Here is a 55940-nt window from a genome sequence, read left to right on the forward strand (position 1 = left end):
AGTTTCGACGCGGGCCCAGAGGCGCTCGGCATTCAGGGGAGGAAACGGGACTGGCATCGCGCGTCCCCCTCAAGCGCTGCGCGGACGCAGGAAGCGCCCATCGCCGCTGCGGTTGACAATGCGCTGTCCGTCATACACCTGCTGGCCACGGCACCAGGTGCCCGCCACGCGCACGGTGAACTCGCGTCCTTCGAATGAACTCCATTGCACCGCCGACAGACTGTGCGACGGATCGAACCTATAACGTTCGGGCGTAAGGAGGACGATGTCGGCATCCTTGCCCACCTCCAGCGTGCCCTTGCGGTCATCGAGCAGGAAGTGCTGCGCCGGGTTGCGGCTCAGCTGGCGCACCACCATGGACGGCGCAATGCCATGCTCTTCGCAGCCCGTCCAAAAAGCCGGCAGCAATGTTTCCAGGCCGGGACCGCCAGACGAGTTCTTGAACACATTGGGATTCTGCTTGCGCTCCAGGCCCCAGCTGACGTGATCGGAGGACACGAAGGTGCATTCGTCATTGGCGATGTGTGTCCAGAGCAGATCGACCTCGGCCTTGGGCCGGATCGGCGGATAGTGCTTGGTCTTCGCGCCGAAACGCCGCGTGTGCTCCTCATGGTTCAACATCAGGTATTGGACGCAGGTTTCGATGCTGGCGCGATGGCCGCTGCGGCGGTACATATTGCAGATTTCAAAACCGCGAGAAGTCGAAACATGCACCGCGTGCGCGCGGGCGCCGGTCTCGGCGCCGATCTCGTATATCAGCGCCGTGGCGAGGTTTTCGATCAATGGCGTATGCGCCCGCATGAACGCATCCCAGCCCGTGTCTTCCGCCTCGATCAGCCGCGCAATGTTCTTGCGCGTCAGTTCCTGCATCTGGTTGTGCACGCCACAAGCCAGTCCCGAGGGAGCGATCAGACGAAAGGCTTCGTACAGGTCGTCTTCATCGATCCGCGGGAAGCGGCCCGGTGTGGCCTCGAAGGTGGAGAATTTGAAAGCGCAGACGCCGCCCTCTATCAGGCCCGCGGCAGCCGCCAGCCCATGTTGGGCATTCAAGGTGCCGAACAGCGCCACGTCGACGTGGCAGTCGCGCTCGACCTCGGCGATCTTCGCGTCCAGCTGGGGACGCGAGGCCACTGGTTCGGGGTCGTCATACGGCATGTCCACCATGACCGTCACGCCGCCCGCGGCGGCGGCGCGCGAAGCCCAGCCCAACCCTTCCTGGTTCAGTTGGCTGCCCGAATGCACCTGACCGTCGACCACGCCGGGCATGATCCACTGGCCGCGCGCATCAATGCTGGCGCGGCCGGCGGGAGGCGCGCCCACTCCGCGCGCCGCGATTTTTCCGTCGCGCACCGCCAGCCAGCCGTCCATCGCCACCGCATCCGGATCGACGATATTGCCGCGCATCACCAAATCGAAATCGCTCATGACCACTCTATCCATTATTCGAACGCAAGCAGTGTAGTGAGCCACTGACCAAAACGTCTTATGCTTAAATGTATGTATCAATTAACATAAAGTTAAGCATATGAAATTGAATCTGCGGCAGATCGAAGTGTTCCGCGCCATCATGCTCAGCGGCTCCATCAGCGGTGCATCCAAGCTCCTGTTCGTGTCTCAGCCCGCGGTAAGCCGCTTGATCGCCTATACCGAGCAACGTCTGGGCCTGATGCTGTTCCAGCGCATCAAGGGCCGGCTCTACCCCACGCCCGAGGCTCATCGGCTGTTCGTGGAGGTCACGGCGCTATATCAGAACGTGCAGCGCGTGAACGAGGTTGCCGACAATCTCGTCGAAAACCGCGAAGGGCAATTACGGCTATCTTGCAGCCCCAGCCTGGGCCAATCCCTGCTGCCGCGGGCTATTGCCCAGTTCCGCAGGCGCTACCCCCAGATGCGTATCGTGCTGCAGACCCAGATTCCCGCAACGCTGCAACAGGCGCTGCTGACTCAGCAAGTGGAATTGGGCGTGGCCTACATGCCGGTGGAACACCCTAGCCTGGCCTCACAGCCCCTCTACGAAAACAAAATCGTCGCGGTCCTTCCCAAGGGACACCCGCTGGCCGCCCAAGGCCAGGTGGAAATACGCGATCTGGTCATGGAGCCGCTCATCGGCTACAGCGCGGACATCCCGTTCGGCATGCTGATCAACCGCTTGTTCGGCGACGAGGACTCGCGGCCGGAGCCGCTCATCGAAGTGCAGCAGGCCCATGTCGCCTGCGCTCTGGTGCAGGCGGGCGCAGGCGTTGCTCTTGTGGACGAAATCACCGTGGCGGGTCCGACCTGGTCGAAGGTGGTGGCGGTGCCCATACGCGGCACGGTAAGCGCGCCGGTGAACGTCTTTCATCTGCAATTACAGCCCTTGTCGCGCCCCGCGCTGGCCTTCATCAACGTGTTGCACAACCTCGAACAACAGAACTAGGCGCGGGCTGGCCCATGTAAACACCTCGGGGTTATCCCTTAGTCCGCTCTGAACCGTCCCCCATCGCCTGCTATGACGCAGCTCAGGGATTAATGTGATGTTATGGAGCAGGAACAAAAGGTAATACGACATTATCGAAATTGGTTCCTATGATGCGCTCGTCTGTTCCGGGGCCCCCAAAAATCCGCACGCCAAACGCGCCCCGAACCTCACGATCAGAACTGGGAAACAATGAAGGACATCTCCATGAACCTGGGAGCCGAAGCCGTGCCAACCCGGCACGCCCCCCACCCCGCCCGGGACCGCAGCGGCCGCAAGGCGGTCATCGCCGCATCAGCCGGCAATGCCCTCGAGTGGTATGACTTCACCGTCTATGCCCTGTTCGCTGTCTACATCGGGCAGAATTTTTTTCAGGACGCCAATCCAACCGTACAGTTGATGACCTCGTTCCTGGCGTTCGGCCTGGGCTTCGTGGTCCGTCCGCTGGGCGCGCTCGTGCTGGGATCCTACGGCGACCGGGCCGGCCGCAAGGCGACGCTGACGCTGACCATCATGCTGATGGCCCTGGGCACGCTGTTGATTGCAGCCGCGCCTCCGTATGCCGCCATCGGTGTGGGCGCCCCGCTGCTGATCGTCTGTGGCCGCGTGCTGCAAGGTTTCTCTGCCGGCGGCGAAGTCGGCGGCGCAACGGCATTCCTGGTGGAGCACGCTCCCGAAGGCAAGCGTGGCCAGTATGCCTCCTGGCTGCAGGCCAGCATGGGGATCTCCAATTTGCTGGGCGCACTCGTAGCGACGCTGGTCACCACGCTGCTTACCGAAGACCAAGTGGGCGAATGGGGCTGGCGCATTCCTTTCATTATCGGCCTGGCCATCGCGCCGGTTGGCTTGTGGATGCGCGCCGCGCTGGACGAAACGCCGCACTTCCGCGAAGAACAGGAGCGCCAAGCCCGCCAGAACGCCCGCATCAAAGCGCCGCTACTGGCTGTCATCCGCGACTATCCGAAGGAACTGCTGACGGGTCTGTGCATGTCGGTACTCTGGGCAGTCGGACCTTACGCGCTCATCATCTTCATGCCGATCTACGTGCAGAAATCGATGGGATTCACAAGTTCGCAAGCCTTCCTGGCCGCGCTGGTGGGCAATCTGTTCCTCACTGCGGGTTGCGTCTTCTCCGGCACGCTGTCCGACCGTTTCGGACGCCGCAACATGCTGCGCGCCGCCGCGGCCGTGCTGCTGGTCGCCGTATACCCGCTGATGATGTGGCTGCAGGCGTCGCACACGCAGATGACGCTGATCGTCGTGCAATCCTTGTTCTGCCTGATGGTGGCGATGTACGTAGGCGTGGCGCCCGCGGCGCTGTCAGAGGTGTTCCCCACCGCGGTGCGCTCGTCGGGCATGTCCCTGACGTACAACACCGCGGTGACCGTGCTCGGCGGCTTCGCCCCGGCAATCCTGACCTGGATCACGTACACCACGGGCGTGGCTTTCGCGCCGGCGCTGTACGTCATGGCCGCCAGTCTCGTCGCCCTGATCGCCTTGAGCGTGCTGCCGCAAGGCAAGCACATCTGAAACGGTATCGACGGCCGTCCTTCCCCTCGCGTATGCGACCGCGATGGCCGTCAATCCGTTCTGCCCGGTCAGGCGGCCACAGCCTCTTCCAGCATTTCCAGCCGGTCCTGGCCCCAGAACACCTCGCCCCGGTACACGTAAGCGGGCGATCCGAACACCCCGGCCGCCACGGCGTCGTTGGTGTTGCGGCGGTAGACCGCCTCGATGGCTGGTTCCCCAGCCGCGGCCAGCAGCGCCGGGGCATCCAGCCCGAGGCGCTCCAGAATGGCACGCAAGGTGGCTGCGTCGGAGATGTCCTGCTCGTCGCACCACTCGGCTTTCAGAATGGCTTTGTACAGCGCCGCCACCGGCAGTCCGGCGTGGTCCGCCGCAATGACGATACGCGAAGCCAGGCCGGCATCCGGGCACATGTACGCAGGCTGCGGATTGACACGAATGCCCAGCTTGCGGCACCAGCGCGCCAGTTCCGTCACCCGGTAGGCCTGGCGCTCGGGCGAGCGCAGCCCAAGCAGGATGCCCCCGGTGCGGGCGTAAACCTCGGGCAAGTCCACCGGCAGGTAGCGAATCCGCGCCTGCTGGCGGGCCGCCAGCGCCTCCAGCCTGTCGGCGCCCAGATAGGCCCAGTCGGAGTTCATCCAGAAGTAATAGTCGATGGTCTTCATGGCGTCCTCAGGTTTGCGCGGGCGGGCACTCGCAAGGCAGCCGCCGCGGCGGCGTCGCTGCGCATCAGCCAGGCGCTGAACAAGGCGATCACTCCCAGCATGCTCAAGTACCACACCACGTATCGGGGGTCGCCTCCACCCTTGGCCAGCAGCCAGGTCGCCACGATCGGCGCCAGCCCGCCGCCGATGGCGCCAGAAACCTGCACCGCGAGCGAAATGCCCGTATAGCGCACCTCGGGGGGAAACTGGCTCGAGAACAAGGTGCCTTCCGGCCCGTACAGGCAAGCGTAGACCAGGCCGACGGCAAGGCAGACCGCAAGAATGATCCACTCCGTGTCACGCGTGCCCAGCAGCTGGAAGAACACGGGCGCGCACGCCAGGATGCCCAGCGTGCCGGCCATGAACACCCATTTATGGCCGATCCTGTCACCCAGCATGCCGAACAGAGGCATGGTGAACAGCGCGACGGCCGCGCCCCAGATGGTGGCGTCCAGCATGACCGAGCGCGGGATGCCCAGGGTGCCCGTGGCGTAGGCCAACGAAAAAGTCACCACCGTATAGAACCAGGTCACCTCCGCCAGCCTGGCGCCCACCACCACCATCAAGGCGCGGCGATGATGCTTCAGCACCACAGCCACTGGCACCTCGACCTTGGCGCCCTTTTCCTTCATCTGCTCGAAGTCGGGCGACTCGGCGACCTTGACCCGGATGAACCATCCCACCAGCAGCAGGACCACGCTGGCCAGGAACGGCAGGCGCCAGCCCCACGCCAGCATGTCGGCCTCGGGCAAGGTTGCAACCGCGCCCATCGCCAGCGAGGACAGGATGAGTCCGGGCGCCACGCCGGCTTGCGGCAGGCTGCCGAAAAAGCCCTTCTTGCCCTCCGGCGCGTGCTCCACTGCCATCAGCACGGCACCGCCCCATTCGCCGCCCACCGCTATGCCTTGCAGGAAGCGCATCATCACCAGCAGCACCGCCGCCCAGTAGCCGATCTGCTCGTAGGACGGAATCAGCCCGATGAGAATGGTGGGCACGCCCATCAACAGCAAAGTGATGAGCAGCATGGATTTGCGCCCGATCTTGTCGCCGTAGTGGCCGAATATCACGCCGCCCAGCGGCCGCGCGAAAAAGCCCACTGAATAGGTGGCAAACGCCGCCAACGTGCCCGTCAAGGGGTCGAAGGACGGGAAGAAGATCTTGTTGAAGATCAGCGCGGCAGCGGTGCCATAGAGAAAAAAGTCGTACCACTCGATCGTGGTGCCCATCATGCTGGCCAGTCCGGCCGTCACGTAATCGCGGCGCGAGCGCGCAGCCGCAGGCTTGGTCGTCATCATCATGACTCCCCAAAAAGAGTTCTGGAAGAATGGGCTGCGCGGCGTCAGGCGGCGGGCAGCGGCAAGGGCGCAATGCCGTGCGTCTGCCGGGCCCAGTAGTTGAACGTCGCGTTGACGATCGAAGGCTTGAGCAGGTAGTCGTGCGCTTCGCGCGCCAGGGCATCGTCCACGGGCGTCAGCGGCCCGAACGCCTGCGCGCGGATCTGCATGCGCGCCGCGCGTTCCAGGTACACCGACAGGTAGGTCGCCTCTTCGCAGCTGCCGCCGGCGGTCAGATAGCCGTGATGCGCGAGGATGATGGCGCGCTTGCCGCCCAACGCCTTGGAGATGATCACCCCTTCCTGGTCCGCGATCGGCACGCCAGGCCAATCGCCCAGGAACGCGCAGTCGTCGTGCAGCGGTGTCATGTCCATCTGCGAAATCACCAGGGGCTGGCGCGCCGCGGCCAGCGCCGAGGCCCAGGGCGAATGCGTGTGGATGATGGATTGCACGTCGGGCCGGGCCTCGTACACCCACAGGTGAAATCGGGTGGCCGGGTTGGCCATGCCCTCGCCCGTCAGCGTGTGCAGGTCGCGGTCCACCTCGATGAAATCGGCTGGCGTGGCTTCATCAAAGCCCAACCCGAAACGCAGGGTCCAATACGCCCCGGGACGCTGCGAGCGCACGCTGATCTGGCCGGCGAGCCCGGCCTCCTGCTCGGTCATGGCCAGGATGCGACAGGCATAGGCCATGGTTTCCTGGATGCTGCGCGGAACGGCGTGCAGATGGCGCGCCATTTCCTGCGTGGCACGGGTGTCGAAATAGGATTTCTCTCGTAATGCGGTGCTCATATCTTCCCCTTGTGTCATGCCCGCGCCTTCGGCGCCACCGGACGCCGCGCGAGGTATGCACAGTATGGAAAGCCTGCCTGCATACCGCCATGCAGCCAGGGTCATAGCTGCTATTCGGATAGCGGCCGGAGGGTCATTGCCGCGCGATGCGGTGCGCGACGGCCAGCAGCTCGCTCACCAACGGCAGGGGCTGGCGGTTGGCGAGCGTAATGGCGACCACGCGCCGCCGCAAAATGGGGCTATGGACCCCGACCTTGCGCAAGCCGTATTCGGTCAGCAGCTTATCGGGAATGCGGGACGGCAGGATGCAGGCGCCCACGCCCGAGGACACCAGCTTGAGCATGGCGTCTATGGTTTCGGCCTCGGCCACGAATTCAGGTTCCAGCCCGGCGCTGTGGATCATCTTGCGCAGCGCGTAGTGCGGCGGGAACCCCACCAGCCGCAGATCCATGCCGGCCAGGTCGACCTCCTGCGGCATCACCACGTCGCCACGCACAATGAGGCACATGTCATCGTCAAACAGCGGGGCGGAGGCCAGATTGTCGGATGCGACTGCCGCGTCATAGACGAAACCCACGTCCGCCTTGCCGCTTTCTACCAAGGCCACAACCTCCGGCGAGCTGCGCCCCATGACGGACAGGTTCACGTGCTCATGGCTGCTGACGAAACTGGCCACTACCTCCGCCATGAAGTAGTAGCTGAGCGTGTGCACGGTGGCGAGGCGGACCGTTCCCTGCGTGACGCCCTCGCGTTGGCGCACGGCTTCAAGCACGCGGTCTATGCTGCGGTAAGCGGGCTGGATGCCGTCAAGCAGGCGCGCGCCTGCCTCGGTCAGTTCCACTCCGCGCCCGGTGCGCACGAACAGGGGCTTGCCCACGTGGGCTTCCAGCGCGGCTAGCTGCCGGCTGAGCCCCGACTGGGTCTGATCCAGGTCCTCCGCTGCCCGCGATAGCGATTTGAGTTCCGCGATGCGCAAGAAATAGCGCAACTGCCGGTCCGGTGTATCCATGCTGCCCTCCCGCTCCCTGTGCGATGCGCGCAGATATGAGCGCGGCTGACAGTGTGCACCAGGGAGCCGGCCCGGCACTACGAGGATTTGCGCTAGGGCCAGCTTGGCGTACCCTGGCGGACCAGGGCCCATGGGCCGTCATACAAAGGAACCGCGCATGTCCACGCCCTCACCCCAACGCCCCATCGCCGCCACGATCGCCGCAGTGGTCCGCGACGGCCGCGTGCTGCTGGTGCGCCGCGCCAACCCGCCAGACCAGGGCCGCTGGGCCTTTCCCGGCGGCAAGATCGACGCGGGCGAAAGCCTCCATGCCGCTGCAGCGCGCGAACTGCTGGAAGAAACCGGCGTGCGCGCGGAACCTTTGCGCGTATTCGACGCCGTGGATGTCTACGACCGCGACGACACGGGCGCGCTGCGCCGCCATTTCATCCTGATCGCCGTGCTGTGCCGCTGGCAATCCGGCGAACCGGTAGCGGGCGACGACGCCGCCGAGGCCCGCTGGGTGCCGTTGGAAGCGCTGGACGATCACTCGCTGGCGACCAGCTTCGGCGTGGCGGAACTGGCGCGCAGGGCGGCAGCCCTGTCGGCGACACCGTAGATCCGCAACAGGCCGCCACGCCGAGGCCTTACCCCACGCCCCATGTCCGGAGCCAATTGCGGAACACCTGCGCCTTGTCCGGCAGGGCGCCCCGGCCCGGCCACACCAGGTAATACCCAAACTCCTCCAGCCAGGCGTCGCCTGCCAGCCGGATCAGCCGTCCGGCCGTGAGCTCGTCTTGCACCATCGCCACGGGCAGCAGGCCGGCGCCCTGGCCTGTTGCCACCGCCTTCAGAAGCAGGCTGCCGTCATCGAAGGCGGGTCCCCTGGGCGTGCCCGAGTCCTCCACTCCCTGCGCCGCAAACCAAAGCTGCCAGCCATTGCGGCCCTCGTCGTGCACGCGGGGCCAGCCCAGCAGGTCGTCGGGTTTCAGAGGCGTGCCCAGCTTTGCCACCAGATCGGCCGACGCCACCGGCGCCACTTCCACGGTCAACAGATGTTCGCTTTGGAGTCCTGGGTAGCGGCCCAGTCCATGCCGGATGGCAATGTCGGCGCCGTCCCGGCCGAAAGCCGCCAACGCGTTGCTGGTGACGATCTGCAGGTCGATCTCCGGGTGGCGGCTATGGAAATCGTGCAGCCGGGGAATCAGCCATGCCGACGCGAAGAAAGCGGTGGTGCTGACCGTAAGCACGCGGTTCTCGGGCGGCAGCGAAATGCGCGCGGACGCGGCCAGTATCTGGCGGAAGGCGTTGCGCACCGGCGGCAGAAAGCCGTGGCCAGCGTCCGTCAACTGAATACCGCGGTTCACGCGCAGGAACAGGGCCACACCCAGATGCTGCTCGAGCGACTTGATCATCTGGCTGACCGCGCCAGGCGTCACGCACAGCTCTTGCGCCGCGTCTTTCACGGACAAATGGCGAGCCGCGGCCTCGAAGGCCCGCAGCGCATTGAGCGGCGGCAGTCGTTGAATGGCCATTTCTCAGCCTCACAAATAATTTAGTTTTTCTAACTTATAAGAGATAGAAATCATGCTTTGCCACCGCGCTATTCAGGATTTAATTTTGACGATCCCGTGATGCACGCAAGATGGATAAAGAATAGATGAACTATACGGAAAGCATCAAGGCCGCGCGCCCCGCCGCTGCCGGCCTCCACTACCAGGACCTGAGCTCGCTCGCCACCCTGATCCAATCGGGCGAGATCTCGCCGGTGGAAATCACACGCGCCCAATTGCAGCGTATCGAGACGCTGGACGGCGCCCTGCGCAGCTACGCCCACGTAACGGCGGCCAGCGCAATGCAGGAGGCGCGGGCCGCGGAAGCCGAAATACGCCAGGGGCGTTACCGCGGCCCCCTGCATGGCATGCCCATCGCACTCAAGGACCTGTTCCGGCGCAAGGGCGTGCCGACTGCCGCCGGCACCGCCATCTACCGTGGCGTCGCAGCGGACCACGACGCCACGGTGGTCCGCCGCCTGCGCATGGCGGGCGCCGTGCTGCTGGGTCAACTGCAAATGACCGAGGGCGCCTACTCCGATCATCATCCGAGCGTCGAGCCGCCGCGCAACCCGTGGAATGCGGCCTACTGGCCCGGCATCTCGTCCAGCGGATCGGCAGCGGCCACCGCGGCGGGCCTGTGTTTCGGGGCAACGGCTTCGGACACCGGCGGCTCCATCCGCTGGCCTTGCGCGGCCACCGGCCTGACCGGCATCAAACCGACCTGGGGCCGTGTCAGCCGCCATGGCGTGTTCGAGCTGGCGGCCTCGCTGGATCATGCCGGCGTCATTGCGCGCAGCTCGCAAGACGCCGCCCTGCTGCTCGAGGCAATTGCAGGAGCGGATCCGCTGGACCCGACCGCGCTGCAAGCGCCCGTGCCATGCTATGCCCGGTTGGCCGAAGCGCCGGTGCACGGACTGCGGATCGGCGTGGATTCCGCCTGGAACACCCGGGACGTCGATCCGCTCACCCAGCGCATGCTGGCGGCAGCAATGCAAACCTTCCGCGAGCTGGGCGCAACCGTGGTGCCATTGCGCTTTCCCGTCGAAGACGCCGCGCAGGCGGTGCGCGACTGGGCGCCGCTCTGCGCAGTCGAAGCGGCCGTTGCGCACGCAGGCACCTACCCCTCGCGGCGGGACGAATACGGGCCGGTACTGGCCAGCGTGATCGAGGCCGCAGGCGTCGTGTCGGGCACCGACTATCAACGCATCCTGCTGCGCCGCATGGCCCTGCGGGGCGAAGTCGACGCCTTGTTCACCCAGGCCGACGCGCTGCTGACGCCGGTGCAGCCCATGCCCGCGCTCACCCTGGAAGCCGTCAGCGTCCTGGGCCGGCAGCCCGCGCTGGTGCGCGCGCTGCAGCGCTATACCTGCGTATTCGACATGACGGGCCATCCCTGCCTGACCTTGCCTGCGGGCCAGGGCGAGACTGGCATGCCGATGGGCATGCAACTGGTGAGCGCCCATCTGGGCGAGCCCGTGCTGTTCCAACTGGGCGCCGCCTTCCAGGCGGCCACGGACTGGCATTTGCGCCGGCCGGCATGCTGACGCAGGAGACGCTTATGCCAGCGCAACAACGCACCACCCTGCCTGCCGCCAGGCATCTCTTTCAAGGATGGCGCGTGGTGGCCGCGGCCTTCCTGATCACCTTGCTGGGCTTCGGCAGCGCCTATTCCTTCAGCGCCTTCCTCGATGCTCTGCAACGCGACTTCTCCGCCTCGCGCGGCGCGGTGTCGCTGGTGTTCTCAGTGGCGGGATTCCTTTATTTCGGCTTTGGCGTGATCAGCGGCCCGCTCGCGGACCGCTACGGTTCGCGCCGCATGGCGTGGCTGGGCATGCTGCTAGTGGCACTAGGTCTGGCGCTGGCCAGCGCCGCGCAAAATCTGACCCAGATCTATCTGGCCTATGGCCTCGGAGTCGGGCTAGGCGTGGGCTGCGCGTACGTGCCAGTGATAGGCGCGGTGCAACGTTGGTTCCTGCGCCGGCGCGGACTGGCTTCCGGGCTCGCGGTCAGCGGCATTGGCGTGGGCACGTTGCTCGTGCCGCCGCTCGCGGCCGAAATGATCGGCCTGTGGGGCTGGCGCGCCGCCTATCTGGCGCTGGCCGCGCTGGTGGCTGTCGCCGGGTGCGCGGCCGCGCTATGGGTGGAAAACTCGCCGCAAGACCACGGTTTGCAGCCCGACGGCGAAGCTGCTCCCCCCATTGTTGCCATGACGCCGTCCACACCCGCGGGCGTGCCGGTGCGCGCCGCCATCCGCAGCAAGGCCTTTGCCCTGCTATACCTTGCCAGCATGGCGGGCGCCTTCGGCGTCTTCGTGCCGTTCGTGCATCTGGTCCCATACGCGCTGGATCGGGGCATCGCATCAGGACAGGCCGTGCTGCTGCTGGGCATGGTGGGCGTGGGCAGCACGGCGGGCCGATTCCTGTTGGGCACGCTGGCCGACCGACTGGGCCGGCGCGTGTCGCTCGGCGCCATGTACGGCGGCATGGGCGCGTCGCTCGCGCTATGGGCCGCTTGCGGCCAGTTCTGGTCGCTGACCTTGTTCGCACTGGTATTCGGAGCGTTCTACGGGGGCTGGGTCGCGCTCATGCCCGCCGTGGTCATGGACTACTTCGGCGGACGCCATGTCAGCGGCATCATCGGCGCGCTCTACACCAGCGTGGCCTTCGGCACCCTGATCGGGCCGGTGGCGGCAGGCTATGCGTATGACATCAGCGGCTCTTACCTGCTGCCCATCGTCGCCAGTGCGGCGGGCAATGCGGTGGCAGCAGCGGTCACCGCACTGCTGCCGCGCCGGGCTCTACTATAGGGACCCCGATCCTGCCTGCCACTCCATGTTCGACACCTACCTCTCGCGTTGGCATCTCGTGCGTGATGGCGCCCCCATCGTCACGCGCGCGGCGCAATTGCTGCCGGTACGCCACCGGGGACAGCCCGCCATGCTCAAGGTCTCGCACGAAGAAGACGAAAAGCAAGGCGGCGTGCTGATGCGCTGGTGGGACGGCCAGGGGGCAGCCCGCGTACTGGCGCACGACGACGAGGCCATCTTGCTGGAGCGGGCCACGGGCGCGCGTTCGCTGGCCGAGTACGCGCGCAACGGACGCGACGACGAAGCCACCCGCATCATCTGCGGCGTGCTGCAAGATCTGCATGCGCCGCGCGCCCGGCCCCTGCCCGCGCTGCGTCCGCTGGAAGCATGGTTCGAGGAACTGTGGCCCATGGCGCAGGCGCGAGGCGGCATCCTGGCACACAGCGCGCGCCACGCCCGCATCCTGCTCGACAGTCCGCGCGACCTGGCGGTGCTGCACGGCGACGTGCACCACGACAACATCCTGGACTTCGGCGAGCGCGGCTGGCTGGTCATCGACCCTAAGCGCCTGCATGGCGAGCGCGCCTTCGACTACGCCAACATCTTCTGCAACCCGGACCTGGCGGATCCGGTTCCGCCCGTGGCCATCGTGCCGGGGCGCTTCGAGCGGCGACTGGAGATCATCGTCGAGCAATCCGGCCTGGAGCGCCGCCGGCTGCTGCAATGGATCCTGGCCTGGTGCGGACTTTCCGCCGCCTGGTTCATGGGCGGCGGCGAAGACGCGGCGATCGACCTGGACATCGCCCGCCAGGCGCTGGCGCTGCTGGAACGCTGAGTCCCGGCCGCTGCAAACAAGACATCCGGTGTGATGCGGTAAGGTGTAGGCCCTGTTCCCACCCCTTATCTCTTCATTCCTGGAGTACCGAATGACCGGATTGTTCATCGTGGTGGCGGCGCTGGCGTTTCTGATGCTGGCGGCGTATCGCGGCTATAGCGTGATCCTGTGCGCGCCCATCGCAGCCATGGGCGCGGTATTGCTGACCGACCCGTCGGCGCTGGCGCCCGTATTCTCTGGCATATTCATGGAACGCATGGCGGGCTTCGCCAAGCTTTACTTCCCCGTGTTCCTGCTGGGCGCCGTGTTCGGCAAGTTGATCGAGCTGTCCGGCTTCTCACGCGCCATCGTGCAGGCGGTGCTGCGCTTGATCGGCGCCGAGCGCGCCATCATGGCCATCGTGCTGGTCTGCGCCGTGCTGACCTACGGCGGCGTGTCCCTGTTCGTGGTGGTATTCGCCGTGTACCCGTTCGCGGCGGAAATGTTCCGCCAGGGCGGCATCCCGAAGCGGCTGATGCCGGGCGCAATCGCCTTGGGCGCGTTCACGTTCACCATGACGGCCCTGCCCGGCACGCCGCAGATCCAGAACATCATCCCCACCACTTTTTTTGAAACCACGACCTGGGCAGCGCCATGGCTGGGCCTGATCGGCGCCTGCTTCACGCTGACCGCCGGCATCGCCTATCTGGAGTGGCGGCGCAAGCGCGCGGCCGCCGCCGGCGAGACCTACGGCACGGACCTGCGCAACGAACCGGTCACGCCGCCCACTGAACGCGAGCACCACCCGCTGATTGCGCTGCTGCCCTTGGTAGTGGTGGGCGTGGCCAACTATCTGCTTACCCGCTGGATACCGGGCTGGTATCCGGCCGGATCCGAAGTGGCGCTGCCGGGCCTGCCCAAACCCATGCCGGTCAACGCCGAAGACCAGGTAGCGCTGTGGGCGGTAATGGGCGCGCTGATCGCGGGCATCGTCACCATCCTGCTGTTTTCGTTCCGCGGCATCAAGGCGCATTTCGCGGAAGGCAGCAAGAGCGCCGTGTCCGGCGCCTTGCTGGCTTCAATGAACACCGCGGCGGAATACGGCTTTGGCGGCGTTATCGCCGCCCTGCCCGGGTTCCTGCTGGTTGCCGACGCGCTCAAGGCCATCCCCGATCCACTGGTGGGTGAAGCGGTGGCGGTCACCTCGCTGGCCGGCATCACCGGATCCGCCTCGGGCGGCATGAGCATTGCGCTGGCGGCCATGGCGCAGACCTTCATCGACAGCGCCCACGCGGCGGGCATCCCCATGGAGGTGTTGCACCGTATCGCCGCCATGGCCAGCGGCGGCATGGATACCCTGCCGCACAACGGAGCGGTCATTACCCTGCTGGCGGTCACGGGCCTGACCCATCGCCAGTCCTACGGGGACATTTTCGCCATCACGCTGATATCGACCGCGTCGGTCTTTTTGGCGATCGCGGTGTATTACCTGACCGGTATCGTCTGAGCCAGGCCGGCGGCGATGACCTCCGCCAGCCACTGCGTGAAAACACGCACCCGCGCCGATACCTGGCGGTTCTGCGGATACAGCACCGACACGGGCATGGGCGCGGGTGGCGCCCCGGGCAGCACGATCTTCAACTCGCCCGCCGCCAGTTCGCGCTCCACGCGATAGCGCGGCACTTGCACCAGTCCCAACCCGGCCAGCGCCGCGCTGGTGTAGAGTTCCGCGCCCGTGACGCTGACCACGGCCCGGGGCCGCACCTGGACGTTGCGCCCCTCGACCGTGAAATCCAGCGGCAGCCCGCGCCCGGTCGCGCTCGACAGGTAGTTCACCGCCTGATGGCTTTCCAGATCCTCCAGGCGCCGGGGCTCGCCGAAACGCTCCAGATAGGCGGGACTGGCCACCGTCACTTGCGGCATCAGCGCAATCTGGCGGCCGGCCAGGGATGAATCCTGCAACACGCCGGTGCGCAGTACGCAATCCACGCCCTCGCGCACCAGATCCACCAGGCGGTCGTCCTCGCCCAGTTGCAGGACGATGTCGGGATAGCGTTCCAGGAAAGCGGGCAAGCCCGGCATCACGAAAAACCGGGTCAGCGTGCCCTGGGCATTGACCCGCAGCAGTCCCTTGGGCGACGTATCTAGAAAGGCGCCGTCGGCTTCTTCCAAGTCAGCCAGCAAACGCACGCAGCGCCGGTAGTGCGCCTCGCCATCGTGGGTGAGCCGCACTTGGCGCGTAGTGCGTTCCAGCAGGCGGGCGCCTAGCCGCGCTTCCATCCGCTTGACCAGATTGGTGACCGTGGGGCGAGGGATCTGCAAGTCCTCGGCGGCCTTGGAAAAACTGCCCCTTTCGGCAATGCGCACAAACACCTGCATTTCCTGGAACCGGTCCATGGTCAGCCGCTCATTATTAATGTAAATGAAATTATGTTAGCGAATATAGAGTAATTATCTTTTTTCCGAAATAGTTCAAGATGCGCCTTACCCTTCAACCCATCGGAGATACGACATGAATTCCCAGCCCACGCAACGCATTGCGCTCGTCACCGGCGGATCGCGCGGCATCGGCGCCGCCATCGTCCGGCGCCTGGCGCGCGACGGCTGCGCCGTCGCCATCAACTACGCCTCCCGCGCCGCCGAAGCCGACGCATTGGCCGGCGAAATCCGCGCGGCTGGCGGCCGCGCCATCGTCGTGCGCGCCGACGTGTCGCAGGCGGCCGAGGTGCGCGCCATGTTCGATCAGGTCGAATCGGAACTGGGCCGCATCGACGTGTTGGTCAACAGCGCCGGAATCCTGAAGATGGTGCCGCTGGCCGAGACCAGCGACGAGCTGTATGAGCAAACCTTCGGCATCAATACGCGCGGCACCTTCAACACGCTGCGCGAAGCCGCCACCCGGCTGGCCGATGGCGGCAGCATCGTCAACGTGTCCAGCACCACCATCGCGCTCAACCTGCCGAACTACTCCGTCTACATCGCCAGCAAGGCCGCGGTGGAAAGCCTTACGCAAGTGTTCGCCAAGGAACTGCGCGGACGCCGCATCACTGTCAATGCAGTGGCTCCCGGCCCCGTCGCCACCGAACTCTTCTTGAATGGCAAGAGTCCCGAACTGATCGAGCACTACGCCAAAATGCCTCCGCTGGAACGCCTGGGCCAGCCCGAGGACATCTCCAACGTGGTGTCGTTCCTGGCGAGTCCGCAGGCCGGTTGGGTCAACGGCCAGATCCTGCGCGCCAACGGCGGCGTCGCCTGAACGGGTCCACTGTCCCTCATCCCAACGCATGAGCGCGCTGCCTTCGGCGCGCTCGCGGCGCATCGCCCGGATCGCCGCGGATTTGCGTGTATCCCTCATCCGTTTTACCCATGCCCCCATCGCCTGATGGGTTGAGCAGCCGCGCGCGTTTGCCGCTTTTCTCCATTGATCACTCGGGCCTTTGACTTACGGACAAGTCTGGCCAGCTGGACGAGGTTTGCATGAGACGAGAGCCGGAAGGTCTGTATTAGGCTGATCCCGTAGTACTCCGACTCACCTTGATCAATTGGACGAAAGTAAATGAATCAACTCATTCATCCGGATTGCCACCCCTTCACCGCCGCAGGCAACCTGAAGCAGCTCTCGGCGTTCTATGAGGAGGGACGTCGTGTCATGTGGATGATGCTTCGCGCGCAACCGCGTCCGTGCTTCAACCATGAACTGATCGACGAGATCATGACGCTGGCGCGCGCCGCCAAGGACTCGGGCCTGCCGATCGATTTCTGGGTCACGGGATCGCTGGTCCCTCAGATCTACAACGTGGGCGGCGACCTGAACTTCTTCGCCGAAGCCATACGCACCGGCAAGCGCGAAGCGCTCCGGGCCTATGCCCGCGCTTGCGTGGATTGCGTGCATGCCGCCACCCGCGGCTTCGATACCGGCGCCATCTCGCTCGCGATGATCGAAGGCACGGCGCTAGGCGGCGGCTTCGAAGCCGCGCTTGCCCATCACTTCGTCCTGGCGCAGAACACCGCGCGCATGGGTTTTCCGGAAATGGCGTTCAATCTCTTTCCCGGCATGGGCGGCTATTCCCTGGTGGCGCGGCGCTCGGGCATGAAGCTGGCGGAAGAACTGATCGGCTCCGGCGAATCGCACACGGCCGAATGGTTCCATGGCAGGGGGTTGGTCGACGTGCTGTTCGAGCCGGGCGATGCCTACAAGGCCACGCGCACCTTCATCGACGTGATGCGGCCCAAGCTCAACGGCATGCGCGCCATGCTGCGCGCGCGCCAGCGCGTGCTGAGCCTGTCGCGTTCAGAGCTGATGGACATTACCGAGGACTGGGTCGAAGCCGCGTTCTCGATCGACCCGAAGGACCGCGCCTACATGGAGCGTCTGGTGATCGCGCAGAACCGGCGCACCGCTTCCAGCGCGGAGTCCGCGCAGGAAGCCACCATGCATTGATGCGGTAGCGGAAAGCCGGCTGCCTCAGGCGATGAGATGCAGCCGGCGGCGCTGGGCCAGCCAGGCGGTGAGTTCGGCCGCCGGCATGGGCTTGGCGTACAGATAGCCCTGCTTGGCGTCCACGCCCAGAGTGTCAACGAAGACGGCCTCTTCGGTCGTCTCCACGCCTTCCGCGATGACCTTGAGCTCCAGCGTGCGCGCCACGGCCACGATCGCGCGCGCCAAAGCCTGCGACACCGGATTCTCGTTGACGCCGCGCACGAAACTGGCGTCCAGCTTGATGGCGTCCAGCGGAATGCGGGCAAGCTGCGACAGCGAGGAATAGCCGGTGCCGAAATCGTCCAGGTGAACGCGCGCGCCCAGTTGCCGGAACTGCTTGATCAGTTCGATGGCCGCGCCTTCGTCATCGATCAGGCAGCTCTCGGTCAATTCGATATCCAGCATGCAGGGGTCCAGGCTGGCATCCCCGATGGCGCGCATGAAGTCGCTGACCACGCCCTTGTCGTTGAGCTGGCGCGCGGACATATTGATGGCGATGCGTATATTCAATCCGTCACGCTTCCAGGCGGCCGCCTGCCGCGCTGCTTCGCGCATGACCCAGACGCCCAAGGGCGAAATCAGGCCCGATTCCTCGGCATAGGGGATGAAGGCGCTGGGGCAGACCATGCCGCGCTCGGGCGAACGCCAGCGCACCAGCGCTTCGACCCCATCGACCTCGCCATTGCGCCCAGCCAGCTTGGGCTGGTAGTACAGCATCAGGTGGTCTTCGGCCAAGGCCTTGCGCAGATTGGTGTCCAGCCAGACGTAGTCCGCGTTGCGGCGGTCCATCTCGGGCTGGAACACGCGGTAGGTATGGCGCCCTGCTTCCTTGGCCACATACATGGCGATATCGGCGCTGCGCACCACGCTGTCCAGGTCGGCGCCGTGTTCGGGGTACATGGCGATGCCGATGGAGCAGCTGGTATAGACCTCTATCAGGCCCTGGCGGAAGGGTTCGCGCAGGCGCTCGATGATGCGTTGCGCGGTGGCTTCCAGTTCCCAGGTCTGGGCGGCTTCGTGCAGCACGATGAATTCGTCGCCGCCCAGCCGGGCCAGCGTCTGCCCTTCGGACAGGCAGGAGGAAATCGCCACGGCGACCGACTTGAGCAGGCGGTCGCCAAAGCCGTGGCCGTAGTGATCGTTGATGCGCTTGAAATTGTCCAGGTCCAGGAACAGCACGCCGCCCCGGCCTTCCTGCCCCGCCGCCAGCGCCGCCTTAAGCCGCGTGGTGATCGCGTGCCGGTTGGGCAGATTGGTGAGCATGTCGGTATTGGCCAGCACCCGCAGGCGCTCCTGCGCCTGGCGTTCCTCGGTAATGTCGGTGCCCGAGCAGATCAGGTAGACGCGCTTCTCGCCGCTGCCGCTGGTGACGAACTTGTTGCGGAACAGGAAAAGGCGTGGTCCCTTGACCGTGTTGATCAGTCGCTCGGCCTCGTAGGACTGGCCGCGCTTGTAGAACTCGGCAATATTGCGGCGTGACGCGATCGCTTCTTCGCGCGTCATGAACATTTCGAAGACGCTGCGGCCGATGATGTCCTGCTCGCGCTTGCCGGTGTATTCCTCGCTGAGCTTGTTGAAGCGCTGGACCCGGCCGTTCTGGTCGACGATGACAATGACCGAGTTGGCCTCGGACACCACGGTCTCGGCGAAGGACAGGCCTTCGACCAGATCCTTGGCCACGGATTCGGTATCGGAATGGGCGGATGCGGTGCCGGCCCATTCGTTGGGGTTGATCTTTCGGCCTACCAGATGCAGCTTGAGCAGATCGCCGTACAGCGAAATATCGATGCGCACGCTGGAGGTGATGCCAGTCAGGCTGCGTATCGTCTGGGCTTGTTCGGGACGCAGCGCCATCGCGATATTGGCCGCACCCTTGACCGCTGCAAGTTCAAACGCGTCGCTATCGGCGGACAGGCGCCAATATGGACTGTGCGTACCGAAATGCGTGTACAGAATCGACTTCTCGTCCTGGTCGTCTGTCATTGTTATCCCCCTTCTGCCGTCCTCGGAAGGCCCGCAAAATACATTACGGCCTAGTCTATTCGGGGTCAACCACTGTATACAATCTCGCGAGGGCTTTATTGCGATTTATTGCGTCCCCATTGGTGGTTCATAGCGTAAAACTTTGCATGCGCAATTATTTCAATGCGTCTTCCACACTTTGCGCGCAAGCCTTGTTGCGTCTTTTGCGATGCTGCACGCAAACAAAATCGCCGGGAGTTCTGGGCGGAACTCCCGGCGTGTGACGTAAAGCCGCAACCTTGGGAGGTTTAATCCCCCTTCACGCCGGCTTCGTCGATGACTTTGGTCCAGCGGGCAAGCTCTGCGGACACGCGGGCGCCGGCCTCGGCGGGCGTGGTCCAGGTGGCGATGGCGCCCTGGTTCAGCAGCGACGCCTTGACCTCGGGCTTGGCCAGGATCTTCTTCAGTTCGCCGTTCAGGCGCTCGATCACGGGCGCCGGGGTGTTTGCGGGCGCCACGATGCCGAACATGGAACTGACCTCGAAATCCTTCAAGCCGGCTTCGGCTGCGGTAGGCACATCCGGCAGCGCGTCCACACGCTGCGCCGAAGTCACCGCCAGCGCGCGCAGCTTGCCGGCCTTGATGCTGCCCTGCGCCGCAGGCACGGTTTCGATCATGCTGAGCACCTGACCGCCCATCAGGTCGGTCATGGCCGGGCCACTGCCCTTGTAGGGCACGTGCAGCACGTCCACACCCGCGGTGCGCTTGAACATTTCGGCGGCCAGATGCTGGGGCGAACCGTTACCGGCCGACCCCATGGTGATGTAGCCGGGCTTGGACTTGGCCAGCGCGATGAACTGCGCCAGCGTGTTCGCCTGCACCGAGGGGTTTACCACGAACACGAGAGGCACCGTGCCCACAATGGACACGGGCGCGAAGCTCTTCTCCACGTCATAGGTGACGCGCCCACGGTACAGCGCGGCATTGATGGAATGGCTGGTCAAGGCGCCCATCAGCAGCGTGTAGCCGTCGGGCTGCGCCTTGGCGACCTGGTCTGCACCGATGTTGCCAGCCGCGCCTGCGCGGTTCTCCACGATCACCGACTGTCCCAGCGCGCCTGTCAGTTCCTGCGCCAGCACTCGGCCGATCACGTCAGTCGCGCCGCCGGGCGGGTACGGCACGATCATGCGGATCGGCTTGTCGGGATAGGCGTCGGCGGCCAGGACGGGAGAGGAAACACCGGCGCACAAGGCCAGCAGCGAAAACAGGACGACGCGGCGCGGCCGCAGACGCAGGTCTGACATGTAGGTCTCCTGCCGGGATGAGTATAGGAATGAGAGGGACGCCCGGCTCGTCAACCGCGCCAGTGTAGGGGTAGCACCTTGATAGAAGAATCAGAATTTTTCTATCGACTGATCTATATAAAAGATCAATTCCGTCTGCCCAAGAAACCCCTTGCGAACGATTTCAAAGGCTGGATATGATGTTGGGATCAGATTATCAATAATATTATCGAGATAAAGAATGAAGGACGAGACCAAGAACGGCGCGCCTGCCCAGGGCCCTTTCGACAGCGCCGGCACGGCCGCGCGCGGCGTGGCCCGCGGGCTCACCAACTACGGCGACACCGGTTTTTCGCTGTTCCTGCGCAAAGCCTTCATCAAGGGCGCCGGTTACACGGACGACGCCCTGTCGCGCCCCATCATCGGCATCGTCAACACGGGCAGCAGCTACAACCCCTGCCATGGCAACGCCCCGCAATTGATCGAAGCGGTCAAGCGCGGCGTCATGCTGGCAGGCGGCCTGCCGATGGATTTCCCCACCATCTCGGTGCACGAGAGCTTCTCGCAGCCCACCAGCATGTACCTGCGTAACCTCATGTCCATGGACACGGAAGAAATGATCCGCGCCCAGCCCATGGACGCCGTGGTGCTGATCGGCGGCTGCGACAAGACCGTGCCGGCCCAGTTGATGGGCGCCGCATCCGCGGGCGTGCCCGCCATCCAGCTGGTCACCGGGTCCATGCTGACCGGATCGCATCGCGGTGAACGGGTAGGCGCCTGCACCGATTGCCGCCGCTACTGGGGCCGCTACCGCGCCGAAGAGATCGACGCGGCCGAAATCGCGGACGTGAACAACCAGCTGGTCGCCAGCGTCGGCACCTGTTCCGTCATGGGAACGGCCAGCACCATGGCCTGCATCACCGAGGCGCTGGGGATGATGGTGGCCGGCGGCGCCTCGGCCCCGGCCGTCACCGCGGACCGCGTGCGCGTGGCCGAAAAGACCGGCGCCACGGCGGTGGCCATGGCCGCCTCGCGCCTGACGCCGGACCGCATCCTGACCGGCAAGTCCATCGAAAATGCCCTGCGCGTGCTGCTGGCCATTGGCGGGTCCACCAACGGCATCGTGCACTTGACGGCCATCGCTGGCCGTCTTGGCATAGACATCGACCTGGCGGGCCTGGACCGCATCAGCCGCGAAACCCCCGTGCTTGTGGACCTGAAGCCCTCGGGCCAGCACTACATGGAAGACTTCCACCACGCCGGCGGCATGCCGGCGCTGCTGCGCGAACTACGCCCGTACCTGCATCTGGACGCGCTCACCGTATCGGGCCGCACCCTGGGCGCAGAGCTGGACGACGCGCCGCCCGCCTTCCCCCAGGACGTGATCCGCACGGCGGCTTCGCCCATTTACCCGGTGGGAGGCCTGGCCGTACTGCGCGGCAACCTGGCGCCGGGCGGCGCCATCATCAAGCAATCCGCCGCCAACCCCAAGCTGATGGAACACGAGGGCCGCGCGGTGGTGTTCGAGGATGCCGAGGACATGGCGCGGCGCATCGACGACGACGCCCTGGACGTCACGGCCGACGACATCCTGGTGCTCAAGCGCATAGGCCCGACCGGCGCTCCCGGCATGCCGGAAGCCGGCTACATGCCCATTCCCAAGAAACTCGCGCGCGCCGGCGTGAAGGACATGGTGCGCATCTCCGACGGCCGCATGAGCGGCACCGCCGCCGGCACCATCGTGCTGCATGTCACGCCCGAAGCCGCCATCGGCGGTCCGCTGGCCTATGTGCAGAACGGCGACCGCATCCGCCTGTCGGTGGCCAATCGCGAGATCGCGCTGCTGGTGGACGATGCCGAGCTGGCCCGCCGCACCGCAGCCCAGCCCATCGTCCGGCCGGCCGCCGAACGCGGCTACCGCAAGCTGTTCCTGCAGACGGTGACCCAGGCGGACCAAGGCGTGGACTTCGACTTCCTGCGCGCAGGCGTTACGCGCGACACGGTGCCGAAATCGTAGGCAGCCATGGACGTCCTGACGCCTGACTCTCCGCACGCCCCCGTCCCGGACGCCGCCCAGGCCGCGGTGGCCACGCTCGAAGAAGACATCGTCTTCGGCCGGCTGCACCCGCGCCAGCGCCTGACCGAAGACGAGCTCATGGCGCGCTTTGCCCTGAAGCGCCATGTGGTGCGCCAGGTTCTGGCCGAGCTGGAGGCGCTGGGCGTGGTGGAGAAAAGGCGCAACATCGGCGCGGTCGTGCGCGCCTTCTCGGTGCGCGAAGTCATGGAGCTGTACGCGCTGCGCCAAGTGCTTGAAGTGCATGCCGCCAGCCAGATCCCGCTGCCCGTGCCGCAGGCGCGGCTGGCGGCGCTGGTGGCCGTGCAACGCGAACACGACGCGGCAGTCGCCGACGGCGACACGCGCCGCGTGTTCCGCAGCAACCAGCGCTTTCACCACGAGTTCTTCGGCCTGCTGGACAACGCGGTGCTGGGCCAGGCAATCGAGGAATACGCCCGCCGCACCCACCCCATACGCTTCGGGTCACTGGCTGCTGCCGGCTACCGCGAGCGCGCCAGGCAGGAGCATTGGGCAATGATTCATGCCCTGCAGGACGGCAACCGCGAAGCGCTCATGGCTGTTTGCCGCGAACACCTGCTGCCTTCACGGGATGCGTATCTGGCGGCGGAGGAGGCGCGGCTGGGGGCATAGCCGTGCCCAATGCCGCCATTGCCTGCCGCATGAAGCCCAGCGTCGCGTCATCGGCCCACGTGCCAGCGGTGAGTTCGGGTTCGGTCATCAGGGCATGCCGGAACTTCGCCTGCGTGGCCGCATCATTGCCCGCATAGCTGCGAAACAGATCCAGCCATCGCCGCGCCAGCTCCAGCCCCGCCGCAGAATCCGGCGCCACGCCGGCATCGATCGCGTCCCGCACTTCGGCGATCAGGCCCGGCCATTCGCCAATGCGGTCACCATAGTGGTCCCGCATGTACCGGGCCTCTTCGGGCGCGAGGTGTCTTTCATAGAGCCGCATCTTGCTTTCCGAGAAGGCTCGCAGCACGTAGGCGCGCATTTCCGGCGAAATGCCAATGTGCTCCTGCATTGCCGGCTCCAGTTCGTGCATGCGATTCAGCTTCACCAGCAGGCGCGGATCTCCATTCGTATCGCGCAGAAGCAAGGTCATCCAGCGCAGCGCCAGTGCGCGTGGGCGTTCTTCTTCGGGGGCCACGCCGCCCGCCATTTGTTCGCGCACTTCATCGATCAAGGCAAGCCAGTCAGGGTCGCCGTTCTGGTTCCGGTACATCGGCAGGCGCGCCAGTTCTTCCGGGGAAAAATACTTGTCGTACATGGTCATGAGTTCCAGAGTAGTCAGCCAATCGGCCAGTTCCGGCTCCGTGCCCTCGGCCAACTGGCCTTGCAGCTGCACGAGACGCTCGCGCAGGCGCGCGGCCTGCAGGATCTGGCGGTCGAGCATCACGATCTGTTTCGCGATGATCTCGTCCAGGGGAGTGCCGGGCTGGTCCAGGTAGGCGCCGATTTCCGCCAGCGGCAGTCCGAAACGACGCAACGCCTGGATCTGGTGCAGGCGGGCAATATCGTCGCGGCCATATAGCCGATAGCCGTTTTCGGCGCGCGCCGAAGGCGTGAGCAAGCCGATCGCGTGATAGTGGTGCAGCGTGCGAACCGTCAATCCGCTACGCTTGGCCAGTTCTCCTACTTTCAGTCTCACCGCATGCCTCCGTTGATTGCGCAAACCGAACTCTGGGACATGACGTTACGTGAGGGTCAAGCATTGCCGCAAGCCGCCCTGGAAAGCCTAAAATAAACGTCTGCCCAGGAGTCGAACATCATGAACACTTCGGCTGGCGATCGTATCTTTTCCGGATCCATACCGCAGTTCTACCAGCGGTACATGGTCCCCCTTATCTTCCAACCCTACGCGGCCGACCTGGCCGCACGCGTGGCCGCGTTACGTCCGGCGTCCGTCCTGGAGATTGCGGCGGGAACGGGCGCGGTAACACGCCTGCTCGCGGACCAATTGCCCGCTGGCGCATCCATCACCGCAACGGATCTCAATCCCGCCATGCTCGAACAAGCCGAGAATCTGGGCGCAAACCGCAACGTCACCTGGCGCCAGGCCGACGCGATGCGGCTACCGTTCCAAGACCAGTCTTTCGACGCCGTCGTCTGCCAGTTCGGTTACATGTTCCTGCCGGACAAGCCGGCGGGTTTTGCCGAAGCCCGCCGTGTCCTGCGTCCCGGTGGCACATTCCTGTTCAACGTGTGGGATCGTATCGAGGACAACGCATTCGCCGACACCGTCGAGCAAGCCCTGGCACAGCTGTTTCCCGCCGATCCTCCAAAATTCATGAGCCGGGTTCCCCATGGCTACCATGATCTGGCGATGATCGCAGGCGATCTGGCCCGCGGCGGATTCACCGGGCAGCAGGAGATTGAAACGGTGGCCTACGAAAGCCGGGCCGATACCCCACAGACCGCCGCGATCGCCTTTTGCCAAGGCACGCCGCTGCGCAACGAAATAGAAGCGCGCGGCGCAAACATGCTGGAACAGGCTGTCGACGTAGCGACAAAGGCCCTGCATGCGCGCTATGGCGCGGGGCCCATTACCGGCAAGATCCAGGCGCATGTCATCACCGCGCCCCGCGGCGCCTAACTGCAGGGCGCGGCGCGCCCTTTGCCGCGCCGCTTGCGGCAGCGAATTGTTCCCGATCCGCCGCCCGGGTTACCCTTGCCCCCCACTCCTACCCGTACCGGAGCCTACAGAGTGAGCAAGTAAATGCCGGGATGCCCATGCGCATCTTGCCTCCCCTCGCTGCCTGGCGCGCGAGCCGCATTGCCTGTTCCATTCTGAGGCAGCTTCTACAACCCGGTCGTGTTCGTCGGCGACCGCGCGCCGGAGCTGGCGGAGCAAGGCCTGATCCGGCCGCGCTTCCTGAGCGACCGTTTCCTGCCCACGTTCCTGGCGACTTACGCCCTCAAGCCCTGAGAGGCCTTTATTCGCCTTGGGACGGCACAGCGACAAAAAAGGGGCGCCGCCTGGCGCCCCTGCCGCATCACTTGAACGGATTGGCGTCCGCGCCGTAGGCGCTGCCGCCGTAGCCGCTGGACCCGACATCCAACGAGACCGAACTCGGATCGACAGCGGCCGCTGTCCCCTTGTAGTGCATCACCATGCCCGGGAAAGCCATCACCGCGGCGACCATCAGGAGCTGGATCACGATGAACGGCACCGATCCCCAGTAGATCTGGCCGGTGGTGACGGGCTCGATCATTTTCCCCGTGACCCTGTCCTTGTAGCGGTCCCGTGGCGCCACGGATCGCAGATAGAACAGCGCGAAACCGAATGGCGGGTGCATGAAGGAAGTCTGCATGTTGACGGCCAGGATCACGCCGAACCAGATCAGGTCTATGCCCAGTTTATCTGCCACCGGTCCCAGCAGCGGCACGATAATGAACGCGAGCTCGAAGAAATCCAGGAAGAAGGCCAGCACGAAGGTCAGGATACTGACGACGATCAGGAAGCCCCACTGCCCGCCCGGCAGGCCGGTCAGCAGATGCTCGACCCACAGGTCGCCGTTGACGGCGCGGAAGGTCAGGCCGAACACGGTGGACCCCACCAGGATGAACACCACGAAGCAGGACAACTTGGTGGTTGTGTCCATCGCCTGCTTGAGCAGGTCCAGCGAGAGGCGGCGGCGCGCCACCGCCATCAGGATGGCGCCCACCGCGCCCATGGCGCCCCCCTCGGTCGGCGTGGCCACGCCGATGAAGATCGTGCCCAGCACGAGGAAGATCAACGCCAGCGGCGGAATCATCACGAAGGTCACGCGTTCCGCCAGCGCCGACAACAGCCCCAGGCCCAGCGCCTTGTTGACCAGCGCAATCACGAAGGCGGTCGCGCCCCAGAACAGCAGCGCCACCACGATGCGCTCATCCATCGGCGCCGTGTTGTTCTCGACCCAGAGGCCCAGGAAATAGGCCGATACCGCGGAGATAGCCATCAGCACCAGCAGCGAACGCCCGCCCCGGCCGCCGTTGGGCTCCTGGAAACGCCGCGCCTCTTCCGGCAACGCGGGCGCGGAGTCCGGCTTCAGCAGGCTCATGATCACGACGTAGACGATGTACAGGCCTGCGAGGATGAAGCCCGGCACCATGGCGGCGCGGTAGATGTCGCCGATGGAGCGACCGAGCTGGTCGGCCAGGATGATCAGTACCAGCGACGGCGGAATGATCTGCGACAACGTGCCGGACGCGGCGATCACGCCGCTGGCCAGCTTGCGGTCATAGCCGTTGCGCAACATGATGGGCAGCGATATCAGGCCCATCGAGATGACCGAGGCCGACACCACGCCCGTGGTCGCGGCCAGCATCGCGCCCACGAAGACCACCGCAATGGCCAGGCCTCCGCGGATCGAACCGAACAGCTGGCCTATGGTCTCCAGCAGGTCCTCCGCCATGCCTGACCGTTCCAGCACCAGGCCCATCAGGGTGAAAAACGGCACGGCCAGCAATGTGTCGTTGGAAATGATGCCGAACACGCGTTGCGGCAGCGCCTGGAACAACGAAGAATTGAGCAAGCCCAGTTCCATGCCGACCAGGCCGAAAAGAATGCCGTTGGCCGCCAGCGCGAACGCCACCGGAAAGCCCAGCAGAAGAAAGACGATCAGCGTCGCGAACATGATCGGCGCCAGATTGGCAATGAGAAACTCCATGATCAGCGACCCTTGTTCAGTTCGTTCTGCGCGGCGGCTTCGCGCGCCTGCGCCTCGCGGGCGATTTCCTCGGCCAACTCTTCTTCCGCGCTCTTGGCGCCTTCGCGTTCACGCGGATCGCGGCAGCGTCCCTGCAGGAAGCCCACGCACTTGATCAGGTGCGACAAGCCCGCCAGCACCAACAGCGCAAAGCCCACCGGAATCAGCAATTTGACTGGCCAGCGGATCAGCCCGCCGGAATTGGAGGAGTGCTCATTGCTGAGATACGAATCCATGAACACCGGCCACGACAGGTACATGATCAGCAGACATGCCGGCATGAGAAAGAACAGCACGCCGAAGATTTCAATCCAGATCTGCGCCCGCCGCGACAGGCGCGAGGAAATGATGTCCACCCTGACGTGGTCGTTCTTCAGCAACGTGTAGCCCGCCGTCAGCAGGAACATCGCGCCGAACATGTACCACTGCAATTCCAGCCATGCGTTGGAGCTGTCGTGGAATACCTTGCGCATGATGGCGTTGCCGGCGCTGACCAGCACGACCAGCAATGTGACCCAGGACACGGCCCGGCCCATGCGCAGATTGATCGCGTCTATGCCACGCGACAAGGCGAGTAGTGCTTGCATCTGTTTTCCCCAGAATTGTTTCTAATCACGCACCAGCCCTGCATGCAGCCCGTGGTGCCCCGGGCCTGAACCGTCAATCTTCTTCGCGATGCCTCAGCCAGGGCGTCACCCGCCGCTCCAGCCAGACCAGCAGGGCGAACAGCAGCATGCCCATCAGCGCGAGCACGAAGATCGCGGCAAACACGCGCACCGTGTCGAAGGTGCCTTGGGCGCTCATGATCACGTAGCCCAGGCCGCGCTGCGAAGACACGAATTCCCCGACAATGGCGCCGACCAGCGCCAGCGATATCGAGACCTTCATGCCCGCCAGGATCGATGGCAGCGCGCTGGGCAGCCGCACCTTGAAGAAGAAATCGCGGCGCGAGCCCTTCAGCACGCGTCCCAGGTCCAGCACGTCCTGCGGCACCGAGCGCAAGCCATGGACGGTGTCGACAATCATGGCGAACACAGCGATCAGGAAGGCGATGGCGATCTTCGGTTCGGCGCCGGTGCCCATCCAGATCACGAACAGGGGCGCGATGGCAACCTTCGGCACGCTGTTCAGGGCCACGATAAGGGGGTAGATAAAGCGCTCGAACCAGCGCGATCCCACCAGCATGACGGCAATCGCCACGCCAAATACCACCGCCAGCGCGAAGCCAGCCAGCGTGGTCATTAACGTGTACGCGGCATGGCCGGCATACCAGCTCCATTCGGAGCCCAGTTCCAGCGCTACCTGCCCCGGCAACGGCAGCATGATGGCGCGCACGTGGAACACGCGAGCGGCCGCTTCCCAGAGCAGCAGGAAGACCAGCACGGATACCAGCCCGGCCATGCGCCGGCCCGCCCCTCTCAATAGCGCGATCATCGGACGGCCTCCAGGCCGGACACAGTCCGGGCGCCTTCGTCTATCAGGCCCATGCCCTGGAACATGTCGCGGATGTGCCGCACATACTCGCCGAACCGAGGGGTTTCGCGCAGCGCCAATGGCCTGGGCCTGGGCAGGTCGATTTCTATGGTTTCGAGAATGCGGCCCGGACGCGGCGAAAACACCATGACCACGTCGCCCAGGAACACTGCCTCGGCGATTCCGTGCGTGACGAACAGCACCGTATTGCGCGTTTCCATCCAGATCCGCTGGAGTTCGACATTCATCTGGTCTCGCGTCAGCGCGTCCAACGCGCCGAAAGGCTCATCCATCAACAACAGCTGGGGATCGTCCACCAGCGCCCGGCAAATCGCGGCGCGCTGGCGCATGCCGCCGGACAGTTCGCGGGGATAGCTCTCGGCGAACCGCTCCAGGCCCGTCAAAGCCAGCAGCGACCGTACCTTTTCCGCATAGGCCGACACCGGTTTGTGCGCAAACTCCACCGGCAGCAGGATGTTGCGCCGGACGCTGCGCCATTCCAGCAGCGCATCGCGCTGGAACACCATGCCCATGCCGTCCGGCGGCCCCTGCACCGGCACGCCGTCAACCCGCAGATCCCCGCTGGAGACGGTCTCCAGACCGGCCACGCAACGCAGGAACGTGCTCTTGCCGCAGCCGCTGGGGCCCAGAATGCTGACAAAGCGGCCGCGGGGAACCTCCACCGATACCGATGCCAGCGCCTCCACGCCCGCCGCGCCCGGATAGCGTTTGCGCACGTCGCTTGCGGCCACGGCCCACTGCGTCATGGTTGCACCAGGCTGTCGTAACGTTCCGGGTGCACCAGGTCCGGCGCATAGAACGAGGAGGCCTGGGCGCTGGCGGAGATCAGGCCCACGGAGGACAAGGTGGTGACGGCCTGCGTCCAATCCTGGGGCACGATCGCGCCCAGGCGCGCGCCCGCTGCCGGCTGGCCGAAGTACGGTTGCAAGGCATCGATCTGGCCGCGCAGCACTTTCTTGTCCAGACGCGCCTGGGGACGCTGCGCCAGAATGGCAGCCACGGCCTCGTCCTGGTGGCCTGCGTAGATGTATTCCCAGGCCCGCGCGCTGACACTCGCAAAGCGCGCAATCGCGTCGGCGCGCTGCGCCAGCTTGGCCTCATTGGCAAACAGGCCGAAGCTGGGCATGTTCAGGCCAAAGTCGGCAAAGCGCACGGCGTTGGAAGGCCGGTTCTGCGAGACCACCGGAAGAAAGAACGGGATGGTCGAAAACGCTGCGTCGGCGCGCCCCACCGCATAGGTCGACGCCTTGCCGGCGGCGTCCACGTTGATCAATTCCAGATCGCTTTTCTTGAGCTTGCCGGCGGCCAGGAACGCGTCGATGAAGGGGGCTTCCAGCGAGCCGGCGGTATAGGCCACCTTTTTGCCCTTCAACTGCGCAGGCCCGGTGATCCCGGCATCGGCGGGAACCAGCAGGCCGATATCGCTCTGCCTGGCGAACACCGCCACCGCTTTGACCGGCATGCCCTTTTCGCGAGCGATCATGGCCGACGCCAGGGCGGCGTGCCCCACGTCGAAACTGTCGCCCGCGCCAACGATCTGCACCGTGGTCACCGACCCATTGCCATCCTCGAGCGACACATCCAGGCCGGCCTGCTTGTACCAGCCCTTCTGCTGCGCCAGGTGGAACGCCCCATGCACCCCCCAGGGCGTCCAGTCCAGCCTCACCCGCAGCGGCTCCAGCGCCTGCGACCAGGCGGGCGCGCTCAGCACGACAGCAGCCAGGCCCAACAATGCGTTGCGCCAATTCCTTGAGAATACCGCGAGCATGATTTTCCCCGTTATGTGCCCACACCGTGCGGCCGCATCCACGGCCGCACGTCCTGCCCGATGCTCAGCCGCCGCGGCCGAACCACCGTTTGATCCGCGCCCACAGCACGCTGAAGAACATGGCCGTGGGATTGAAGCTGGCCTGGGCCGGCGCCTCGCCCGCGGCAGCGGGCCGGCGCAGCCGGGCCGTAACGTTGTTGCCGAAATCCGCGATCATGCGGCGCACGAAATCCTGCACGAGTCCGGAGCGCGAGAACTGCGCCAGCGGTCCCTGCAGCGAATACAGCAGGTTCACATGGACCTGGGTCTCGGTGGGCGACAGCGCTTCCAGGCGGTAGGTGATATCGCCGTTGGCGCGCGACTGGCTCAGCGAGTCCTGCCCTGCCCCGCGGAACACCGCCTGCATGGCGGCGTCATCGCGTTCCAGGCGGGCCGCGCCATTGAACGCCGCGGACATGGGCCCGAACTTGATTGCGATCTTGCCCTTGACTCGATCGCCTTCGTGCTCCTCGATCGAGGCGCCCGGCAGGCAGCTGGCCAGCGCGGGCAGATCCACCATGAAGGCCCAGACTTCGGCCGCGGGAAAAGGCACCGTGAAACCGCCGTCGATCTGGCTGCCCCGGCCTTCTTTCTTGGCGGCAGCAGCGGCGGGCGCAGCGGCCGGCGCGGTAGCGGCCGGCGTTGCGCCGTCGCGCGCAGCCCCCGAACTGGACGCCGCCGGAGTGAATCCCGCGAATGCCACCGGCTTGGCGGTCGTCGGCGCCGCGCCGCGACCCTGCGCCTGGGCGGCGCGCAACGCCTCCACGGCGGGATCGGGCTGCTGCCTGAGCTCGGCCAGCACCGCCATCACCGCGGCGGTAATGCCCATATAGCCGGTGCAGCGGCACAGGTTGCCGGACAGTTCCACCCGCACCCGGGCTTCATCCGCATCCGGCAGCCGCAGCACAATGTCCCGCGAGGTCGCCAGCATGCCCGGCGTGCAATAGCCGCATTGCAGGGCATGATGCTGCGTGAAGGCGGCGCGCAGCCGCTGCATCACCGGGTCGGCGTCATAGCCTTCGATGGTGGTCACCTGGCGCCCTTCGCATGCAACGGCGAAAGAAATACAGGACCGCACCGGCGCGCCGTCCACCAGCACCGTGCACGCGCCGCATACGCCGTGCTCGCAGCCGAGATGGGTGCCGGTCAGGCGCGCCTGGTCCCGCAGGAAATCCCCCAGATGCATGCGCGCGGGCGCCTCGTGCGATACGCGCTTGCCGTTAACTTCCAATGTCACCTGAACCATGGTTATTCCTGTCAGCCCAAGGCTTGCGCCAGGCAGCGCGTCACCGCGGTCCCGTGCAGCTTGCGATGGTGTTCATCCTTGTCCTGCATGACGCCGGCCAGTTCATTGGCCAGCAGCGTCTCGTCCAGGCCCGCCAGGCCTTGCTGCGCGATGCGCGCGGCCAGTTGGGGCAGCAGCCTGGGCGCGCCATCCAGCGCGCCGACCGCGATCCGCGCCGTTTTCGCCGCGGGATCGAACCATGCGGCGCAACTGGCCTCGGCGAATTCGCCGGTCTTGCGGCAGAACTTGTAATAGCCCCAGCGCGCCTGCGGCCCGGCCTCGGGTATGTGCACTGCGGAAATCAGCTCGTCCTCGCGCAGCCCGGTGGTGTAGGCGCCCTGCATGTAGTCTTCGGCGGGCAGCATCCGCACCCCTGCCGGCCCCGCGATCTCCAGCGTCGCGCCCAGGCCGACCACCGTCAGCACCCAGTCGGCTGCCGGGTCCGCGTGCGCCAGGCTACCGCCCAGCGTGCCGCGGTTGCGGATGGCGCGGTACGCAATGCCCGGCGCCACCTGCTGCAACGGCGTGCCGCGCAGCAGTTCGTGCACGCCGTCCTCGATCTCGGCGTGGGTCACGGCCGCGCCCACGCGCAGCTTGCCGTCCTGGCGCGTCACCGTGCGCAATTCGGACAAGCCGGAGATGTCGATGACGACGGGCGGGCGAGCCAGGCGCAGGTTCAGCATGGGGCCCAGCGATTGCCCGCCGGCCATGAGCTTGGCGCGGCCTTCATGCGCGCGCAGCGCCCGCAAGGCGTCTTGCAGCGATTCCGGGCGCGTGTATTCGAATGCAGCGGCCTTCATGCCGTCACCTCCACGGCAGCAGCCTCGGTCTTGCGGCTGCCCTGCGCGATGGCGGCAAGCACCCTGATTGGAGAGAGCGGCGTGCGCAACAGCTCCGCCGCGCCCAATGGCTTTAACGCGTCGTTGACGGCATTGAACAGCACCGCCGGCGGCGCGATGGCGCCGCCCTCGCCCATGCCCTTGGCGCCGAATTCGGTATGGGGCGACGGCGTCTCGAAGTGATGCAGGCGCATGTTCGGCACTTCGGTGGCGCCGGGCAACATGTAATCCGCCAGGGTCGAGGCCAACGGCTGGCCGTTGTCGTCATAGGGTGTTTCTTCGTAGAACGCGGTGCCGATGCCCTGGGCCACGCCGCCGATGGTCTGGCCCTCGACCACCATGGGGTTGATCATGGTCCCGCAGTCCTCCACCACCACATAATCCAGGATTTCCACGCCGCCCGTGCCCGGGTCCACCGCCACCACCGCCGCATGGGTGGCATAGGTGAAACAGCCGGTGTCGACCTTGGGCTTGTAGCCCACGGTGACTTCCAGTCCGCTGGGGTCCACGTCAGGCGGCAGCAATTGCGGCCGCAGATACCAGGCGTCGGCCACGTCCTTGACCGACACAGACTTGCCGCCGGCCTCCAGCCGGTCCCCGTTCCAGGCCACGCTGGCCGGGTCGGCCTGCAACAAGTGCGCGCCGATGTGCGTCAAGCGCGGCAGCAGGCGCTTGCAAGCCTGGGACACCGCGCCGCCCGACATGACCAGGGATCGCGAGGCGTAGGTGCCGGTGGAGAACGGCGTCTGCCCGGTGTCGCCGTGCAGCAGTTTGATGCTGGCCACGTCAACGCCCAGTATCTCGTTGGCGATCTGGGCGAACGTGGTTTCCATGCCCTGTCCGTGCGAATGCACGCCGACCCGCAGCTCCAGCCCGCCATCGGGCGTGACCCGCGCGGTGGCCTGGTCGAAGCCCGGGATCACGGGCGTTCCCCAAGCGGCGAACACCGAGGTTCCGTGAGCAGCCTGCTCCGTGTAGGTAGCGAGGCCCACGCCGATGAGGCGGCCGTCGGCTTCGCCCTTGCGCTGGCGCTCGCGTATGGCGTCCACGCCTATCATGTCCATGGCCTGTTGCAGGCTTGCCGGATAGTCGCCGCTGTCCAGGTGCTTGCCGGTGACGTTGACGAAGGGCATCTGCTCGCCCTGCACCAGATTGTCCTGCCGGATTTCCCAGGGTTCGCGTCCGACCTCACGGGCGATCGCGTCCATCATCAATTCCATGGCGAAGCAGACGCCGGTGCGCGCCACGCCGCGGTAAGGCACGAAGCCCGGCTTGTTGGTGGCCACCGCCCGCGTAACGCAGCGATAGCCCTTGAATGCGTATGGCCCCGGCAGGTTGCCGATGGCCTGGCCGGGCTCCAGGCCGATGGTGAACGGCCAGACCGAATAGGCGCCGCCGTCGATGGTGATCTTGGCGTCCAGCGCCAGCAGCTTGCCTCGACGGTCGGCGTACGCCACCATTTCATAATGGTGTTCGCGCGAATTGGCGCCCGCGGTCAGGTGCTCGCGGCGATCCTCGATGAAACGGAAGGGCCGCTTGAAGGTCTTGGCCAGCCACGCCACGCACAGCTCTTCCTGCTGCAGCACGCATTTGTAGCCAAAGGCGCCGCCCACGTCGGGCGACACGACCCGCACGCGGCCCTGCTCCAGGTCCAGGCACTGGGCCAGCACGCTGCGGATCATGTGCGGCACCTGCGTGGCGCTGATGACCACCAGTTGATCCGCCTGGTGGTCCCAGTACGCCAGGACCGCCTTGCCTTCCATCGGCACCATGCATTGCCGCGCCAGGTCGATCTTGCGCCGCACGACCACTTCCGCCTGCGCGGCCAGTTCGTCGAACTGCTTGTCGACATTGAGCGTCACGAAGACGTTGTCGCGCCACTGCTCGTGCACGAAATCGCCCTGGGCCGCCTGGGCGCTGGCAACGTCCGCATACACCGGCAGGTCGTCATAGTCGACCTCGATCATCTCGGCGTAGTCTTCGGCCTCGGCGCGGGTCGGCGCGAACACCATGGCGACAGGCTCGCCCACGAAGCGCACCTTGCCCGAGGCCAGTGGCGGCTGGGCCGAGACCTGGTAGGTGGGCAGCGTGGAATCCGCCACGATGTCGCGCGCGTCGGCCATGGCCTGACGCACAAACGCCTTGTCCGCGATCTGCTCGGCCACACGCACCGAAGCGATGCGCGCATGTGCCAGCGGGCTGCGCAGAAAGGCCACCTCGCTCAGCCCGGGCATGGCCATGTCGGCCACGAAATTGCCCTTGCCATGCAAATGGCGCGCGTCTTCCTTGCGCGGCACCCGCGCGCCCACCCCTTGCGGCTTGCCTGGCCGGCCGTGCGTATCGGCGTTTGCTGTCGTCATGACTACCCTCTGTCTCCTGCTTGTTACTTGGCCTGGGCCTTCGCCACGGCGGCGAAGGTGTAGTTGTCCAGCGGACTTTCAGCCACGCGGAACCAGCCCGCCTGCTCGGCCTGGAACTTCTTCCAGTCGGGGAAGATCGCGGCGAAATCCGGGTTCTTGGCCGAGAGTTCGGTCCATAGCTCCTGCGAAGCGTTGTATGCCGCGTCCATGACTTCCTTGGGGAAGAAGCTGACTTTGGCGCCGCCGGCGATCAGCTTACGCAGCGCCAGCGGGTTGCGCGCATCGTAGTGGGCCAGCATGCGCATGGTCTGTTCGCCTGCCGCCGCCTCGAAAGCAGCCTGGTAGGCCGGGGGCAAGGCCTCCCAGGCCTTGTCGTGCACCATGCTGGTGATCGAGGCGCTGCCTTCGAACCAGCCCGGCGAGTAGTAATACGGCGCCACCTTGTTGAAGCCGAGCTTCTCGTCGTCGTACGGGCCGATCCATTCGGCGGCGTCGATGGTGCCCTTTTCCAGCGCCGGGTAGATGTCGCCCGGCGGGATCTGCTGCGGCACCGCGCCCAGCTTGGAGAGCACCATGCCGCCTATGCCGCCGATGCGCATGTTCAGGCCCTTGAGGTCGGCGACGGATTTGATTTCCTTGCGATACCAGCCGCCCATCTGCACGCCGACGTTGCCACAGACGTGGTTGACGATGTTGTACTTCTTATAGAGCTCGCGCAGCATCTTCATGCCGCCGCCGTAGTGGATCCAGGCGTTGTGCTGGCGCGCGCTCAGGCCGAAAGACAGGCCGGTATCGAAAGTCAGCGCCGTGTTCTTGCCGATGTAGGCCGTGCTGAGCACGTGATTGCATTCCACCGTGCCATTGCTGACCGCGTCCATGTTCTGCGCCGCGGGCACCAGTTCGCCGCCGGGAAAGGCGCGGATCTCGAACTTGCCTTCGGTCAGCTGCGCCACGCGCTTGCAGAGGTCTTCGGCCGAACCGTAGATGGTGTCCAGGCTCTTGGGCCAGCTGGTGGACATGCGCCAGCGCACCGATGGCGCGGATTGCGCGACGGCGGGCATGCCCAGGGTGGCGAGGCCAGCGCCGGCTGCGCCGGCGGCTTGTGCGAGGAAACGGCGTCGTTGCATTCATTGCTCCCGATCTGATTCGATTGAGTCCCCTTGGACCCGCCTCAACTCATGCCAACGCCGCTCGCGTACACCCGAAAAAACGTTAGCACACTGAATTGTTGATCAGCATACTGACAGTAATTTTGAGTGTCAACAAGGTAAATCCCCACTCCCGGCACCCGCGAAACGCCTGGGTTTACACCGATTTCGGCGACATTTCGCGCGCAGTCTTCAGGCGGTTTGCGGGTACTCCTTTCATATAGCGGACACTCGCTCTCGCGAGCCTGAACAGGCGTGCATAATAGGCCCGCGCCGCCAGCCGCCAGCCTGCCGCCTGTCGGGGAAATCCCTAGCTCCTGACTTGTTTTTTTAAGCAGTACACTGACGACAATTACTCAGCATACTGACTAGCGAGTTGATATGAACTGGATCCGCATTGCCTCTACCGACCAACTGACCGAAGACGACGAGGTGATCCCCGTCGCCGCCGGCGAAAAGCAGCTGGCGCTGTATCGCAGCGAAGGCGAGTTCTACGCCTCCGACAACGTCTGTACGCACGCCTACGCGCTGCTGTCCGACGGTTACCTGGAGGACGGCTGCATCGAATGCCCGTTGCACCAGGCCAAATTCGATATCCGCACCGGCCAGGCCATGTGCGCGCCCGCAACCAGCGACATCCGCGTCTATCCGGTCAAAGTCGAAGGCCAGGACATCTATGCCAACCTGCAAGGCTGACCATGGCTGACGCCGACTCGATCCTCATCATCGGCGCCGGCCAGACCGGCGCGGTGGCGGCCGCGGCGCTGCGCGATCTGGGCCACGAAGGTCCTATCACGCTGATCGGCCGGGAAGCGCACGCGCCCTATGAACGCCCGCCGCTATCCAAAGACGTATTGCACGCGCCCGGCGCGCACGGCCAGACGGCCGTGCATCCCGAGGACTTCTACGAACGGCAGCGCGTCACGCTGCTGACCGGCACCGAGGCCGTGCAGATCGACCCTGCCCGCCGCCTGGTCCGGCTGGCCGATGGCCGCGACCTTCCTTATAGCCGCTGCCTGCTTGCCACCGGTGGAAGCGCGCGCGAATTGCCCAGCCTGCCGCGCGGCACGCCGGGCGTGCACTACATCAGGACGCTGGACGACGCGGCGGCGCTGCGCGCCGGCCTTATGCCGCAAGCCCGAGTCGCCGTCATCGGCGGCGGCTTCCTGGGCCTGGAGGTCGCATCCACCGCGCGCGCGCTGGGCGCGGAGGTCACCGTACTGGAAAGCGCGCCGCGCCTGCTGGAACGCGTATTGCCTCCCGCCCTGTCGGACTGGCTGGCGGAGCGCGCCCGCCACGCCGGGGTGGACCTGCGCCTGGGCGCGCGCATCGCCCGCAGCGGCTGGCAGCCTCACGCGGACGCCACGGTCCGCCACCAGGCGCGCTTCGCCATTGAACTGCAGGACGCGGACACGATAGCGGCCGACGTCGTGGTGGTGGCAATCGGCCTGGTGCCGGAGGTGTCCCTGGCCGCCCAGGCCGGACTGGCGCTGGATCCCGCCAATGGCGGTATCCAGGTCGACGCCGCCTGCCGCAGCAGCGACCCCTACCTGTATGCCGCAGGCGATTGCGCCAGCCAGCACCGCCGCCACCTCAACCAGGCCATGCGCCTGGAGTCCTGGCAGAACGCCAATGAACAGGCGCGCGCCGCCGCCGCGGGCATGCTGGGCAAGCCCGCCCCCGCCGAACCCTATCCCTGGTTCTGGACGGATCAGTATGGCTGCAACGTGCAGATGCTGGGCCTGCCACAGCCGGATCTCGTCTACGCCTGCCGCGGCGTGCCGCAAGCGCAGGCCGAGGCGCCCAAGTTCATCTGGCTCGGCCACCGCGACGGCGTGCCGGTGCATGCCATTGCCATCAACGCCGGCGGCGACCTGCGCCAGCTGCGCGTGCTGTTCGAACAAGGCATCGCCATCGACCCGCAGCGGTACGCCGACGAGACCGTGGCGCTCAAGCCCCTGGTCAAGTCCTGCCAGCAGAACGCCGCCGCGTCCTGAACTCCAATTACCGCCCCCGCATCGACAGGAGCTTTTCATGTATCAATCGCAAACCGTCATCGGCCTCACGATGGCGTCCAAGGACACCGCCCTGGCCGACTGTGTCTGGCCCGAAGACGCGCTGCACTACATTCCGGACTGGGTCTACACCAGCCGCGCGGTGTACGACCAGGAAGTCGAGAAAATCTTCCACGGCAAGACCTGGAATTACGTAGCCCTGGAAGCCGAGCTGCCAAATCCCGGCGACTACAAGCGGTCCTACGTGGGGCCCACCCCGGTCGTGGTCTCGCGCGCCGAGGACGGTTCGGTCAACGTCTTCGAGAACCGCTGCGCCCACCGCGGCGCGGAGTTCTGCCGCAACAGCCAGGGCAATGCCAAGGAGTTCGTCTGCCCCTACCACCAGTGGTCCTATGACCTGAAGGGCAATCTGCAAGGCATTCCCTTCAAACGCGGCGTGAATCGCGAAGGCGGCATGCCCAAGGACTTCAAGAACGAAGAACACGGCCTGCGCAAGCTGCGCGTCACCACGCGCAACGGCGTCATCTTCGCGTCCTACAGCGACGAAGTCGAACCCATCGAGGAATACCTGACGCCCGAGATCCTGGCCGATTTCGATACCGTCTTCCCGGGCAAGAAGCTCAAGATCCACGGCTACTACCGCAATGAACTGCCGTGCAACTGGAAGATGTACCACGAGAATCTGAAGGATCCGTACCACGCCACGCTGCTGCACTCGTTCCTGGTGGTGTTCGGGCTGCTCGTAGCGGGCAACAAGTCCGCCATGCTGGTCGATCCGGTGCACGGGCGCCACGGCACCATGGCCTCGGCCAAGAGCGAAGACAAGTACGCCAACGTCAGCGAAGAAAACAAGAAGGAGATGCGCTCCTTCCACGACGGCCTGCACCTGCAGGACGACCGTTTCCTGGAGTTCGTCAAGGAATTCGATTCGCCCTGGTCGGTCACCATGCAGACCGTGTGGCCCAACCTCATCGTGCAGCGCGAAATGAACACGCTGGGCGTGCGCCAGATCGTGCCCAATGGCCCGGACAGCATGATCATGCAATGGACCATGTTCGGCTACGAGGACGACACGCCCGAAATGGAACGTCACCGCCTGCGCCAGGGCAACCTGATGGGTCCGGCCGGATTCCTCGGCCTGGAAGACAACGAAGCGATGAAGTTCGTGCAGGAAGGCGTGCGCCGCGCCAGTACCGACGTCAATGTGCTGAAGCTGGAATCCGGCAAGCAAGGCACTTCCAACACGCTGATTTCGGAAGCCGCCATCCGCTCCATGTACAGCTACTACCGCGGCGTGATGGGCTTTTGAGGCAGGAACCGAGAAACATGAGAACCCGATTCGAATTTTCCCCCCGCAAGATCGATCCCGCCCGCGCCATTGCCCTGCGCCAGGAGATCGAGGAGTTCCACGCCGACTACTGCGCCACCCTGGACGCAGGCCAGGTCGAGGCCTGGCCGGACTTCTTTACCGAAGACGGCCTGTACCGCGTCACCGCGCGCGAGAACGCCGAACTGGGCCTGCCGGTGGGTCTGGTCTATTCCGAAGGCCGGGCCATGATGCATGACCGCGCCGTGGCCATCTCGCGCACTCAGATGTTCGCGCCGCGCTACATGCTGCATCTGGTCAGCAATACCCGCGTCATCAGCGAATCCGCCAATGGCGAGATCGAATCCCAGGCTGCGTTCATGCTCATGCAGACGCTGGTGGAAGGCCCCACCACACTGCATCTGGCCGGCACCTACTATGACCGCTACCTGCGGCAGGATGGCGTGCTCAAGCTGAAGGAGCGCCAGGTGGTGTATGACACCACCATCCTCGCCAACGACCTGGTCTATCCGGTCTAGAAGTAGAAACGCCAGTAAAAAGGGGTTGCGCCTCGCGGTGCAACCCCTTTTTTCGTGGCGGCGCCAGGCGCCGCTTCAGGCCTGCGTGGCGCGCAAGGCTTCGTCCCGCGTCAGCACGGTGGCGTACTTCTGCTGCATATCGAATAGATTGGCTTCATGCGGGCCAATGGCGCGGTCGCCCACGCAGTCCGACACCACCAGTGGCCGGAACCCGTACTGCATGGCATCCACGACGCTGGCGCGCACGCAGCCGCTGGTGACCGCCCCCGCAACCAGCAGCGTCTGCACCCCGCGCTGCGCCAGCCAGGCCGCCAGGCTGGTGCCGAAGAACGCCGAGGGCACGGTCTTGCGCACCACCAGTTCGCCTGCCGCGGGCGCAAGTTGCGGCACGATGGCGCTGTTGTGGTCCGCTTCCTTCAAGGTCAGCATGCCCGGGACCTTGAGCGTGAAGATGTTGTGGTCCGCGTCGTCGTCGGCGAACACGATGCGGCTGTGCGCCACCGGCCAGCCTTGCTTGCGCGCATGCGCCAGCAATCCGATCGTCTGCTCGATGGCCTGCGGGATGTTGCCGCCGCCGAACACCGCCGGATCCGCGAAACCGTTGACCAGGTCCACGATCAGCAGGCCGTAGGGAGCCTTGGGCGCCATGGACGCGCCGAAGCCCTGGCGTTCATAGGCCGAGATATCGTCATTCATGTGTGGAATTCCTTGAGCGATGATTGCTTGCCTAGGCCTGGGAACCGGCGCCGTCCAGCACCTTGCCCTGGCGCACCACGTCCTCTCCGTCCAGCCGCACGGTGCAGCCGCGCAACGGGATGTCGATATGGCAGGTCGTGGTGCGGTTGCCGCCGGCCTCATTGTTGGGGCCCAGCGAAAACAGGAAGTTGCCCTCGTAGGCCCGCGCGTCCATTCCTATGGTGGCTTCGCGGTCGTACAGGCCCAGCGTGGTCCAGTGCGCGCGCGGCTGCAGCCCCCACCCGATGTGAGAGATCGCGTAGGCCTCCGGATCCCTGAACGAGGCCACGTATTCCCGCAGCAGCTCGGCATCGACGCCGCCGTCGATGCGCGTGGCGTAGCCATTCTCCACCGTCAGCTCAATCGCCGAGCGCACATAGAGCTTCTGCGGCAGCAGGATATCGCCCACGTCGATCACGATCTTGCCATTGGCGCCGCCTTCGTTCGGCCAGGTCAGCACAAAGCCGCTGGGCCAGTGATCCCAGCGCCCCGGTTCGTCGACAAAGCCATATTCGCTGATGGCGGGAAACTCGCCCAGCGGGCAGCGCAGATCCGTGCCCGCTTCCGACACCACGCTCATCTCACGCGCCGTGCCGATACGAGCGGCCGCGGCCTTGACTCGCTGGCGATCGGCCTCCGTCGGCACCAATCGCGCCAGCACCTCGGGCGGCTCCACCGCCAGCAGGATCTTGGTTCCCGTGGCCAGGATTTCGTGCTGTTCCGGCGAGAACAGCAGCGTCATCAGGTCCAGCACCAGATCGCTTTCCTTCAGCGCCGCGATGGCGGCCTTGTTCCCGGTGAGCGGAGTGGTGCCCAGATAGGCCAGCGAATCCCGGCTGAGCGCGCGTTCGCCGTTGACGGGCGGCAGGTCCAGGCGGTTCACGACGGCGCCCATGGATTGCGTCGCGATCAGCGCCGTGGCCAGTGTTTGTGGGTGGGTCGCCGCGCTGGTCAGCACCGTAACGGTCTGCCCCGCCTGCAGCTTGGACAGAGTCAGCACCTGTTGCCAGGCCTTCACCATTTCGTAGTCGCTTATAGGCATGATGTCCTCCTTGCTTGACAGCCCGCGCGCGTCATGCGCGCACCAGGGGCGCGCCCAGGAAATCGCCGAAGGCCGCGTAGAAGCCTTCCTCGTTGTCCCATGGAATCATGTGACCGGCGGCAGGCACCCGATGATGCCGCGTGCCGAGCGCCAATTGCTGGATCTCGCTCACGTCCGCATCCAGCACCACGTCGCCCCGCTCCGCGGTGACCAACAGAATCGGCACCTCCAGACGCGGCAGGTCGGCATGGATGTCGTCGCTCTGGAATGCCTCGAAGCTCTGGATAATGGCGCGTTCATCGCAGGTATGCAGCCATTCAGCGCGCAACTGGCGCTGCTCTTGCGTCCAGGTCGGGCAGAACGCGCGCATGGCTTCGGCGTCCATGCCCTGCCGGGCCTGCGCCATGGAATCGACATACCACGGCAGTTTGGCGGGATACGGCCGGCGGCCCGGGCCCGATACGGGAGGGTCCACCAGGACCAGCCGGCTCAAGCCTGCGGGCTTGCCCCTGCCGGCCCGCACGCCGATGCGCCCGCCCATGGAATGGCCCACCACGCTATAGCGCGCCAGGCCCAGCGCTTCGGCGAAGGCCAGCACGTCGGCGGCTTGCGCGTCCAGGCTGTAGTCCAGCGCCGCGCCCGCTTCCGACAGGCCGCGGCCGCGCACGTCCAGGATATAGGTATCGAAGGACGCGCCGAAACGCTCTCCCACGAAACCCCAGGTAACCGCCGGGCTGGTGATGCCGGGCACGATGATGACCGGATCGCGCCCGGCCCCGCGCTCTCCGCCGTAGCGCAGGTAATGCTGGCGTATGCCGTTGGCGTGCACGTTGCCGCCGTACAGGAAGGTGCTCATGTCGGTCTCCCGGTCTGGCTCAGAGTTTGAACAGGCGCCGCGCGTTGCCGTGGCAGATCAGTTCGCGGGTGGCTTCGTCCATCGGCGTCTGCTCGATGAATTCGACGGCGAGCGCTGTCGATTCGTAGGGATAGTCCACCGAGAACATCACCGCCTCGCGGCCCATCTCGGCGATGGCCGCCATCAGCGTCGGAGGCGAACAGACGCCGGAGGTCGTGATGACGATGTTGCTGCCCAGGTATTCGGACGGCGCGCGCGCCAGCTTGATGCCGTGCGAGTACACCGCGAAGCGGCTGTCGAAGCGCCAGCGCAGAAAGGGCAGCCCCTCGCCCATGTGGCCCAGGATCAGCTTGACGCCGGGATAGCGGTCGAACACGCCGCCAAACAGCAGCCGCAGCGCGTGGGTGGCGGTTTCGACGCCCCAGCCCCAGCAGGCGCCCACCAGCTCGGGATGGTCTGTATAGGCTTGGGGGATGACGTAGGGATCCGACGGGTGCAGATAGACGGGTACGTCCAGCTCCTGCACTTTCTCCCAGAACGGGTCGTAGGCGCGCCCGTCGTAATACACGCCGTTGGTGTGGCCGTTGATCAGCGCGCCCTTGAAGCCCAGTTGCTTGACGCAGCGTTCCAGCTCGGCGGCTGCAACCCGCGGATCGTGCATGGGCACGGTGGCAAAGGCGCCATAACGCGTGGGATGGCGCGCCACCTGCTCGACCAGGAAATCGTTGTTCTCCTTGGCGCGGCGCAACGCCACGGCGGCGTCGGCCTCCGCCTGCACGCCCGGCCCCGTCTGCGACAGGATGACGTAGTCGATGCCGCCGCGATCCATTTCGCCCAGCCGGACCTCGTCGAAGTCCACCAGGCGGGCGGCCAGGTCGGCCAGCACGGTCGGATCGATGTGCTGCGCAAAGCTCTTCGAATAGTCCTTGAACCCGACCGCGGTGTAGTGCTCCTCGAACGCGATCTTGCGTATTTTGCTCATTCCCCTACTCCCAGTTTGATGGCTGGACCCTGTCCTGCCACGGCGCGTCAGCATTGTTTATCAGTACACTGACTATTACATCGGAACAACCGGAACCTCGCGCAGCCAATTTCCCATAGGGAACCGCCTGCCACGGCTTCCGAATTTACGTCAGTATACTGACTTTATAATCAGCGTACTGACAAATTAGGGAAATCCCGGAGCCAAAAAAAATGCCGCCGAGGCGGCGTTTCCTGCGAACGGCGTTCAGCCGGCTCCGTCCAGATCGGCTGGCGTGTCGACATCGCGCAACACGCCCGGATCGTCCACGTCGACCAGACACAGCCCGGGCTGCTTGAGCAGCCGGCGGGCGCCTTCGTCCGCGCTCAGACCCGCCAGTTGCGGCAACAGCTCCGCGCCAAACCCTACCGGATGGCCGCGCTGCCCCTGATACGATGGCGCCGCCATCGGCGCGTGGCGCAGCGTGGCCAGCACGCGCTCCAGGGTGGCAGGCCGGATCCAGGGCATGTCGGCCAGCGCCACCAGCACGGATTGGGGTGCGTGGGGAAAGGCCTGTATGTATTGCGCGGCCGCGGCCAGGCTTGCTCCCATGCCCTCGTCCGCCCGGTCGGTCTCCAGCACGTCGCAGTCCTCTGCCCGCAGCAGGCCGGCCAGGACGGAACTGCCCGGACGCACCACCGCAATGACCATGTCCACCGCCGCGCGCAACGCGCGCGCGCTGGCTACGGCCACACACACTCCCTGCGACAATGGAGCCAGCAGCTTGTCGGCGCCAGGCCGATGCAGGGCATAACGCGAACCTTGCCCGGCCGCCAGCAGGATGCCGACGCGCCAGGGGGTGCTCGCCGGGTAGGGATAGACACTAGAGACATTCGCCATGATGATCAGTATAGTGAATATAAGCCGTGGCAGCGCCACGGGCATTCCCCTGTGAGAAGCCGATGAACGCTCTGGATCTGGACGTATTGCAACATGCCCGGGACTGGGTTGCCGCGGGCAGCCGCGTGCACTTGGTAACCGTGGTGCAGACCTGGGGTTCCGCCCCGCGCCAGGCGGGCGCCATGCTCGCCCTGCGCGACGACGGCCGCATGGTGGGCTCGGTTTCGGGCGGCTGCATCGAAGACGACCTGATAGGGCGCGCCCGCGACGGAACGCTCGAAGACGCTCCCGCGCGCCTGACCTATGGCGTGACCCGCGACGAAGCCGCTCGCTTCGGCCTGCCTTGCGGCGGCACACTGCGCCTGATCAGCGAGCCGCTGCGCGACACGCAATGGCTGGACATCGTGCTGGCGGCCATCCGTGGCCATCGCCTGGTCCAGCGCACGGTGGACCTGCAGGACGGCAGCAGTTCGGTGTCTCCCGCCGGTCCGGCCGATGGCCCGGATTTCGACGGGCGCATCTTCCGCAGCGTCTACGGCCCCCGCTGGCGGCTGCTGATCATCGGCGCCAACCAGACTGCGCAGGTGTTGGCCAACGTGGCCGCCACGCTGGATTTCCACGTCACGGTATGCGACCCGCGCGTAGAGTTCTCCGGCGACTGGAACCTGTCCCAGACGACCTTGCTTACCTGCATGCCCGATGACGCCGTGCTGGAGATCGGCACGGACGAACGCACCGCCATCGTCGCGGTGACGCATGACCCCAAGCTCGACGACATGGCCTTGCTGGAGGCGTTGAAATCCCCGGCGTTCTACGTGGGTGCGCTGGGTTCGCGCGCGAACCAGCAAAAGCGCCGCGAACGGCTGCGGCTGTTCGACCTCGATGAAAACCAGATCGGCCGGCTGCATGGCCCGGTGGGCCTGCGCATCGCCAGCAAGACACCCGCCGAGATCGCGGTGGCGATCGCCGCTGAACTGATCTGGGTCCGCAATACGCTGGGAGACGGCGAGGCCGCCCGCAGCGCGCCGCAGGCGAACGCGCTGCAAGGCTGAGGCCGCTGCCGGCCCCTGCCCTACATGGGCTTGAGCGTGGTGCGGCTGTACTGGTTGTTGGCTTCCACCAGGGTGGACAGCAGCTTCATGAAGATTTCCTGATTGCGCGTGGACAGGGGCTCCAGCAGGCGCTGCTGGGCCCGGGCCATGCCCTCCTGCAGGAGGCCCATGATACGCAGGCCTTCCTGAGTGATGACGGCCTGGCGCGAACGCTTGTCGTTAGGATTGATGCGGCGTTCCACCAGCCCCCGTTCCTGCAGGCGCTTGACCACATCGGCGGTGGTCGTGCGGTCCAGCCCCAGTTCCATGCCGATGGCGGTCTGGTCCAGCCAGGGACTGAGCGACAGCGCGGTCAGCACGCCATATTGCACCGGCGTCACGTTCTGCGTCTTGCATTCTTCGTAGAACATGGCGTAGTGGATCTGGTTCAGGCGCCGCACCAGATAGCCGGGACGCGACCACAGCACCTGCTTGGCCGGATCGAAAATCTTGGTGTCTGTCTTCTGAGTTGCGACGCGCTTCAAGGACGTCGTCTTTTTCTGTACATCCGGCACGTTGAGGCAGCTCCAATTTAGTTAGTGCACTGAGGATAATACCACCGGCCGTGTCCTGTCGAGCGGCGCGCGACGGACGATTGCGTGAAATCAAACGCCTCTGCGCGCAGCCCCGGATTCAGGGTTCACGGACCTTAGCGCGCCTGCTCCGCCAGATACTCCTTCAAGGTCTGCACCAATGCCGCCGCAGCGGGCGACAGACTGCGGTTTCGCGCCGTCACCAGCCCGATGGAACGTTCCGCCACCGGGCCGATCAGCGGGCGTTGGACGATGCCATTTTGCGCCACTGCGCCGGCCGCGATCTCCGGCAGCGCGGCCACGCCGAAGCCGCATTCGACCATGGCGACGATGGTGGTCAGGTGTTCGGCCTCGAACGCCGGCGTGAAGCGGATCCGGTTCTGCAGAAAGGCCCATTCCGTGTACTGGCGCACGCTGCTGGGCTGCACCATGGACACGTGCGCGGCGTCCGCCGTATCGGCCCAGCGCAACGGTCCGCGGGCGCGCGCCAGCGGATGGGCTTCCGGGATCAGCAGCAGAAAGCTGTCGGACATCAGCGGCACATAGTGCAGGTCGGCGTGCTGCGGATCGGCAGCGGTCAGGGCGAAATCAACCTCGCCCGCGCGTACCAGATCGAAGGCCGGCCCCGACAAGGTGTCGCGCACTTTCAAGGCGACCAGCGGGTGCGCCTGCCGGTAGGCCATGAGCACGCGCGGCAGCAGCCGCGCAGCCACCGAAGGCAAGGCGGCCACGGAGACCTGGCCCTGCTCCGCGTTGACGATGCCGCTGACCGCGGCGATCGCATCGCGAAAAGCGACCTGCAAGGCAGCGGCCTGTTGCATGAAGACTTCGCCGGCGGCGGTCAGCCGCACCGTGCGGGTGGTACGGTCGAACAAGCGCACCCCGAGCGCGTCCTCGATGCGCTGGATCTGCGTGGACAGGGCCGATTGAGACAAATGCAGTTGCGCGGCCGCCTGGCGGAAGTTGAGCGTGCGGCCCAGCACCAGCGTGGTGTCGATGTCGCGCATGGAAAGATTGATCTGCATGCCGGAAGCGGAGCTCTCTATTGATCTGAATTCAAGATCATTCTATCCAAAAAATCTGATTCATCAATCAAACCGCCTTCTCTACACTCGCCCCCAGCGTAGTTTCAGATATAGGAGCAAACCATGCAGACGGACGCGATCGCGCTGCCCAATCCGGGCGCGGCGCATGCGGTGGTGGTGGGCGGCGGCACCATGGGAGCCGACGTGGCCGTGGTGCTGACCCGCGCAGCCTGCCGGACGACGGTGATCGAATCGAACCCGCAACGCGCGGCGGGCCTGCCTGCCCGGGTGACGGAAAACCTCAGGACCATAGGCAGGGAGGCCAACGCGGCGCTGCTGTCCACGGCAACCGGACTGGACGAGGTCGATTGGTCCAGCGTGGACCTGGTGATCGAGTGCATACCCGAACGCCTGGACATCAAGCAAACACTGTTCGCCGACCTGGCGCGGCGCGCCCGGCCGGACGCGATCCTGGCCAGCAACAGTTCCAGCTTCCCGATCAGCGCCATCAGCCAGGGCCTGGATACCCGGGGCCGCATGCTGGGCCTGCATTTCTTCATGCCGGCGCATCTGGTGCCGCTGGTGGAAGTCGTGCTGGGCGAAGCCAGCGATAACGCCTGCGCGGACACCCTGATCGACTTCATGCGGCGCTGCGGCAGCGTGCCGGTAAAGGTGCGGCAGGACCTGCCGGGCTTTCTTGCCAATCGCCTGCAACATGCGCTATCGCGCGAGGCCTTCGACCTGATCGACCGCGGCATTGCCTCGCCCGAAGACGTGGACGCAGCCGTGCGCTTCGGCTTCGGCTTCCGCTTCCTGGCGGCCGGCCCGGTCATGCAGCGCGACCATGCCGGCATAGACGTGCATGCCGCGGCGGGCGCCACCATGTACCCCACGTTCTGCAACGCCAGCGAGCCCGCGCGATGCCTGACCGAACGCGCCCAGGACGGCCGCCACGGCATGAAGACAGGCCAGGGCTTCTACACCTGGACGCCCGAGACCATCGCCGCCGAGCGCGCGCGCTACGACCGGTTGCTGCGCGCGGGCCTGGACCTGATCGCCCCCGAACTGCCGGAGATCAAGCCATGAACGGCACCTTCCCGCCCCGCGCCGCGCTCGCCGACTCGCCCGTCATCATCACGGTGGCGCCCAACGGCGCCTATAAGCAGGCGGCCGACCATCCGGCCGTGCCGCTCACGGCCGCGGCCCTGGCAAGCGAAGCCCGCGCCTGCCTGGACGCCGGTGCAGCCATGATGCATATGCACGTGCGCAAGCCCGACGGCAGCCACCTGCTGGACGCCCAGGCCTACCGCGATGCCCTGGCCGCCGTGCGCGGCGCCGTGGGCGACGAGTTGCTGGTGCAAGTGACCAGCGAAGCCGCCGGCGTGTACAAGGCGGCCGAGCAGATCGCCTTGGTGCGCGAACTGCAACCCGAGGCGGTGTCCATCGGCCTGCGCGAGATCGCCGTGCCGGACATCCCGGAAGCCGAACTGGCGGCCTTCCTGGCCTGGATCGCCGAACGCCGCATCATGACGCAGATCATTCTGTACGACGAGGGCGACGTGCGCCGCTGGCTGTCGCTACGCGCGCGCGGCCTGGTGCCGCCAGGCGCATGGTCGGTGCTGTTCGTGCTTGGCCGGTACAGTGCGGGCCAGACCTCCTCGGCTTATGATCTGCTGCCTTTCCTGGCCGCGTATGACCAGTCGCTGCCCTGGGCCGTCTGCGCTTTCGGCCCCGAGGAAAATGCCTGCGTCACCACGGCCGCGGCATTTGGCGGCCACATGCGCGTGGGCTTCGAGAACAATCTGAAGCTGCGCGACGGCAGCACCGCGCCAGGCAATTCGGCCCTGGTGCTGCAGGCCGCGCAAGGCGCCCAAGCCCTGGGTCGGCCGCTGGCCACCGCCGCCGATGCGCGCCGCATCTATGGGGCGATAGGCTAGCGTCCCGTTGCCGCAAAGCGTTTCAGCCGGCCGGCGGAGCATGCATCCGCCGGCCGTTTTTGCTTGGCCGTTCGGAGCCTTGCTATACAGCGCCAACCCACCTTCCGCGCGCATTGTTACGCCGTGGCGCAACATTGACGCCAATTACAGCCATCTGCTAAAAGCTTCGATATCCGCACGTTAAACGCAATGCCCCAACTGTCGTAGTGAGGTGCTGTGTGCAAAACGAGTCTGATGGCTACACCAAGCCTCAGGAACTGCGTAGTTTCCTGTTCCTGACGGCTGTCATGGCCCCCGTCCTTTCAGTCATCATTGTGGCGGGTTACGGTTTCCTCGTCTGGTTCTATCAGTTGTTCGCCGGCCCTCCCGGCAGCTGATGCAACGCGACGGAACCCCTCCCATGTCCGCGCTCCCCCATTCCTCGCCGCCTGCGGCGCCGCCAGAGCTGCATATCGCCAGCATGGTGGTGCACGCCGCGCCGCGCCGCTTGCCCGACGTCCGCCAGGCGATCCTCTCGATCTCCGGTGCGGAAATCCATGGCGCTTCCGACTCCGGGAAACTGGTGGTCACCCTCGAAGCGCCCTCCACCGACGACATGATGGCCCGGATCTCGGAGATCCAGCGCCTGGATGGCGTGCTCGCTTCGGCGCTGGTCTACCAGCACGCCGACTCGCTGGACGCGATGAACGAGGAGATTGACGATGGCAATGGCTCGTAGAGATTTCATCAAGCAATCCGCCGCGGCCGCGGCCGCCACCGTGGCCGGCATCCCCATCGTCGGTTATACGCAGAACATCGTCACCGAGTCCGAGGCCGCCAAGCTCAAATGGTCCAAGGCTCCCTGTAGGTTCTGCGGGACCGGCTGCGGCGTGAACGTTGCCGTAAAGGACAACCAGGTCGTGGCCACGCACGGCGACTTCAACGCCGAAGTCAACAAAGGCCTGAATTGCGTCAAGGGCTACTTCCTGTCCAAGATCATGTATGGCAACGACCGGCTGACCACGCCGCTGCTGCGCATGAAGGACGGCAAGTACGCCAAGGACGGCGAATTCGCGCCCGTATCCTGGGACCAGGCCTTCGACGTCATGGCCGAACAGTTCAAGCGGGTGCTGAAGGACAAGGGACCCGAAGCCGTGGGCATGTTCGGATCGGGCCAATGGACCGTCTGGGAAGGCTATGCCGCGCTCAAGCTCATGAAGGCGGGCTTTCGCAGCAACAACCTGGACCCCAACGCGCGCCACTGCATGGCCTCGGCCGCGGTGGGCTTCATGCGCACCTTCGGCGCCGACGAACCCATGGGTTGCTACGACGACATCGAGAACGCCGATGCCTTCGTGTTGTGGGGCTCCAACATGGCGGAGATGCACCCCATTCTGTGGACCCGCGTAACCGACCGGCGGCTGTCGGCGCCCAAGACCCGAGTGGTGGTGCTGTCCACCTTCGAGCACCGGTCTTACGAACTGGCCGACATCGCGCTGACTTTCACGCCGCAGACGGACCTGGCGATCCTGAACTACATCGCCAACCACATCATCCAGACCAAACGCGTGAACCGGGAGTTCGTGGACAAGCACACGACTTTCCGCGAAGGCAATGCCGACATCGGCTACGGATTGCGGCCGGACCATCCCTTGCAGAAGGCCGCCAAGAACGCGGGCGATGCCGGCGGCTCCAAGCCCATTACCTTCGACGATTTCGCCAAGTTCGTCTCCAAGTACGACCTGGACTACACCGCCAAGCTGAGCGGCCTGCCCAAGAAGCAGCTGGAAGAGCTGGCCGAACTCTATGCCGACCCGAAGGTGCGCGTCACCTCCTTCTGGACCATGGGCTTTAACCAGCACACCCGCGGCGTGTGGGCCAACAACATGGTCTACAACATCCACCTGCTGACGGGAAAGATCTCCACGCCGGGCAACAGTCCGTTCTCCCTGACTGGCCAACCCTCCGCCTGTGGCACCGCGCGCGAAGTGGGCACGTTTTCGCATCGCCTGCCCGCCGACCTGGTGGTGACCAATCCGAAGCACCGCGCGCACGCGGAGGAAATCTGGCAGTTGCCCGACGGCACTATTCCCAGCAAGGTGGGCGCGCATGCGGTCCTGCAGAACCGCATGCTCAAGGACGGCAAGATCAACGCCTACTGGGTGATGGTCAACAACAACATGCAGGCCGCCGCCAACCTGATGAACGAAGGCCTGCCCGGCTACCGCAACCCCGACAACTTCATTGTGGTGTCGGATGCCTACCCCACCGTCACCACCATATCGGCCGACCTGATCCTGCCGGCGGCCATGTGGGTTGAAAAGGAAGGCGCCTACGGCAACGCCGAACGCCGTACCCAGTTCTGGCACCAGTTGGTCAATGCGCCCGGCGACGCCCGCTCCGATCTGTGGCAGCTCATGGAGTTTTCCAAGCGCTTCAAGGTGGAGGAAGTCTGGCCCGCCGACCTCCTGGCCAAGAAGCCCGAGTACCGCGGCAAGACACTGTTCGATGTGCTGTTCGCCAATGGCAAGGTCAACCGCTATCCCAACACCGAGCGCGACAAGGACTACGCCAACCAGGAATCCGAGGCTTTCGGCTTCTATGCGCAGAAGGGGCTGTTCGAGGAATACGCCGAATTCGGACGCGGCCATGGCCACGACCTGGCGCCGTTCGACACCTACCATGAAGTGCGCGGCCTGCGCTGGCCGGTGGTCAAGGGCAAGGAGACCCTGTGGCGCTACCGCGAAGGCAGCGACCCCTACGTGAAGCCGGGCGCCGGTTTCGAGTTCTACGGCAACCCGGATGGGCGCGCGGTGATCTATGCCCTGCCCTATGAGCCGCCCGCGGAATCGCCGGACAAGGAATATCCGTTCTGGCTGTCGACCGGGCGCGTGCTGGAGCACTGGCACTCCGGCTCGATGACGCGACGGGTTCCGGAACTGTACCGGGCCTTTCCCAACGCAGTCTGTTTCATGCACCCCGACGACGCCCAGGAAATGGGCCTGCGGCGCGGCGTCGAGGTGGAGGTCGTGTCGCGGCGCGGCAAGATGCGCACGCGCCTGGAGACGCGCGGACGCGACAAGCCGCCGCGCGGCCTGGTCTTCGTGCCCTGGTTCGACGCCGGCCAACTGATCAACAAGGTCACGTTGGACGCCACCGATCCCATCTCGTTCCAGACCGACTTCAAGAAGTGCGCGGTCAAGATCGTCAAGGTCTGAACGGTGAACCGGAGACAGCCATGAACATACGCGCCTTGACTCTCGCGACATGCGTCCTCCTCGGTTCCGCCGCCTGGGCGGCGCCGCCGCTGGAGATCGAAGACCCCATGCGCGGCCCCACCCCGGTCGCGCAGGAGACGGATCCGCCGCTCATCAGCCCGGTGGAAAACAAGGACATCAGGCGGATGCGCACGTACTCCATGCAGCCGCCCACCATTCCGCACAAGATCGACGGATATCAGGTCGACAAGGACTTCAACCGCTGCCTCGCTTGCCACGCGCGCGTGAATACCGAGGAAACCCAGGCGCCGCCCCTGAGCGTGACCCATTACATGGACCGCGACAGCAACGTGCTGGCCGAAGTCTCTCCGCGCCGCTACTTCTGTGTGCAATGCCATGTGCCGCAGACGGAGGCCAAGCCGCTCGTGTCCAATACCTACCAGGACATCGACGTGATCCTCAAGCGCCTGACCGCCCCGGCGCCCGCCAAGAAGTAAGCGACCGGAGGCAGCCATGCTCGGACTCATCAAGCGCTACTGGAACATCATCCGACGGCCCAGCGTGCATTTCAGCCTGGGCTTCCTGACCGTCGGCGGATTCATCGGCGGCATCCTGTTCTGGGGCGCCTTCAACACGGCCATGGAACTCACCAACACCGAGAAGTTCTGCACCGGCTGCCACGAAATGCGCGACAACGTGTATGCCGAGCTCAAAGGCACCATCCACTTCACCAACCGTTCCGGCGTGCGGGCCCTGTGCTCGGACTGCCATGTGCCGCACAATTGGACAGACAAGATCGCGCGCAAGATGCAGGCATCCAAGGAAGTCTGGGGCAAGATCTTCGGCACCATCGACACGCGCGAGAAGTTCGTGGACAAGCGCCTGGAGCTGGCGCAGCACGAATGGGCCCGCTTCAAGGCCAACGACTCGCTCGAATGCCGCAACTGCCACAATTATGAGTACATGGACTTCACGCGCCAGAGCCCGCGCGCGCAGAACATGCACTCCACCTATCTGGCGGACAAGAGCAAGACCTGCATCGACTGCCACAAGGGCATAGCGCACAAGCTGCCCAACATGGGCCCGGGCCCGACTTCCATGGCGCCCCTGCCCACGGGCCCTGGCACGGAAGTGGCGCATGCGGCCCGCTGACGCGCCGCCTCCCCTGCTTTGCGCGCGCGGCCTGACCAGCCGCCGCGGATACTCCGCGCCCGTGGATTTCGAGCTGTATGGCGGCCAGCTGCTGCATGTGCGCGGCGCCAACGGCAGCGGCAAGACCAGCCTGTTGCGGATGCTGGCGGGTCTGCTGCGTCCCCTGGCCGGCAGCGTGCTGTGGCGCGGCGACGATGCGCGCCGCGATCCCGCCGGCTACCGCGCCTGCATGGCCTACCTGGGACACGGCAACGGCTTGTGCGGCGAACTGAGCGCCTCCGAGAACCTGCGTTACGCCCTGCACGTCGCGGGCACGCCGCAGGCGGAAACTCGTTTATTGGACACCTTGCGCGCATGGCGCCTGGAATCCTGCGCCGACATGCCCGCCCTGCGCCTGTCCCAGGGACAAGGCCGGCGGCTGGCGCTGGCGGCGGTCGTCCTTGGCGCCAAGCCGCTGTGGCTACTGGATGAACCCGACGCCGGCCTGGACGCGGCCAGCCTGGAGCTGCTGCGCCTGGCGCTGGAAGCCCACCTGGCGGCCGGCGGCGCGGCGGTGCTCGCCTCGCACCGCGAACCCTCCTCCCAGGCGGCGCACACCCAAACCCTGAACATGGATGACTACGCGGATGCTGGCTACGCTGTCGCAGTTGGCATTGCGTGAAATCCGACTGGCCTGGAGACGGCCCGCGGACACCTTGGGCGCCACCCTGTTCTTCATCGTGGCCGGCACGCTGTTCCCGCTGGCGGTGGGCCCCGACCCTGCGCTGCTGCTGGCCATCGGGCCGGGCGTGCTGTGGGTCTGCGCCCTGTTGGGGATCCTGCTGACGCTGAACCGGCCTTTCGCGCAGGACTATGACAATGGCGCGCTGGAACAATTGCTGGTGTCGCCGCATCCGCTGCCTTTGCTGGTTGGGGCGAAGCTCGCGGCGCACTGGTTCAGCAGTTGCCTCCCGTTGATCCTGGCCAGCCCCGTGCTGGCCCTGCAATTCGGCCTGGCGCCGCAGGCCATCGGCATACTCGTGCTGTCACTGCTGCTGGGGACACCGACGCTGGCGCTGGTGGGCGGGCTGGGCGCCGCGCTGACACTGGGCCTGCGCGGCGGCGCGCTGCTACCGCTGCTGGTGCTGCCCTTGTATGTGCCTGTGCTGATCTTCGGCGCGGGCGCGGTATCCGCTACGCACGTGGGGATGGGTGCAGGCCCGCAATTGTCGCTGCTGGGCGCCTGCCTGTGCCTGGCCATCCTGCTGTGTCCCTGGAGCGCCTCGGCGGCGCTGCGCGTGGCGCTGGACTGAGGACGCCATGCACGAGCACCCTGCCCTGGACTCCTATCCCTCCGCCGCGCCGGGCGCGGGCTGGCTGCGTTACGCCTCGCCCGCCACGTTCTACCCGCTGGCCGGCCGCATGATCCCATGGCTGGCGCTTGCCGCCGGGCTGTTCGCGGCCGCGGGCCTGTACGTAGGCCTGGCGGTCGCGCCCACCGATAGCCAACAGGGAGAGGTCTACCGCATCCTGTTCATCCACGTCGGCGCGGCGTGGATGTCGATGTTCCTGTACCTGGTCATGGCGCTGTACGCCGCACTGGGGCTGATCTTCAATACCCGCCTGTCGTTCATGATGATGCGGGCGCTGGCCCCCACTGGCGCGCTCTTCACATTCCTGACCCTGTGGACCGGAGCGCTGTGGGGCAAACCTACCTGGGGCGCCTGGTGGGTGTGGGACGCCAGGCTGACGTCCGAACTGATCCTGCTGTTCCTCTACCTCGGCTTCCTGGCCTTGCAGGCCGCGGCCGACGACGACACGCAGCGGGCCGACCGGGGCGGTGCCATCCTGGTGCTGGCGGGCGTGATCAACGTACCCATCATCTATTTCTCTGTGCGCTGGTGGAGCACCCTGCACCAGGGCGCTTCGATCAACCTCACCACCGCGCCCAGCATGGCGCGCATCATGGTTGCCGCCATGCTGTTGATGGTGGCGGCATTCTGGTGCTACAGCGCGGCGGCGGCGCTGGCGCGCGTGCGCGGCATCATCGCCGAACGCGAACCGGCCGCCCTGCGCGCGGGCCGGGCGCAGAGGGAGACGCCATGAGCTGGGAAGCCCTGTTTTCCCTGCAAGGCCACAGCCCCTATCTATTGGGCGCCTATGGCGTGACGCTGGTCCTGATCGGCCTGGAGGCCCTGGTGCTCTGGCGCCGCAGCCGCGCGCGGCGCGCGCTGCGGGATCCCGCCAGACGCGCGGACAGGACGGCGCCAT

Annotated in this window: 54 protein-coding genes and 1 pseudogene (2 of these 55 only partly in view); 29 read left to right on the plus strand and 26 right to left on the minus strand. The window is 65.6% G+C overall.

Going from position 1 to position 55940, the window contains the following annotated elements:
- Positions 1-69: 69 nt before the first annotated feature.
- Positions 70-1425, minus strand: coding sequence for a dihydroorotase (locus VCS63_RS28825; protein ID WP_042793128.1), 1356 nt, complete (start codon positions 1423-1425; stop codon positions 70-72).
- A 100-nt stretch (positions 1426-1525) separates the two neighbouring features.
- Here VCS63_RS28825 and VCS63_RS28830 point away from each other — a divergent pair, with 100 nt between their 5' ends.
- Together VCS63_RS28830 and VCS63_RS28835 are read left to right on the plus strand one after the other, a co-directional pair.
- On the plus strand, positions 1526-2416 hold the full coding sequence (locus tag VCS63_RS28830) for a LysR family transcriptional regulator (RefSeq protein WP_042793127.1): 891 nt from the start codon (positions 1526-1528) through the stop codon (positions 2414-2416).
- 246 nt (positions 2417-2662) lie between these two features.
- Positions 2663-3985: an MFS transporter gene (locus tag VCS63_RS28835; RefSeq protein WP_063960877.1), complete on the plus strand. Its 1323-nt coding sequence runs from the start codon at positions 2663-2665 to the stop codon at positions 3983-3985.
- Positions 3986-4053: 68 nt separating this feature from the next.
- Here the strand turns inward: VCS63_RS28835 and VCS63_RS28840 are convergent, their stop codons facing one another.
- The 4 genes from VCS63_RS28840 to VCS63_RS28855 all read right to left on the minus strand — a co-directional run bounded on the left by VCS63_RS28840 (position 4054) and on the right by VCS63_RS28855 (position 7820).
- On the minus strand, positions 4054-4647 hold the full coding sequence (locus VCS63_RS28840) for a 2-hydroxychromene-2-carboxylate isomerase (RefSeq protein ID WP_063642693.1): 594 nt from the start codon (positions 4645-4647) through the stop codon (positions 4054-4056).
- Positions 4644-5981, minus strand: coding sequence for an MFS transporter (locus VCS63_RS28845; protein ID WP_323881883.1), 1338 nt, complete (start codon positions 5979-5981; stop codon positions 4644-4646). Before VCS63_RS28845 ends, VCS63_RS28840 begins: the two co-directional genes overlap by 4 nt.
- Before the next feature lie 44 nt (positions 5982-6025).
- Positions 6026-6811, minus strand: a complete 786-nt coding sequence (locus VCS63_RS28850; RefSeq protein ID WP_063960854.1) for an aldolase — start codon at positions 6809-6811, stop codon at positions 6026-6028.
- Positions 6812-6944: 133 nt separating this feature from the next.
- On the minus strand, positions 6945-7820 hold the full coding sequence (locus VCS63_RS28855) for a LysR family transcriptional regulator (protein ID WP_042793123.1): 876 nt from the start codon (positions 7818-7820) through the stop codon (positions 6945-6947).
- Positions 7821-7977: 157 nt separating this feature from the next.
- Here VCS63_RS28855 and VCS63_RS28860 point away from each other — a divergent pair, with 157 nt between their 5' ends.
- Positions 7978-8418 (plus strand): NUDIX hydrolase, encoded by a 441-nt coding sequence (locus tag VCS63_RS28860; RefSeq protein WP_063642691.1) that lies wholly within the window; start codon positions 7978-7980, stop codon positions 8416-8418.
- 28 nt (positions 8419-8446) lie between these two features.
- On the opposite strand, the gene gcvA is transcribed toward VCS63_RS28860, so the two are convergent.
- A complete protein-coding gene (gcvA, locus tag VCS63_RS28865; RefSeq protein WP_175200253.1) occupies positions 8447-9334 on the minus strand; it encodes a transcriptional regulator GcvA in 888 nt (295 codons plus the stop codon).
- Positions 9335-9459: 125 nt separating this feature from the next.
- Here gcvA and VCS63_RS28870 point away from each other — a divergent pair, with 125 nt between their 5' ends.
- The 4 genes from VCS63_RS28870 (at position 9460) to VCS63_RS28885 (ending at position 14482) form a co-directional block, all read left to right on the plus strand.
- Positions 9460-10899: an amidase gene (locus tag VCS63_RS28870; protein ID WP_323881822.1), complete on the plus strand. Its 1440-nt coding sequence runs from the start codon at positions 9460-9462 to the stop codon at positions 10897-10899.
- A gap of 14 nt (positions 10900-10913) precedes the next feature.
- On the plus strand, positions 10914-12161 hold the full coding sequence (locus VCS63_RS28875; RefSeq protein ID WP_112965338.1) for an MFS transporter: 1248 nt from the start codon (positions 10914-10916) through the stop codon (positions 12159-12161).
- A 25-nt stretch (positions 12162-12186) separates the two neighbouring features.
- Positions 12187-12996: an aminoglycoside phosphotransferase family protein gene (locus VCS63_RS28880; RefSeq protein ID WP_323881824.1), complete on the plus strand. Its 810-nt coding sequence runs from the start codon at positions 12187-12189 to the stop codon at positions 12994-12996.
- A gap of 91 nt (positions 12997-13087) precedes the next feature.
- Positions 13088-14482, plus strand: a complete 1395-nt coding sequence (locus VCS63_RS28885; RefSeq protein ID WP_042793118.1) for a GntP family permease — start codon at positions 13088-13090, stop codon at positions 14480-14482.
- Here the strand turns inward: VCS63_RS28885 and VCS63_RS28890 are convergent.
- Positions 14461-15372, minus strand: coding sequence for a LysR family transcriptional regulator (locus VCS63_RS28890; protein WP_042793117.1), 912 nt, complete (start codon positions 15370-15372; stop codon positions 14461-14463). The genes VCS63_RS28885 and VCS63_RS28890 overlap by 22 nt on opposite strands.
- 115 nt (positions 15373-15487) lie before the next feature.
- On the opposite strand from VCS63_RS28890, the gene VCS63_RS28895 reads away from it, so the two are divergent.
- Both VCS63_RS28895 and VCS63_RS28900 read left to right on the plus strand, forming a co-directional pair.
- Positions 15488-16231: an SDR family oxidoreductase gene (locus VCS63_RS28895; RefSeq protein WP_042793115.1), complete on the plus strand. Its 744-nt coding sequence runs from the start codon at positions 15488-15490 to the stop codon at positions 16229-16231.
- A gap of 300 nt (positions 16232-16531) precedes the next feature.
- A complete protein-coding gene (locus VCS63_RS28900; RefSeq protein WP_042793114.1) occupies positions 16532-17416 on the plus strand; it encodes a crotonase/enoyl-CoA hydratase family protein in 885 nt (294 codons plus the stop codon).
- 24 nt (positions 17417-17440) lie between these two features.
- Here the strand turns inward: VCS63_RS28900 and pdeR are convergent, their stop codons facing one another.
- Positions 17441-19438 carry a cyclic di-GMP phosphodiesterase gene (gene pdeR, locus VCS63_RS28905; protein WP_063642686.1) on the minus strand — a complete coding sequence of 666 codons (1998 nt, stop codon included), beginning with the start codon at positions 19436-19438 and terminating at the stop codon, positions 17441-17443.
- Between the two features lie 287 nt (positions 19439-19725).
- Complete coding sequence (locus VCS63_RS28910) at positions 19726-20721, minus strand: tripartite tricarboxylate transporter substrate binding protein (protein WP_323881826.1); 996 nt, start codon at positions 20719-20721, stop codon at positions 19726-19728.
- 220 nt (positions 20722-20941) lie between these two features.
- Between VCS63_RS28910 and VCS63_RS28915 the strand changes: the two genes are divergently transcribed.
- Positions 20942-22717, plus strand: coding sequence for an IlvD/Edd family dehydratase (locus tag VCS63_RS28915; RefSeq protein ID WP_323881828.1), 1776 nt, complete (start codon positions 20942-20944; stop codon positions 22715-22717).
- A gap of 6 nt (positions 22718-22723) precedes the next feature.
- Positions 22724-23407: a GntR family transcriptional regulator gene (locus tag VCS63_RS28920; RefSeq protein ID WP_076812721.1), complete on the plus strand. Its 684-nt coding sequence runs from the start codon at positions 22724-22726 to the stop codon at positions 23405-23407.
- On the opposite strand, the pseudogene VCS63_RS28925 reads toward VCS63_RS28920, so the two are convergent.
- Positions 23406-24425 (minus strand): annotated as a pseudogene (locus VCS63_RS28925) (MerR family transcriptional regulator); the annotation flags it as partial. The gene VCS63_RS28920 and the pseudogene VCS63_RS28925 overlap by 2 nt on opposite strands.
- Before the next feature lie 120 nt (positions 24426-24545).
- On the opposite strand from VCS63_RS28925, the gene VCS63_RS28930 reads away from it, so the two are divergent.
- Complete coding sequence (locus tag VCS63_RS28930; protein ID WP_323881830.1) at positions 24546-25370, plus strand: class I SAM-dependent methyltransferase; 825 nt, start codon at positions 24546-24548, stop codon at positions 25368-25370.
- 400 nt (positions 25371-25770) lie between these two features.
- On the opposite strand, the gene VCS63_RS28935 is transcribed toward VCS63_RS28930, so the two are convergent.
- From VCS63_RS28935 to VCS63_RS28975, 9 genes are all read right to left on the minus strand, one after another.
- Positions 25771-27429, minus strand: coding sequence for a TRAP transporter large permease (locus VCS63_RS28935; protein WP_063642680.1), 1659 nt, complete (start codon positions 27427-27429; stop codon positions 25771-25773).
- A gap of 2 nt (positions 27430-27431) precedes the next feature.
- Entirely contained in the window at positions 27432-28055 is a 624-nt protein-coding gene (locus VCS63_RS28940; RefSeq protein ID WP_042793106.1) for a TRAP transporter small permease subunit, read from the minus strand.
- Between the two features lie 73 nt (positions 28056-28128).
- Positions 28129-28902, minus strand: a complete 774-nt coding sequence (locus VCS63_RS28945; RefSeq protein WP_323881835.1) for an ABC transporter permease — start codon at positions 28900-28902, stop codon at positions 28129-28131.
- On the minus strand, positions 28899-29708 hold the full coding sequence (locus tag VCS63_RS28950; protein WP_042793104.1) for an ABC transporter ATP-binding protein: 810 nt from the start codon (positions 29706-29708) through the stop codon (positions 28899-28901). Before VCS63_RS28950 ends, VCS63_RS28945 begins: the two co-directional genes overlap by 4 nt.
- Positions 29705-30730, minus strand: a complete 1026-nt coding sequence (locus tag VCS63_RS28955; protein ID WP_063642678.1) for an ABC transporter substrate-binding protein — start codon at positions 30728-30730, stop codon at positions 29705-29707. The genes VCS63_RS28950 and VCS63_RS28955 overlap by 4 nt, the downstream gene beginning before the upstream one ends.
- 64 nt (positions 30731-30794) lie before the next feature.
- Complete coding sequence (locus tag VCS63_RS28960; RefSeq protein WP_280134417.1) at positions 30795-32021, minus strand: xanthine dehydrogenase family Fe-S subunit; 1227 nt, start codon at positions 32019-32021, stop codon at positions 30795-30797.
- 5 nt (positions 32022-32026) lie between these two features.
- Positions 32027-32854 (minus strand): FAD binding domain-containing protein, encoded by an 828-nt coding sequence (locus tag VCS63_RS28965; RefSeq protein ID WP_042793101.1) that lies wholly within the window; start codon positions 32852-32854, stop codon positions 32027-32029.
- The gene (locus VCS63_RS28970) at positions 32851-35253 is read right to left on the minus strand and encodes a xanthine dehydrogenase family protein molybdopterin-binding subunit (RefSeq protein ID WP_063642676.1); all 2403 of its coding nucleotides are present in this window, start codon (positions 35251-35253) and stop codon (positions 32851-32853) included. Before VCS63_RS28970 ends, VCS63_RS28965 begins: the two co-directional genes overlap by 4 nt.
- 23 nt (positions 35254-35276) lie before the next feature.
- Positions 35277-36380 (minus strand): TRAP transporter substrate-binding protein, encoded by a 1104-nt coding sequence (locus tag VCS63_RS28975; RefSeq protein ID WP_042793099.1) that lies wholly within the window; start codon positions 36378-36380, stop codon positions 35277-35279.
- A gap of 402 nt (positions 36381-36782) precedes the next feature.
- Here VCS63_RS28975 and VCS63_RS28980 point away from each other — a divergent pair, with 402 nt between their 5' ends.
- Genes VCS63_RS28980 through VCS63_RS28995 form a run of 4 tightly spaced genes read left to right on the plus strand, consistent with a single transcriptional unit; the run spans position 36783 to position 40261 of the window.
- The gene (locus tag VCS63_RS28980; RefSeq protein WP_042793098.1) at positions 36783-37097 is read left to right on the plus strand and encodes a non-heme iron oxygenase ferredoxin subunit; all 315 of its coding nucleotides are present in this window, start codon (positions 36783-36785) and stop codon (positions 37095-37097) included.
- 2 nt (positions 37098-37099) lie between these two features.
- A complete protein-coding gene (locus VCS63_RS28985; RefSeq protein ID WP_253637338.1) occupies positions 37100-38398 on the plus strand; it encodes an NAD(P)/FAD-dependent oxidoreductase in 1299 nt (432 codons plus the stop codon).
- Positions 38399-38435: 37 nt separating this feature from the next.
- The gene (locus VCS63_RS28990; RefSeq protein WP_042793096.1) at positions 38436-39725 is read left to right on the plus strand and encodes an aromatic ring-hydroxylating dioxygenase subunit alpha; all 1290 of its coding nucleotides are present in this window, start codon (positions 38436-38438) and stop codon (positions 39723-39725) included.
- Between the two features lie 17 nt (positions 39726-39742).
- The gene (locus VCS63_RS28995; protein WP_042793095.1) at positions 39743-40261 is read left to right on the plus strand and encodes an aromatic-ring-hydroxylating dioxygenase subunit beta; all 519 of its coding nucleotides are present in this window, start codon (positions 39743-39745) and stop codon (positions 40259-40261) included.
- A 75-nt stretch (positions 40262-40336) separates the two neighbouring features.
- Here the strand turns inward: VCS63_RS28995 and VCS63_RS29000 are convergent, their stop codons facing one another.
- The 5 genes from VCS63_RS29000 to VCS63_RS29020 all read right to left on the minus strand — a co-directional run bounded on the left by VCS63_RS29000 (position 40337) and on the right by VCS63_RS29020 (position 44755).
- Positions 40337-40957, minus strand: coding sequence for an N-carbamoylsarcosine amidohydrolase (locus tag VCS63_RS29000; protein WP_042793094.1), 621 nt, complete (start codon positions 40955-40957; stop codon positions 40337-40339).
- A 31-nt stretch (positions 40958-40988) separates the two neighbouring features.
- Positions 40989-42038, minus strand: coding sequence for a 2,5-dihydroxypyridine 5,6-dioxygenase (locus tag VCS63_RS29005; protein ID WP_042793093.1), 1050 nt, complete (start codon positions 42036-42038; stop codon positions 40989-40991).
- Positions 42039-42069: 31 nt separating this feature from the next.
- Positions 42070-42894, minus strand: coding sequence for an alpha/beta hydrolase (locus VCS63_RS29010; protein ID WP_323881842.1), 825 nt, complete (start codon positions 42892-42894; stop codon positions 42070-42072).
- A 19-nt stretch (positions 42895-42913) separates the two neighbouring features.
- Positions 42914-43876, minus strand: coding sequence for an amidohydrolase family protein (locus VCS63_RS29015; protein WP_042793091.1), 963 nt, complete (start codon positions 43874-43876; stop codon positions 42914-42916).
- A 246-nt stretch (positions 43877-44122) separates the two neighbouring features.
- Positions 44123-44755, minus strand: coding sequence for a nucleotidyltransferase family protein (locus tag VCS63_RS29020; RefSeq protein WP_323881845.1), 633 nt, complete (start codon positions 44753-44755; stop codon positions 44123-44125).
- 62 nt (positions 44756-44817) lie between these two features.
- Here VCS63_RS29020 and VCS63_RS29025 point away from each other — a divergent pair, with 62 nt between their 5' ends.
- The gene (locus VCS63_RS29025) at positions 44818-45807 is read left to right on the plus strand and encodes an XdhC family protein (protein WP_063960867.1); all 990 of its coding nucleotides are present in this window, start codon (positions 44818-44820) and stop codon (positions 45805-45807) included.
- 20 nt (positions 45808-45827) lie between these two features.
- Here VCS63_RS29025 and VCS63_RS29030 read toward each other — a convergent pair whose 3' ends face one another.
- Both VCS63_RS29030 and VCS63_RS29035 read right to left on the minus strand, forming a co-directional pair.
- Entirely contained in the window at positions 45828-46295 is a 468-nt protein-coding gene (locus tag VCS63_RS29030) for a MarR family winged helix-turn-helix transcriptional regulator (protein ID WP_223306531.1), read from the minus strand.
- A gap of 200 nt (positions 46296-46495) precedes the next feature.
- A complete protein-coding gene (locus VCS63_RS29035) occupies positions 46496-47404 on the minus strand; it encodes a LysR family transcriptional regulator (protein WP_042793088.1) in 909 nt (302 codons plus the stop codon).
- A gap of 123 nt (positions 47405-47527) precedes the next feature.
- On the opposite strand from VCS63_RS29035, the gene VCS63_RS29040 reads away from it, so the two are divergent.
- The gene (locus VCS63_RS29040) at positions 47528-48490 is read left to right on the plus strand and encodes a 3-hydroxyacyl-CoA dehydrogenase family protein (RefSeq protein WP_238914544.1); all 963 of its coding nucleotides are present in this window, start codon (positions 47528-47530) and stop codon (positions 48488-48490) included.
- Entirely contained in the window at positions 48487-49341 is an 855-nt protein-coding gene (locus tag VCS63_RS29045; RefSeq protein WP_042793086.1) for a 3-keto-5-aminohexanoate cleavage protein, read from the plus strand. The genes VCS63_RS29040 and VCS63_RS29045 overlap by 4 nt, the downstream gene beginning before the upstream one ends.
- Before the next feature lie 218 nt (positions 49342-49559).
- Positions 49560-49718 (plus strand): periplasmic nitrate reductase, NapE protein, encoded by a 159-nt coding sequence (gene napE, locus VCS63_RS29050; protein WP_042793085.1) that lies wholly within the window; start codon positions 49560-49562, stop codon positions 49716-49718.
- 23 nt (positions 49719-49741) lie between these two features.
- Entirely contained in the window at positions 49742-50059 is a 318-nt protein-coding gene (locus VCS63_RS29055) for a chaperone NapD (RefSeq protein WP_042793084.1), read from the plus strand.
- The gene (napA, locus tag VCS63_RS29060) at positions 50043-52538 is read left to right on the plus strand and encodes a periplasmic nitrate reductase subunit alpha (RefSeq protein WP_042793083.1); all 2496 of its coding nucleotides are present in this window, start codon (positions 50043-50045) and stop codon (positions 52536-52538) included. Before VCS63_RS29055 ends, napA begins: the two co-directional genes overlap by 17 nt.
- A 20-nt stretch (positions 52539-52558) precedes the next feature.
- Positions 52559-53035, plus strand: a complete 477-nt coding sequence (locus VCS63_RS29065) for a nitrate reductase cytochrome c-type subunit (RefSeq protein WP_042793082.1) — start codon at positions 52559-52561, stop codon at positions 53033-53035.
- 16 nt (positions 53036-53051) lie between these two features.
- On the plus strand, positions 53052-53690 hold the full coding sequence (locus VCS63_RS29070; RefSeq protein WP_323881850.1) for a cytochrome c3 family protein: 639 nt from the start codon (positions 53052-53054) through the stop codon (positions 53688-53690).
- Positions 53677-54351: a heme ABC exporter ATP-binding protein CcmA gene (ccmA, locus tag VCS63_RS29075; RefSeq protein ID WP_063642670.1), complete on the plus strand. Its 675-nt coding sequence runs from the start codon at positions 53677-53679 to the stop codon at positions 54349-54351. The genes VCS63_RS29070 and ccmA overlap by 14 nt, the downstream gene beginning before the upstream one ends.
- A complete protein-coding gene (gene ccmB, locus VCS63_RS29080; RefSeq protein ID WP_076812693.1) occupies positions 54317-54982 on the plus strand; it encodes a heme exporter protein CcmB in 666 nt (221 codons plus the stop codon). The genes ccmA and ccmB overlap by 35 nt, the downstream gene beginning before the upstream one ends.
- A gap of 7 nt (positions 54983-54989) precedes the next feature.
- Positions 54990-55775, plus strand: a complete 786-nt coding sequence (gene ccmC / locus VCS63_RS29085) for a heme ABC transporter permease CcmC (protein ID WP_323881852.1) — start codon at positions 54990-54992, stop codon at positions 55773-55775.
- Positions 55772-55940, plus strand: the 5' portion of a protein-coding gene (ccmD, locus tag VCS63_RS29090; protein ID WP_323881854.1) for a heme exporter protein CcmD. It continues 2 nt past the right edge of the window; the window shows 169 of its 171 coding nt (coding positions 1-169); the start codon lies at positions 55772-55774; only part of the stop codon is in view: it crosses the right edge, with 1 base visible at position 55940. Before ccmC ends, ccmD begins: the two co-directional genes overlap by 4 nt.
- Positions 55939-55940, plus strand: partial view of a cytochrome c maturation protein CcmE gene (gene ccmE, locus VCS63_RS29095; protein ID WP_042793076.1) — a 2-nt sliver only. It continues 454 nt past the right edge of the window; only 2 of the gene's 456 nt are visible here; only part of the start codon is in view: it crosses the right edge, with 2 bases visible at positions 55939-55940; its stop codon lies beyond the right edge, outside the window. The genes ccmD and ccmE overlap by 4 nt, the downstream gene beginning before the upstream one ends.

It is taken from the genome of Achromobacter sp. D10, assembly GCF_035282245.1.
GTDB lineage: Bacteria > Pseudomonadota > Gammaproteobacteria > Burkholderiales > Burkholderiaceae_B > Achromobacter > Achromobacter insolitus.

Coding starts and splice junctions, on each gene's coding strand:
- VCS63_RS28950 (WP_042793104.1), bottom strand. CDS start 29,708: ATGACGCAGTGGGCCGTGGCCGCAAGCGACGTGCGCAAACGCTATCCG.
- ccmC (WP_323881852.1), top strand. CDS start 54,990: ATGCACGAGCACCCTGCCCTGGACTCCTATCCCTCCGCCGCGCCGGGC.
- VCS63_RS29000 (WP_042793094.1), bottom strand. CDS start 40,957: ATGAATGACGATATCTCGGCCTATGAACGCCAGGGCTTCGGCGCGTCC.
- VCS63_RS28835 (WP_063960877.1), top strand. CDS start 2,663: ATGAACCTGGGAGCCGAAGCCGTGCCAACCCGGCACGCCCCCCACCCC.
- VCS63_RS29020 (WP_323881845.1), bottom strand. CDS start 44,755: ATGGCGAATGTCTCTAGTGTCTATCCCTACCCGGCGAGCACCCCCTGG.
- VCS63_RS28980 (WP_042793098.1), top strand. CDS start 36,783: ATGAACTGGATCCGCATTGCCTCTACCGACCAACTGACCGAAGACGAC.
- VCS63_RS29055 (WP_042793084.1), top strand. CDS start 49,742: ATGTCCGCGCTCCCCCATTCCTCGCCGCCTGCGGCGCCGCCAGAGCTG.
- VCS63_RS28850 (WP_063960854.1), bottom strand. CDS start 6,811: ATGAGCACCGCATTACGAGAGAAATCCTATTTCGACACCCGTGCCACG.
- VCS63_RS29035 (WP_042793088.1), bottom strand. CDS start 47,404: ATGCAGATCAATCTTTCCATGCGCGACATCGACACCACGCTGGTGCTG.
- VCS63_RS28985 (WP_253637338.1), top strand. CDS start 37,100: ATGGCTGACGCCGACTCGATCCTCATCATCGGCGCCGGCCAGACCGGC.
- VCS63_RS28995 (WP_042793095.1), top strand. CDS start 39,743: ATGAGAACCCGATTCGAATTTTCCCCCCGCAAGATCGATCCCGCCCGC.
- VCS63_RS29070 (WP_323881850.1), top strand. CDS start 53,052: ATGCTCGGACTCATCAAGCGCTACTGGAACATCATCCGACGGCCCAGC.
- VCS63_RS28910 (WP_323881826.1), bottom strand. CDS start 20,721: ATGTCAGACCTGCGTCTGCGGCCGCGCCGCGTCGTCCTGTTTTCGCTG.
- ccmB (WP_076812693.1), top strand. CDS start 54,317: ATGCTGGCTACGCTGTCGCAGTTGGCATTGCGTGAAATCCGACTGGCC.
- VCS63_RS28895 (WP_042793115.1), top strand. CDS start 15,488: ATGAATTCCCAGCCCACGCAACGCATTGCGCTCGTCACCGGCGGATCG.
- VCS63_RS28830 (WP_042793127.1), top strand. CDS start 1,526: ATGAAATTGAATCTGCGGCAGATCGAAGTGTTCCGCGCCATCATGCTC.
- VCS63_RS28965 (WP_042793101.1), bottom strand. CDS start 32,854: ATGAAGGCCGCTGCATTCGAATACACGCGCCCGGAATCGCTGCAAGAC.
- VCS63_RS28930 (WP_323881830.1), top strand. CDS start 24,546: ATGAACACTTCGGCTGGCGATCGTATCTTTTCCGGATCCATACCGCAG.
- VCS63_RS29005 (WP_042793093.1), bottom strand. CDS start 42,038: ATGCCTATAAGCGACTACGAAATGGTGAAGGCCTGGCAACAGGTGCTG.
- pdeR (WP_063642686.1), bottom strand. CDS start 19,438: ATGACAGACGACCAGGACGAGAAGTCGATTCTGTACACGCATTTCGGT.
- VCS63_RS28920 (WP_076812721.1), top strand. CDS start 22,724: ATGGACGTCCTGACGCCTGACTCTCCGCACGCCCCCGTCCCGGACGCC.
- VCS63_RS28915 (WP_323881828.1), top strand. CDS start 20,942: ATGAAGGACGAGACCAAGAACGGCGCGCCTGCCCAGGGCCCTTTCGAC.
- VCS63_RS28825 (WP_042793128.1), bottom strand. CDS start 1,425: ATGAGCGATTTCGATTTGGTGATGCGCGGCAATATCGTCGATCCGGAT.
- VCS63_RS28860 (WP_063642691.1), top strand. CDS start 7,978: ATGTCCACGCCCTCACCCCAACGCCCCATCGCCGCCACGATCGCCGCA.
- VCS63_RS28970 (WP_063642676.1), bottom strand. CDS start 35,253: ATGACGACAGCAAACGCCGATACGCACGGCCGGCCAGGCAAGCCGCAA.
- VCS63_RS28900 (WP_042793114.1), top strand. CDS start 16,532: ATGAATCAACTCATTCATCCGGATTGCCACCCCTTCACCGCCGCAGGC.
- VCS63_RS28890 (WP_042793117.1), bottom strand. CDS start 15,372: ATGGACCGGTTCCAGGAAATGCAGGTGTTTGTGCGCATTGCCGAAAGG.
- VCS63_RS28875 (WP_112965338.1), top strand. CDS start 10,914: ATGCCAGCGCAACAACGCACCACCCTGCCTGCCGCCAGGCATCTCTTT.
- VCS63_RS28935 (WP_063642680.1), bottom strand. CDS start 27,429: ATGGAGTTTCTCATTGCCAATCTGGCGCCGATCATGTTCGCGACGCTG.
- napA (WP_042793083.1), top strand. CDS start 50,043: ATGGCAATGGCTCGTAGAGATTTCATCAAGCAATCCGCCGCGGCCGCG.
- ccmA (WP_063642670.1), top strand. CDS start 53,677: ATGCGGCCCGCTGACGCGCCGCCTCCCCTGCTTTGCGCGCGCGGCCTG.
- VCS63_RS28990 (WP_042793096.1), top strand. CDS start 38,436: ATGTATCAATCGCAAACCGTCATCGGCCTCACGATGGCGTCCAAGGAC.
- VCS63_RS29040 (WP_238914544.1), top strand. CDS start 47,528: ATGCAGACGGACGCGATCGCGCTGCCCAATCCGGGCGCGGCGCATGCG.
- VCS63_RS28855 (WP_042793123.1), bottom strand. CDS start 7,820: ATGGATACACCGGACCGGCAGTTGCGCTATTTCTTGCGCATCGCGGAA.
- VCS63_RS28870 (WP_323881822.1), top strand. CDS start 9,460: ATGAACTATACGGAAAGCATCAAGGCCGCGCGCCCCGCCGCTGCCGGC.
- VCS63_RS29010 (WP_323881842.1), bottom strand. CDS start 42,894: ATGAGCACCTTCCTGTACGGCGGCAACGTGCACGCCAACGGCATACGC.
- VCS63_RS29065 (WP_042793082.1), top strand. CDS start 52,559: ATGAACATACGCGCCTTGACTCTCGCGACATGCGTCCTCCTCGGTTCC.
- VCS63_RS28845 (WP_323881883.1), bottom strand. CDS start 5,981: ATGATGACGACCAAGCCTGCGGCTGCGCGCTCGCGCCGCGATTACGTG.
- VCS63_RS29025 (WP_063960867.1), top strand. CDS start 44,818: ATGAACGCTCTGGATCTGGACGTATTGCAACATGCCCGGGACTGGGTT.
- VCS63_RS29015 (WP_042793091.1), bottom strand. CDS start 43,876: ATGAGCAAAATACGCAAGATCGCGTTCGAGGAGCACTACACCGCGGTC.
- VCS63_RS28880 (WP_323881824.1), top strand. CDS start 12,187: ATGTTCGACACCTACCTCTCGCGTTGGCATCTCGTGCGTGATGGCGCC.
- VCS63_RS28840 (WP_063642693.1), bottom strand. CDS start 4,647: ATGAAGACCATCGACTATTACTTCTGGATGAACTCCGACTGGGCCTAT.
- VCS63_RS29045 (WP_042793086.1), top strand. CDS start 48,487: ATGAACGGCACCTTCCCGCCCCGCGCCGCGCTCGCCGACTCGCCCGTC.
- gcvA (WP_175200253.1), bottom strand. CDS start 9,334: ATGGCCATTCAACGACTGCCGCCGCTCAATGCGCTGCGGGCCTTCGAG.
- VCS63_RS28955 (WP_063642678.1), bottom strand. CDS start 30,730: ATGCTCGCGGTATTCTCAAGGAATTGGCGCAACGCATTGTTGGGCCTG.
- VCS63_RS28940 (WP_042793106.1), bottom strand. CDS start 28,055: ATGCAAGCACTACTCGCCTTGTCGCGTGGCATAGACGCGATCAATCTG.
- VCS63_RS28885 (WP_042793118.1), top strand. CDS start 13,088: ATGACCGGATTGTTCATCGTGGTGGCGGCGCTGGCGTTTCTGATGCTG.
- VCS63_RS28945 (WP_323881835.1), bottom strand. CDS start 28,902: ATGATCGCGCTATTGAGAGGGGCGGGCCGGCGCATGGCCGGGCTGGTA.
- VCS63_RS28975 (WP_042793099.1), bottom strand. CDS start 36,380: ATGCAACGACGCCGTTTCCTCGCACAAGCCGCCGGCGCAGCCGGCGCT.